54 protein-coding genes and 1 pseudogene (1 of these 55 only partly in view) are annotated in these 56,502 nt (G+C 74.6%); 26 read left to right on the top strand and 29 right to left on the bottom strand.

Annotated features, from left to right (window positions below; all coding sequences use genetic code 11):
* The 3 genes from LFA75_RS12720 to LFA75_RS12710 all read left to right on the top strand — a co-directional run.
* On the top strand, positions 1 to 1,381 hold the 3' portion of the coding sequence (locus LFA75_RS12720) for a long-chain fatty acid--CoA ligase (protein WP_225234001.1). It extends 221 nt beyond the left edge of the window; only the last 1,381 of its 1,602 coding nucleotides appear in the window; its start codon lies beyond the left edge, outside the window; its stop codon occupies positions 1,379 to 1,381.
* 110 nt (positions 1,382 to 1,491) lie between these two features.
* Positions 1,492 to 2,655, top strand: coding sequence for an EAL domain-containing protein (locus tag LFA75_RS12715; RefSeq protein ID WP_225234000.1), 1,164 nt, complete (start codon positions 1,492 to 1,494; stop codon positions 2,653 to 2,655).
* A 63-nt stretch (positions 2,656 to 2,718) separates the two neighbouring features.
* Positions 2,719 to 2,895 carry a DUF1059 domain-containing protein gene (locus LFA75_RS12710; RefSeq protein WP_225233999.1) on the top strand — a complete coding sequence of 59 codons (177 nt, stop codon included), beginning with the start codon at positions 2,719 to 2,721 and terminating at the stop codon, positions 2,893 to 2,895.
* Positions 2,896 to 2,955: 60 nt separating this feature from the next.
* On the opposite strand, the gene LFA75_RS12705 is transcribed toward LFA75_RS12710, so the two are convergent.
* A complete protein-coding gene (locus LFA75_RS12705; protein WP_225236054.1) occupies positions 2,956 to 3,285 on the bottom strand; it encodes a rhodanese-like domain-containing protein in 330 nt (109 codons plus the stop codon).
* A gap of 42 nt (positions 3,286 to 3,327) precedes the next feature.
* On the opposite strand from LFA75_RS12705, the gene LFA75_RS12700 reads away from it, so the two are divergent.
* Both LFA75_RS12700 and LFA75_RS12695 read left to right on the top strand, forming a co-directional pair.
* Positions 3,328 to 3,819, top strand: a complete 492-nt coding sequence (locus tag LFA75_RS12700; RefSeq protein WP_225233998.1) for a PH domain-containing protein — start codon at positions 3,328 to 3,330, stop codon at positions 3,817 to 3,819.
* Positions 3,816 to 5,291, top strand: a complete 1,476-nt coding sequence (locus LFA75_RS12695) for a PH domain-containing protein (protein ID WP_225233997.1) — start codon at positions 3,816 to 3,818, stop codon at positions 5,289 to 5,291. The genes LFA75_RS12700 and LFA75_RS12695 overlap by 4 nt, the downstream gene beginning before the upstream one ends.
* Here LFA75_RS12695 and LFA75_RS12690 read toward each other — a convergent pair.
* Complete coding sequence (locus LFA75_RS12690; protein ID WP_225233996.1) at positions 5,275 to 5,463, bottom strand: hypothetical protein; 189 nt, start codon at positions 5,461 to 5,463, stop codon at positions 5,275 to 5,277. The genes LFA75_RS12695 and LFA75_RS12690 overlap by 17 nt on opposite strands.
* Positions 5,464 to 5,511: 48 nt before the next feature.
* Positions 5,512 to 6,084, bottom strand: a complete 573-nt coding sequence (locus LFA75_RS12685) for a TetR family transcriptional regulator (protein ID WP_225233995.1) — start codon at positions 6,082 to 6,084, stop codon at positions 5,512 to 5,514.
* A gap of 118 nt (positions 6,085 to 6,202) precedes the next feature.
* On the opposite strand from LFA75_RS12685, the gene LFA75_RS12680 reads away from it, so the two are divergent.
* Positions 6,203 to 7,657 (top strand): MFS transporter, encoded by a 1,455-nt coding sequence (locus tag LFA75_RS12680; RefSeq protein WP_225233994.1) that lies wholly within the window; start codon positions 6,203 to 6,205, stop codon positions 7,655 to 7,657.
* A gap of 22 nt (positions 7,658 to 7,679) precedes the next feature.
* The gene (locus LFA75_RS12675) at positions 7,680 to 8,315 is read left to right on the top strand and encodes a pentapeptide repeat-containing protein (RefSeq protein ID WP_225233993.1); all 636 of its coding nucleotides are present in this window, start codon (positions 7,680 to 7,682) and stop codon (positions 8,313 to 8,315) included.
* Between the two features lie 125 nt (positions 8,316 to 8,440).
* Here the strand turns inward: LFA75_RS12675 and LFA75_RS12670 are convergent, their stop codons facing one another.
* From LFA75_RS12670 to LFA75_RS12630, 9 genes are read right to left on the bottom strand one after another with little or no spacing between them, the layout of a single operon-like run.
* Positions 8,441 to 9,685 (bottom strand): glutamate mutase L, encoded by a 1,245-nt coding sequence (locus LFA75_RS12670; protein ID WP_225233992.1) that lies wholly within the window; start codon positions 9,683 to 9,685, stop codon positions 8,441 to 8,443.
* Positions 9,682 to 10,269: a TetR/AcrR family transcriptional regulator gene (locus tag LFA75_RS12665; protein WP_225233991.1), complete on the bottom strand. Its 588-nt coding sequence runs from the start codon at positions 10,267 to 10,269 to the stop codon at positions 9,682 to 9,684. The genes LFA75_RS12670 and LFA75_RS12665 overlap by 4 nt, the downstream gene beginning before the upstream one ends.
* Before the next feature lie 13 nt (positions 10,270 to 10,282).
* On the bottom strand, positions 10,283 to 12,046 hold the full coding sequence (locus tag LFA75_RS12660) for an acyclic terpene utilization AtuA family protein (protein ID WP_225233990.1): 1,764 nt from the start codon (positions 12,044 to 12,046) through the stop codon (positions 10,283 to 10,285).
* Positions 12,043 to 12,828: a TIGR03084 family metal-binding protein gene (locus tag LFA75_RS12655; protein WP_225233989.1), complete on the bottom strand. Its 786-nt coding sequence runs from the start codon at positions 12,826 to 12,828 to the stop codon at positions 12,043 to 12,045. Before LFA75_RS12655 ends, LFA75_RS12660 begins: the two co-directional genes overlap by 4 nt.
* A complete protein-coding gene (locus tag LFA75_RS12650; RefSeq protein ID WP_225233988.1) occupies positions 12,828 to 13,592 on the bottom strand; it encodes an enoyl-CoA hydratase/isomerase family protein in 765 nt (254 codons plus the stop codon). The genes LFA75_RS12655 and LFA75_RS12650 overlap by 1 nt, the downstream gene beginning before the upstream one ends.
* Complete coding sequence (locus LFA75_RS12645) at positions 13,589 to 15,571, bottom strand: ATP-binding protein (RefSeq protein WP_225233987.1); 1,983 nt, start codon at positions 15,569 to 15,571, stop codon at positions 13,589 to 13,591. Before LFA75_RS12645 ends, LFA75_RS12650 begins: the two co-directional genes overlap by 4 nt.
* Positions 15,572 to 15,576: 5 nt before the next feature.
* The gene (locus tag LFA75_RS12640) at positions 15,577 to 17,208 is read right to left on the bottom strand and encodes an acyl-CoA carboxylase subunit beta (protein WP_225233986.1); all 1,632 of its coding nucleotides are present in this window, start codon (positions 17,206 to 17,208) and stop codon (positions 15,577 to 15,579) included.
* The gene (locus LFA75_RS12635) at positions 17,205 to 18,800 is read right to left on the bottom strand and encodes an AMP-binding protein (RefSeq protein WP_225233985.1); all 1,596 of its coding nucleotides are present in this window, start codon (positions 18,798 to 18,800) and stop codon (positions 17,205 to 17,207) included. Before LFA75_RS12635 ends, LFA75_RS12640 begins: the two co-directional genes overlap by 4 nt.
* A 10-nt stretch (positions 18,801 to 18,810) precedes the next feature.
* Positions 18,811 to 19,965, bottom strand: coding sequence for an acyl-CoA dehydrogenase family protein (locus tag LFA75_RS12630; protein WP_225233984.1), 1,155 nt, complete (start codon positions 19,963 to 19,965; stop codon positions 18,811 to 18,813).
* Between the two features lie 182 nt (positions 19,966 to 20,147).
* On the opposite strand from LFA75_RS12630, the gene LFA75_RS12625 reads away from it, so the two are divergent.
* On the top strand, positions 20,148 to 21,842 hold the full coding sequence (locus LFA75_RS12625) for an AMP-binding protein (protein ID WP_225233983.1): 1,695 nt from the start codon (positions 20,148 to 20,150) through the stop codon (positions 21,840 to 21,842).
* Positions 21,843 to 21,945: 103 nt separating this feature from the next.
* Here the strand turns inward: LFA75_RS12625 and LFA75_RS12620 are convergent, their stop codons facing one another.
* Together LFA75_RS12620 and LFA75_RS12615 are read right to left on the bottom strand one after the other, a co-directional pair.
* Entirely contained in the window at positions 21,946 to 23,571 is a 1,626-nt protein-coding gene (locus LFA75_RS12620; protein ID WP_225233982.1) for a solute symporter family protein, read from the bottom strand.
* On the bottom strand, positions 23,568 to 23,924 hold the full coding sequence (locus LFA75_RS12615) for a DUF485 domain-containing protein (RefSeq protein ID WP_225233981.1): 357 nt from the start codon (positions 23,922 to 23,924) through the stop codon (positions 23,568 to 23,570). The genes LFA75_RS12620 and LFA75_RS12615 overlap by 4 nt, the downstream gene beginning before the upstream one ends.
* 144 nt (positions 23,925 to 24,068) lie before the next feature.
* Here LFA75_RS12615 and LFA75_RS12610 point away from each other — a divergent pair, with 144 nt between their 5' ends.
* The 8 genes from LFA75_RS12610 to LFA75_RS12575 all read left to right on the top strand — a co-directional run bounded on the left by LFA75_RS12610 (position 24,069) and on the right by LFA75_RS12575 (position 29,465).
* Positions 24,069 to 25,349, top strand: a complete 1,281-nt coding sequence (locus tag LFA75_RS12610) for a Rieske 2Fe-2S domain-containing protein (protein WP_225233980.1) — start codon at positions 24,069 to 24,071, stop codon at positions 25,347 to 25,349.
* Positions 25,333 to 25,527, top strand: a complete 195-nt coding sequence (locus LFA75_RS12605; RefSeq protein ID WP_225233979.1) for a hypothetical protein — start codon at positions 25,333 to 25,335, stop codon at positions 25,525 to 25,527. Before LFA75_RS12610 ends, LFA75_RS12605 begins: the two co-directional genes overlap by 17 nt.
* Positions 25,528 to 25,551: 24 nt before the next feature.
* Positions 25,552 to 26,010, top strand: a complete 459-nt coding sequence (locus LFA75_RS12600; RefSeq protein ID WP_225233978.1) for a universal stress protein — start codon at positions 25,552 to 25,554, stop codon at positions 26,008 to 26,010.
* A 106-nt stretch (positions 26,011 to 26,116) separates the two neighbouring features.
* On the top strand, positions 26,117 to 26,809 hold the full coding sequence (locus tag LFA75_RS12595; RefSeq protein ID WP_225233977.1) for an HAD-IA family hydrolase: 693 nt from the start codon (positions 26,117 to 26,119) through the stop codon (positions 26,807 to 26,809).
* Between the two features lie 65 nt (positions 26,810 to 26,874).
* On the top strand, positions 26,875 to 27,213 hold the full coding sequence (locus LFA75_RS12590) for a winged helix-turn-helix transcriptional regulator (protein ID WP_225233976.1): 339 nt from the start codon (positions 26,875 to 26,877) through the stop codon (positions 27,211 to 27,213).
* A 58-nt stretch (positions 27,214 to 27,271) separates the two neighbouring features.
* A complete protein-coding gene (locus LFA75_RS12585) occupies positions 27,272 to 28,492 on the top strand; it encodes a sensor histidine kinase (RefSeq protein ID WP_225233975.1) in 1,221 nt (406 codons plus the stop codon).
* Positions 28,489 to 29,202 carry a response regulator gene (locus tag LFA75_RS12580; RefSeq protein WP_225233974.1) on the top strand — a complete coding sequence of 238 codons (714 nt, stop codon included), beginning with the start codon at positions 28,489 to 28,491 and terminating at the stop codon, positions 29,200 to 29,202. The genes LFA75_RS12585 and LFA75_RS12580 overlap by 4 nt, the downstream gene beginning before the upstream one ends.
* Before the next feature lie 89 nt (positions 29,203 to 29,291).
* Entirely contained in the window at positions 29,292 to 29,465 is a 174-nt protein-coding gene (locus tag LFA75_RS12575; RefSeq protein WP_225233973.1) for a hypothetical protein, read from the top strand.
* 139 nt (positions 29,466 to 29,604) lie between these two features.
* Here LFA75_RS12575 and LFA75_RS12570 read toward each other — a convergent pair whose 3' ends face one another.
* From LFA75_RS12570 to LFA75_RS12540, 7 genes are all read right to left on the bottom strand, one after another.
* Positions 29,605 to 29,922, bottom strand: a complete 318-nt coding sequence (locus tag LFA75_RS12570; protein ID WP_225233972.1) for a hypothetical protein — start codon at positions 29,920 to 29,922, stop codon at positions 29,605 to 29,607.
* A gap of 35 nt (positions 29,923 to 29,957) precedes the next feature.
* Positions 29,958 to 30,986: a D-alanine--D-alanine ligase family protein gene (locus LFA75_RS12565; protein ID WP_225233971.1), complete on the bottom strand. Its 1,029-nt coding sequence runs from the start codon at positions 30,984 to 30,986 to the stop codon at positions 29,958 to 29,960.
* Complete coding sequence (locus LFA75_RS12560; RefSeq protein ID WP_225233970.1) at positions 30,986 to 32,236, bottom strand: ATP-grasp domain-containing protein; 1,251 nt, start codon at positions 32,234 to 32,236, stop codon at positions 30,986 to 30,988. The genes LFA75_RS12565 and LFA75_RS12560 overlap by 1 nt, the downstream gene beginning before the upstream one ends.
* 110 nt (positions 32,237 to 32,346) lie before the next feature.
* Positions 32,347 to 33,159 (bottom strand): TauD/TfdA dioxygenase family protein, encoded by an 813-nt coding sequence (locus tag LFA75_RS12555; RefSeq protein ID WP_225233969.1) that lies wholly within the window; start codon positions 33,157 to 33,159, stop codon positions 32,347 to 32,349.
* 8 nt (positions 33,160 to 33,167) lie between these two features.
* Positions 33,168 to 33,962, bottom strand: a complete 795-nt coding sequence (locus LFA75_RS12550; RefSeq protein WP_225233968.1) for an O-methyltransferase — start codon at positions 33,960 to 33,962, stop codon at positions 33,168 to 33,170.
* Positions 33,959 to 35,191 carry a sedoheptulose 7-phosphate cyclase gene (locus LFA75_RS12545; protein WP_225233967.1) on the bottom strand — a complete coding sequence of 411 codons (1,233 nt, stop codon included), beginning with the start codon at positions 35,189 to 35,191 and terminating at the stop codon, positions 33,959 to 33,961. Before LFA75_RS12545 ends, LFA75_RS12550 begins: the two co-directional genes overlap by 4 nt.
* 10 nt (positions 35,192 to 35,201) lie before the next feature.
* A complete protein-coding gene (locus LFA75_RS12540) occupies positions 35,202 to 35,861 on the bottom strand; it encodes an HAD family hydrolase (protein WP_225233966.1) in 660 nt (219 codons plus the stop codon).
* Positions 35,862 to 36,056: 195 nt separating this feature from the next.
* On the opposite strand from LFA75_RS12540, the gene LFA75_RS12535 reads away from it, so the two are divergent.
* The 4 genes from LFA75_RS12535 (at position 36,057) to LFA75_RS12520 (ending at position 41,748) form a co-directional block, all read left to right on the top strand.
* Positions 36,057 to 37,664 (top strand): hypothetical protein, encoded by a 1,608-nt coding sequence (locus tag LFA75_RS12535; RefSeq protein WP_225233965.1) that lies wholly within the window; start codon positions 36,057 to 36,059, stop codon positions 37,662 to 37,664.
* A 114-nt stretch (positions 37,665 to 37,778) separates the two neighbouring features.
* The gene (locus tag LFA75_RS12530) at positions 37,779 to 38,375 is read left to right on the top strand and encodes a TetR-like C-terminal domain-containing protein (RefSeq protein ID WP_225233964.1); all 597 of its coding nucleotides are present in this window, start codon (positions 37,779 to 37,781) and stop codon (positions 38,373 to 38,375) included.
* 149 nt (positions 38,376 to 38,524) lie between these two features.
* Positions 38,525 to 39,292 (top strand): ABC transporter ATP-binding protein, encoded by a 768-nt coding sequence (locus tag LFA75_RS12525; protein ID WP_225233963.1) that lies wholly within the window; start codon positions 38,525 to 38,527, stop codon positions 39,290 to 39,292.
* Between the two features lie 2 nt (positions 39,293 to 39,294).
* Positions 39,295 to 41,748: an ABC transporter permease gene (locus tag LFA75_RS12520; protein WP_225233962.1), complete on the top strand. Its 2,454-nt coding sequence runs from the start codon at positions 39,295 to 39,297 to the stop codon at positions 41,746 to 41,748.
* A 70-nt stretch (positions 41,749 to 41,818) separates the two neighbouring features.
* Here LFA75_RS12520 and LFA75_RS12515 read toward each other — a convergent pair whose 3' ends face one another.
* Complete coding sequence (locus tag LFA75_RS12515; protein ID WP_225233961.1) at positions 41,819 to 43,399, bottom strand: cation:proton antiporter family protein; 1,581 nt, start codon at positions 43,397 to 43,399, stop codon at positions 41,819 to 41,821.
* Positions 43,400 to 44,006: 607 nt separating this feature from the next.
* Positions 44,007 to 44,183, bottom strand: a complete 177-nt coding sequence (locus LFA75_RS12505) for a hypothetical protein (RefSeq protein WP_225233959.1) — start codon at positions 44,181 to 44,183, stop codon at positions 44,007 to 44,009.
* Positions 44,184 to 44,246: 63 nt separating this feature from the next.
* Here LFA75_RS12505 and LFA75_RS12500 point away from each other — a divergent pair, with 63 nt between their 5' ends.
* Positions 44,247 to 45,356, top strand: a complete 1,110-nt coding sequence (locus tag LFA75_RS12500) for an MBL fold metallo-hydrolase (RefSeq protein ID WP_225233958.1) — start codon at positions 44,247 to 44,249, stop codon at positions 45,354 to 45,356.
* 109 nt (positions 45,357 to 45,465) lie between these two features.
* The gene (locus tag LFA75_RS12495) at positions 45,466 to 46,521 is read left to right on the top strand and encodes a YrzE family protein (RefSeq protein ID WP_225233957.1); all 1,056 of its coding nucleotides are present in this window, start codon (positions 45,466 to 45,468) and stop codon (positions 46,519 to 46,521) included.
* An 87-nt stretch (positions 46,522 to 46,608) separates the two neighbouring features.
* Here LFA75_RS12495 and LFA75_RS12490 read toward each other — a convergent pair whose 3' ends face one another.
* Entirely contained in the window at positions 46,609 to 47,466 is an 858-nt protein-coding gene (locus tag LFA75_RS12490) for an Fpg/Nei family DNA glycosylase (RefSeq protein WP_225233956.1), read from the bottom strand.
* A gap of 72 nt (positions 47,467 to 47,538) precedes the next feature.
* On the opposite strand from LFA75_RS12490, the gene LFA75_RS12485 reads away from it, so the two are divergent.
* Positions 47,539 to 49,341, top strand: coding sequence for an RNA-binding domain-containing protein (locus LFA75_RS12485; protein ID WP_225233955.1), 1,803 nt, complete (start codon positions 47,539 to 47,541; stop codon positions 49,339 to 49,341).
* 8 nt (positions 49,342 to 49,349) lie between these two features.
* Here the strand turns inward: LFA75_RS12485 and LFA75_RS12480 are convergent, their stop codons facing one another.
* Both LFA75_RS12480 and LFA75_RS12475 read right to left on the bottom strand, forming a co-directional pair.
* Positions 49,350 to 50,300, bottom strand: coding sequence for an ABC transporter substrate-binding protein (locus LFA75_RS12480; RefSeq protein ID WP_225233954.1), 951 nt, complete (start codon positions 50,298 to 50,300; stop codon positions 49,350 to 49,352).
* 48 nt (positions 50,301 to 50,348) lie between these two features.
* On the bottom strand, positions 50,349 to 51,842 hold the full coding sequence (locus LFA75_RS12475; RefSeq protein ID WP_225233953.1) for an NAD-dependent malic enzyme: 1,494 nt from the start codon (positions 51,840 to 51,842) through the stop codon (positions 50,349 to 50,351).
* A gap of 124 nt (positions 51,843 to 51,966) precedes the next feature.
* On the opposite strand from LFA75_RS12475, the gene LFA75_RS12470 reads away from it, so the two are divergent.
* Both LFA75_RS12470 and LFA75_RS12465 read left to right on the top strand, forming a co-directional pair.
* Positions 51,967 to 52,311 carry a PadR family transcriptional regulator gene (locus LFA75_RS12470; RefSeq protein WP_225233952.1) on the top strand — a complete coding sequence of 115 codons (345 nt, stop codon included), beginning with the start codon at positions 51,967 to 51,969 and terminating at the stop codon, positions 52,309 to 52,311.
* Positions 52,308 to 52,817, top strand: a complete 510-nt coding sequence (locus LFA75_RS12465) for an HAAS signaling domain-containing protein (protein WP_225233951.1) — start codon at positions 52,308 to 52,310, stop codon at positions 52,815 to 52,817. Before LFA75_RS12470 ends, LFA75_RS12465 begins: the two co-directional genes overlap by 4 nt.
* A 114-nt stretch (positions 52,818 to 52,931) precedes the next feature.
* On the opposite strand, the gene LFA75_RS12460 is transcribed toward LFA75_RS12465, so the two are convergent.
* Positions 52,932 to 53,774, bottom strand: a complete 843-nt coding sequence (locus LFA75_RS12460) for a hypothetical protein (protein WP_225233950.1) — start codon at positions 53,772 to 53,774, stop codon at positions 52,932 to 52,934.
* Between the two features lie 96 nt (positions 53,775 to 53,870).
* Here LFA75_RS12460 and LFA75_RS12455 point away from each other — a divergent pair, with 96 nt between their 5' ends.
* A complete protein-coding gene (locus tag LFA75_RS12455; RefSeq protein WP_225233949.1) occupies positions 53,871 to 54,320 on the top strand; it encodes a MarR family winged helix-turn-helix transcriptional regulator in 450 nt (149 codons plus the stop codon).
* Here LFA75_RS12455 and LFA75_RS24110 read toward each other — a convergent pair.
* Both LFA75_RS24110 and LFA75_RS12440 read right to left on the bottom strand, forming a co-directional pair.
* Positions 54,317 to 55,340 (bottom strand): annotated as a pseudogene (locus LFA75_RS24110) (IS5 family transposase). The gene LFA75_RS12455 and the pseudogene LFA75_RS24110 sit on opposite strands and share 4 nt — an antisense overlap.
* A gap of 28 nt (positions 55,341 to 55,368) precedes the next feature.
* The gene (locus tag LFA75_RS12440; protein ID WP_225233946.1) at positions 55,369 to 56,385 is read right to left on the bottom strand and encodes an IS481 family transposase; all 1,017 of its coding nucleotides are present in this window, start codon (positions 56,383 to 56,385) and stop codon (positions 55,369 to 55,371) included.
* Positions 56,386 to 56,502 lie beyond the last annotated feature (117 nt).

The following is a 56,502-nucleotide window of genomic DNA, read 5'->3' as shown; positions in this document are numbered from 1 at the left end:
GCTCTACTTCGCCGTCCCCAGCACCGGACGGGTGCTGCACACGCTGAACATCCGGCTGTTCCCCGAGCAGCTGACCTACATCGCCAACCACGCCGAGGACGAGGCGGTCTTCGTCGACCGCACGGTCCTGCCGCTGCTGTGGCCGCTGATCGACACGATGACCACCGTGCGGCACGTCGTGGTGATGGACGACGGCGGCGACAACGAGATCCCCGACGACGAGCGCGTCTCCCTCTACGAGGACCTGATCGCCGCCGCGGAGCCGATCGACTTCCGGGTCGAGGACGAGAACACCGCGGCCAGCATGTGCTACACCTCGGGCACCACCGGCAACCCCAAGGGCGTGCTCTACAGCCACCGCTCGACGGTGCTGCACACCATGGCCGTGGTGCAGCCCAACGTGTTCGGGATGGCCGAGACCGACGTCGTCATGCCGGTCGTTCCGATGTTCCACGCCAACGCGTGGGGCCTGGCCCAGGCCGGCCCCGCCGTCGGTGCGGCCATGGTCTTCCCCGGCCCGATGATGCAGCCCAAGGCGCTGGCCGACCTGATCGTCGACGAGGGCGTCACCTTCACCGCCGGGGTGCCCACCATCTGGCAGGGCGTGCTCCCCGAGCTGGCCGGCCGCGACCACAAGCTGCGCGACATCGGCTGCGGTGGCTCCGCGGTCCCCAAGGCGCTGTCGGAGGCCTACCGGGAGCGGGTCGGCCTGCCGATCCTGCAGGCCTGGGGCATGACCGAGACCCACCCGGTGGCCACCTCGGCCCGGCTGCCCCGCCGCCTGTTCGACGGCTCCGACGAGGACAAGGCGACCTACCGCGCCCGCGCCGGCGTCCCGTTCATGGGCGTCGAGGTGCGGATCGTCGAGGCCGGCACCACCGACGAGCTGCCCTGGGACGACGTCGCCACCGGCGAGCTGCAGGTGCGTGGCTCGACCACCGCGCTGGACTACTACAAGCCCGACGCGGGCGTGGAGCTGGCGACGCCGGACGGCTGGATGAAGACCGGCGACGTCGCCGCGATCGACGCCACCGGCTCGGTGCGCATCGCCGACCGGACCAAGGACCTGATCAAGTCCGGCGGCGAGTGGATCAGCTCGGTGGACCTGGAGAACGCGATCATGAGCCACCCGAAGGTCAAGGAGGCCGCCGTCATCGGCATCCCCGACCCGAAGTGGGACGAGCGGCCGCTGGCCTGCGTCGTGGTCGTCGAGGGCGAGGAGCTCAGCGCCGACGAGGTGATCGCGCACATCACCCCGATGGTGGCCAAGTGGTGGCTGCCCTCGGCCGTGGAGTTCATCGACGAGGTGCCCAAGACCAGCGTCGGCAAGTTCTCCAAGAAGGACCTGCGCACCCGGTTCGCGGACTACCAGCCCAGCTAGACCGGGACGGGGTCGCGGCGCCGCCCGTCGGCGCCGCGACCCCCACCCCTTCCGGGCGATCTCGTCCCGCCCGGCTCCAGCCCCGGTGCCGGGCGGCCGACGTCCGGGGGGTGACATCGCTCGCCCCGCTGCCGCCCCCCGCGCCCGCGATCGACTGGGCCGCCGAGCTCGACCGGCTGGCCACCGACCCGGACACCCTGCGGCTGGTCTTCCAGCCGATCGTCGACGTCGCCCGCGGCGTCGTCGCCGGCTACGAGACGCTGGCCCGCTTCCGGTCCGCTGACGGCTCGCCCAGCCCGGCCACCCCGGACCGCTGGTTCGCCGCGGCCGACGCCGCCGGCATCGGGGCCCGGGTCGAGGCGCTGGTCGTGGCCCGCTGCCTGCAGCTGCGCGCCGACCTGCCCCCGAACTGCTTCCTGACGGTGAACGTCAGCCCGCACCTGCTGACCGATCCCGAGCTCGCCGACCTGCTGCTGGGCGCCGGCGACCTGTCCCCGCTGGTCCTGGAGCTGACCGAGCACCAGGCGGTGGCCGACGTCCGGCCGCTGCTGGCCGTGCAGGACGCCCTGCGCGACCGCGGCGCGCTGGTGGCGCTGGACGACGCCGGGTCGGGGTACTCCGGGCTGCAGCAGCTGACCGCCTTCCGCCCCCAGCTGATCAAGCTCGACCGGGCCCTGGTGGACGGCGCCGACGCCGACCCGGTGAAGCTCGCCCTGGCCACCCTGCTCGGTGAGTTCGGTGCCCGCATCGACGCCTGGCTGCTCGCCGAGGGCGTGGAGACCTGGGGCGAGATGGAGGCGTTCTCGCGGCTGGGCGTCCCGCTGGCCCAGGGCTTCCTGCTGGGCCGACCGGCGCCGCCGTGGTCGTCGCTGGACCCCGCGGTGGCCGACCGGCTGCGCCGGTCGCACGCCCAGGGCCTGCTGCGGGAGAACATCGCGAGCCTGGTCGAGCGGGTGGAGCTGGTGGCCGGCGACGCCGAGCCGTCCGGACCCGGTCCGGCCGTCCGGGTCGACGGGCTCGGCCGCCCGGTCGCCGTCCTGCTGCCGCTGCGGCGCGGGGACGACCGACCGGGGCACCGCGCCGCGCCGGTCTCGCTGCGGGCGGCGGCCTCCACCGGGGTGGCCGAGCTCGCCCGCCGGGTGGTCACCCGGCCCGAGGACACCCGCTTCGACCCCGTCGTGTGCGTCGACGACGTCGGCGCCGTGCTGGGCGTCGTCCTCGTCGAGCACCTGCTGACCCGGCTGGCCGAGCAGGACGACCGCCGGACCGGCTGACCCCCCAGACCCCCTCGTGCAGAGACTCGCGAGGTCGAGCACCACAGAACGAGGAGAGACCTGATGAAGAGCTTCGCCTGCGGGGACGTCGTCCCCGGTTGCGGTCGTGCGTTCACCGCCGACGACGAGGACGGCATCCTGGCCCAGGTGGCCGCGCACGCCGCCGCCGACCACGGGCTCGTCGACGTGCCCCCGGCCCTGGTCGCCCAGGTCCGGGCCCGCATCACCGCGGCCGCCTGACGCGCCCGACGGGGGCGCCGGATCCCCGGCGCCCCCGTCGCCGGCTCAGGCCGGGCCGGCTCAGGCCACCGTCGGCGCGGACCCGGTCTCGCTGACCATGGGCCGACCGGCGTCCTGCCACTCGCCCATGCCGCCGCCGACGTTGACCGCGTCGTAGCCGTTCTGGTTCAGCCACGCGGCCACCCGGGCCGACCGGCCGCCGCCGCGGCAGGTCACGTACAGCGGGTCGCCCTCGGGGAGGTCGTCCAGGCGCGCCGGGACCTGGCCCATCGGGATGTGCGTCGCGCCCTCGATGTGGCCGGCCACCCACTCGTCGTCCTCCCGGACGTCGAGCACGACGGCGTCCTCGGGGACCTCGCGGGCGGGCACGGTCGGGACCTGCTGCGGCATCGTCACGCCGCCCATGGTGTCCCACCCGGGAGGATGGGGTCCATGCACCCCGACCCCGCCCGGACGCCGGCCTGGTCACCGGCCCGCAACGCGATCGGCCTGTGGGCCGTCGAGGGGGTCCTCGGCGCCCTGGTGCTGGCCGCCGTCGTCGTCGGCCTGGAGGTCATGCTGCCCTTGCCGACCTGGCTGGCGGTGCTGCTGCCGGTGCTCGTGCTGGTCGAGGCCGTGGTGACCATCGGGTTCCGGCCCCGGCTGCGGTACCGGGTGCACCGGTGGGAGGTCACCGCCGAGGCGGTGTTCACCCGCACCGGCTGGCTGTCCCGCACCTGGACGCTGGTGCCGATCTCCCGGATCCAGACCGTCGACGTCACCCGCGGGGTGGTGCAGCAGCTGTTCGGGCTGGCCAGCGTGGCGGTGCTGACGGCGTCCTCGCAGGGCACCGTCCGGATCCCGCACCTGGACGCCGACATCGCCGCCCGGGTGGCCGACGACCTGGCCCGCCGCGCCGAGCTCGTCCGCGACGAGGCCACGTGACCCCCGAGTGGCACCTGCCCCCCGAGGTGGTGGCGCGGCGGACGTCGTGGCGGATCGTGCTGGCGCACACGATCACCTTCCGGCAGGCCCGGCAGTGGGTGCCGGCCCTGCTGGCGTTCGGCGCCTTCCGCGGCTTCACCGACGGGCCGTGGGCGGTGGTGGTGATCGTCGCGGTGGTCACCGCGGTCTCGCTGGGCTCGGCGGTCCTGGCGTGGTCGCGGTTCCGGTACGCACCCGGGCCGACGGCGGTCGTGGTGACCCGCGGCCTGCTGTCCCGCTCGGTGCGCACCGTGCCGCTGGACCGGGTCCGCGGGGTGGAGGTCGAGGCGCCGCCGCTGCACCGCCTGCTCGGCCTGGTCCGGGTGCGGATCGACGCCGCGGCCGGCGCCGTGCAGTCCGACGAGGAGGAGCTCGTCGTCGACGGGCTGCCCCGGGCCGAGGCCGACCGGCTGCGCACCCACCTGCTCGCCCGCCGGGGCGCCGAGGTCCCGGCGCCGGACTCCGCCGGCGACCCGGCCGAGGAGGAGTTCGCCCGCTTCGACGACCGCTGGTTGCTGTACGCGCCGCTGGTCGGCAGCTACCTGGCCGTCCCGCTGGCCGCGGTGGGGGCGCTGTTCCGGCTGGCCGACGAGCTGCCTCGGCGCTGGCGCCCGGACCTCGGCCGACCGGACCTGACGGACACCGCCGTGCTGGCCGGGGCGCTCGGGGCCATGGCGGTGCTGCTGGTCGTGGGGTCGATCGTCGGCAGCGCCCTGGTCAACTGGCGGTTCCGGCTGGTCCGGCGCGGTGGCTCCCTCATCGCCGTCCGGGGGCTGCTCAACCGGCGGCACACCGAGCTGGAGATCGACCGCATCCGCGGCGGCACGGTCACCGAGGGCCTCGGCATGCGGTGGGTGCGCGCGGCGCGGGCCACCGCGCTGGTCACCGGGCTGGGCGACGCCGCCCGGCGCGGCCAGCTGCTGCCGCTGGGCCCGCGCACCGAGGCCTGGGCGGTGACCGGCCGGCTGGTCGAGGACCCCGGTCCGCTGCGCCCGCACCCGCCGGCCGCCCGCCGGCGACGCCTGGTGCGCGCGATCCTGCCCGGGGCCGTGGTCGCCGTCGCCGGGGTGGTGCTCACCGCGACGCTGGGGCTCTGGTGGGTGCTGCTGGTCGGCCTCGTGCTGGCCGCGCTCGGCGTGCCGGTCGGCCTGGGCCGGTACGCATCGCTGGGGCACGCGACCGGGCCGCGGACCTTCTCGGTGCGCTCGGGCTGGCTGGTCCGCGAGCAGGCGGTCCTGCAGCGCCGGGCGGTGGTCGGCTGGCAGGTGCAGCAGTCGTTCTCCCAGCGCCGGCAGGGTGTGGCCACGGTGGTGGCGGCCGTGGGCGCCGGTGCCGGCGGCTACCAGGCGCTGGACATCGCGGCCGGGGACGCCGTCCCGTTCGCGGTGGCGGCGTCGGGCCGGTGGGCCGAGGCCCTCAGCGGTCCCGGCTGACCGCTTCCCGCATCGGCATCGCGACCGCGGCCACGAGGATGCCGCCGGAGACGCACCAGAACGGGTTGTCCACCACGTCGAGGCCGAGCAGGACCAGCCCGACGAGCAGCCCCACCGCCGCCCCCGCGAACGCCCAGAGGGTCAGCCGGCTCAGGAACGTCGTCCACTCCATGCCCTCACCGTCTCGGAACCCGGGGCCGGGCGCCACCGGAGGAGACGGTCAGGGCGCGTCGAGCACCTCGGCCAGGTGCTGCAGCGGGTCGTCCACGGCCCCGTCGACCAGGTCGTCCAGCCAGACCCGGAACGCCGCCGTCGCCCGGGCGACGAGCAGGCGAGTGCGCCAGTCGGCCGGGGTGCGGCCGGAGCGGGTGGCCAGCAGCTCGGCCAGCTCGCGCTCGCGGTCGGCCAGGCGCAGGAAGGGGTGCGGCCGGGCGGCGTCGCTGGACCGGACCACCCGCAGCAGCCGGGCGGTGCGGTCGGCGTCGGCCACGACCGCCTCGCCCAGGGCCAGCACCGCCGTGCGCAGCGCGGCAGCGTCGGGCTGGTCGACGGGCACGTCCTGCAGCGCCGCCCGCATCCGCGCCGACATCACCCGGGCGGGCTCGGCCAGCAGGTCGTCCTTGGTCGGGAAGTAGCGGAAGAACGTGCGCGGGGCGATGTCGGCCGCCGCGCAGACCTCGGCCACGGTGACGGCGTCGAAGCCGCGCTCGGCGAAGAGCCCGAACGCGGCGTCCACCACCCGGGCCCGGCTCTCGGCCAGCTTGCGCTCCCGCAGGCCCTCGACCGCCCTCACCCCTCCGGTTGTGGTCCACGTCATGCGGCGGACCGGTGCATCGGGCAACCATCTGGCATACGGTGCCATCTGGCAGTTTGTGCCACTTTATCCGTCCGCATCCCCGTGGAGCATGCCCGTGTCCGCACCCACCGTCCCCGGCGCCACCGAGTCGACCCCGGACACCACCGACGAGGGCTGGACCGCGGCCCAGGTCACCGCGCTCACCGTCGTCGCCGTCCTCGGGGTGATCGTCGCCCTGACCACCTCGCTGCTGGTGCCGATCCTGCCCGAGCTGGCCGCGCAGCTCGGGCAGAGCACGCAGTGGCTGCTGACCTCGACCCTGCTGGTCGGCGCGGTCGCCGTCCCGGTCGTGGGCCGGCTCGCCGACCTGTACGGCAAGCGCCGCATGCTGGTGCTGGCCGCCGCCGCGCTCACCGTCGGCTCGCTGATCTGCGCGCTGTCGGACACGTTGCCGTGGCTCATCGTCGGGCGGGCGGTCACCGGGTTGTCCACGGCGGCGATCCCGCTGGGCATCAGCCTGATCGGCACCGTGCTCCCCGCGAAGCGGGCGGGCACCGGCATCGCGCTGGTCAGCGCCACCCTGGGCATCGGCGGGGCGCTCGGGCTGCCGCTGGCCGCCTTCGTCGCCCAGCACACCGACTACCACGTGCTGTTCTGGATCTGCGTCGCCGGCGGGGCGGTCGCGGTGGCCGGGATCCTGGCCGTGCTCCGCGAGGTGCCCACGGTGGCGAGCGGCCGGATGGACCTGCCCGGCGCGGTCCTGCTGGCCGCCGCGCTGGTCTCGCTGCTGCTGCCCCTGGCCCAGGCCTCCCGCTGGGGCTGGGCGGACCCGTGGACGATCGGGCTGCTGGTGCTCGCCGCCGTCCTGCTGGTCACCTTCGTGCTGGTCGAGCGCCGGACGGCGTCCCCGCTGGTGGACATGGTCACCAACGCCCGGCCGGCGCTGCTGCTCACCAACGTGGCCTCGGTGTGCGTCGGCTTCGCCCTGTTCGCCAGCCTGATCGGGACGGCGTCCTACGTCCAGGCGCCGGCCGCCTCCGGCTACGGCTTCGGCTCGTCGGTGCTGGCCAGCGGGCTGTGCCTGCTGCCCTCGGGCGTGGCCATGATCCTGCTGTCGCCGGTCTCGGCGAAGCTCTCGGCCCGCTTCGGCCCCAAGGTCACCCTCGCCCTGGGGGCAGCGGTCATCGCCGTTGGCTTCCTCGGCCGGATCCTGTTCACCGGGTCGTTCACCGAGGTGGTCGTGTTCACCACCGTCGCCGGGGCCGGCACCGGCATCGCCTACGCCGCGATGCCCAGCCTGGTGCTGCGGGCCGCGCCGGCGTCCGAGCTGGCCGCGGCCAACGGCCTCAACACGCTGGCCCGCTCGGTCGGCAGCTCGCTGGCCAGCGCGGTCGGCGGCACGCTGCTGGCCGCCTCGACGATCACGCTGGGGACGGCGGTGCTGCCGTCGCTGACCGCCTACCGGGTGCTGTTCGCCGTCTGCGCCGGGGCCGCCCTGCTCGGTGCGGTGATCGCGCTGCTCATCCCCGGGGTGCGCGCCACCGCCGAACCCGCGCCGTCCGCCGCCTGACCCCGGCTGGGAGGCTGACCCGGTGGACGTCGCCGCACTGCTCGCACCCCTGCCCGACCTCACCGACGCCGGCCCGCACGAGCTGGCCGGCGGGACGGCGGACGGACTGCGGTTCGCCGAGCTGGAGCTGACCGGCGACGCCACCGGGGCGGCGCTGCTGGAGTGCCTGCTGGAGGACTGCGCGCTCGACGGGCTGGCGCTCACCCGCGCCCGGCTGGCCACGGTCGGCCTGCTGCGCTGCCGGTCCACCGAGCTGCTCGCCGGGGACGGCACCTGGCTGGACACCGTGGTCGAGGGCGGCCGGTTCGGCGCCTTCACCGCGCACGGGGCGCACTGGACCCGGGTCACGCTGACCGGCGTCCGGGCCGACTACGTCAACCTGCGCGGCGCCACCCTGGTCGAGGTCGAGCTGGTCGACTGCGTGCTCGGCGAGCTCGACCTGGGCGGGGCGGACCTGCGGCGGGTGACCGTCCGCGGCGGCGAGCTGGGCACGCTGCACACGTCGGGCACGCGCTGCCGCGACGTCGACCTCACCGACGCCGGCCTGCCCGACCTGGACGGCGTCACCGGCCTGCAGGGCGCCACGATCAGCGCCGCCCAGCTGGCCGGCTGGTCCCCGGGGATGGCCGCCCACCTGGGCATCCGCGTCGCCCGCTGACGCCCGGCTCTCTCGCGGCGTGGATCAGCTGGGTTCACCGGCGTGCGTCCTGGCTCACCGACGCCGGTGAGCCAGGACGGCCTCCGATCAGCTGAGCTGATCCACGCCGGTCAGGGCGCGGCCGGTCAGGGCAGAAGGGTGGCGGCGAGGGCGCGGGCGGCGTCGGGGTGGTCGCGGGCCAGCAGGCCGACGGCGGCCAGCACGTAGGCGCTGTCGACGGCGACCTCGGTGCCGCCCAGCACGCCGCCGGCCCCGCCGCGGTCGGCAGCCAGGCGGGCGACGACGGCGTCCCGGTCGGCGGGCGCGGCGTGCCGGAAGACCCCGCCGGACAGCACGACCAGGCCCACCCCCTGGGCCGAGGACCCGCCCGGGCCGTAGGCCGCCTCGGCGCGCAGGTGCCGGCGCAGCGCGACGGTGGCCGCCGCCTCGCCGAGGGCCAGCGCGTCGTCGGCCAGCGGGGGCAGCCCTTCGGCGTGCGCCGCGGCGCGCAGGTCGGCGACGGCGTGGTGCACGCCGAGGTCGCCCTCGACGGTGCGCCGGTGCGCGGGCACGCCGACGGCCTCCCGGCGCAGCGCGGCCTGCTCGGCGTCCAGGTCGGGCACGCAGTAGACGTCGGTGGTCGCCCCGCCGACGTCCAGCACCACCACGCCGGGCACCTCCGCGGCGGCCCGCAGACCGGCCAGCACCACGACGCCGTCCAGCACGGCGTCCGGGGTGACCGCGCGGACCCATTGCCGCAGCCGGGGGTCGGTGGAGAGCTTGTCCCCGCCGATGACGTGCTCGAGGAAGACCGCCCGGATGCCGGCGCGCGCGGACTCCGGGGCCAGCTCGCCGATGTCGGGCAGCACGTTGGCGCAGACGGTGACCGGCAGGCCGCCGTCCCGCAGCAGCACGGCCACCTCGTCCTGGACCTGCACGTTGCCGGCCAGCACGACGGGGACGGACCGGTCCCACCCGGCCAGCGCGCGGGCGTTGTGCCGCAGGACGGCGGTGCCCCCGCCGTCGGTGCCGCCGACCAGCAACAGGACGTCGGGCCGGGCGTCGGCGAGGGCGGCGAGCCCGGTCGCGTCGAGCCGGCCGGCCGCGATGTGCACGACCCGGGCGCCGGCGGACAGCGCGGCCCGGTGGCCGGCCTCGGCGCTGATCAGCTCCTCGTAGCCGACCACGGCCAACCGCAGCCCGCCGCCGGCCGAGGAGCAGGCGAGCACCGGGACGTCGGGGAAGCCGGCGGTCGCGTTCAGCACCCCGCGGACGACGTCGTCCAGCGTGGTCGGCGCCTGCGCGGTACCCAGCAGCTCGCCGGTGCCGACGCCGACCAGCGCCGCCTTGGTGAAGGTGGACCCGATGTCGACGCAGACGACGGTGCTCACGGCGCGACGCCGAGGCAGGCGTAGGCCGCCCGGGTGAGCAGGTCGACCACGTCGTCCCGGGGCAGGCCGCCGTCGTACGTGGCGACCGACTGGACGGCGCCGATGGCGGCGTGCACGCAGGCGCGGGCGACGCCGTCGGTCAGCTCTGGGCGCAGCTCGAGCAGCACGTGCACCCACTCCTCGACGTAGTGCCGCTGCGAACGGCGCAGCCGACGCCGGTCGGTGTCGGGCAGGCTGTGCACCTCGCGCTGGTAGAGCTGCAGCAGCGCCCGGTCGTCGACGGCGAAGAGCACCTGGCCGCGGACCAGGTCGGCCAGCACCTCGCGCTCGTCCCGGCCCGAGCCGGCGGCGTCCGACGCGGTCCGCAGCAGCCGGTCCATGACCTCGTCCAGCAGCGCGACGAGCACGGCGGACTTGCTGTCGAAGTGCCGGTAGACCCCGGACCCCACGATGCCCGCGGCGCCGCCGATGTCGGCCATCGAGACGCCGTGGAAGCCGCGCTCGGCCAGCAGCGAGGTGGCCGCCCGCAGGATCCGCACCCGCCGGTCCGGGTCGCGGGTGCGCACCCCCTCGCTGCTGCTCATCGCGGGCCCCCGGTCACCGCAGCAGTCTGACCGGCACCTCGAGCGTCCGGGACCGCAGGTACTCCCCCAGGCCCTTGGCCTGCGGGTCCGGTCGGGTCGCCGAGGCCACGCCCTCGCCGAGCAGCCCGACGACGACCAGGTTGAGCGCGCGCAGGTGCGGCAGCTCGAACCGGCGGACGGCGAGCCCCTCGGCCTCGGGCAGCAGCTCCCGGAACCGCTCGACGGTCATCGTCGCGGCCAGCCAGGCCCAGGTCTCGTCGTCGCGGGCCCAGAGGCCGACGTTGGCGTTGCCGCCCTTGTCCCCGGACCGCGCCCCGACCAGCCGGCCCAGCGGCACCCGCTCGGTGGGGCCGTCGGCGGACCAGCCGGGCACGGGGACCTCCGCCGGCGCCGACGGCGGCCCCGCGGGCGGGTGCTCGACGACGCGGGACCCGCCGTCGGGGAGCACGACGACGTGCTCGACGAGGTCACGGGGCACCAGCGCCGGCCAGTAGACGCCGTAGGCGCTCTCCGAGGTCGGCGGCGTGGTGGTGTGGAAGCCGGCGTAGCCGCCCAGGGCCAGTTGCATGGTGGCGTCGGAGAACCGCCGGCCGACCTTCTGCCGGTCGCCGTCCTTGACCGTGATCCGCAGGTGGGCGGTGGCCTGCACGTTGGTCGGCGCATCGGGGGTGTCGAAGCGGAGCAGGGAGACGTCGGTGTCGGCGAAGGAGTCCCGGCCGCCGAGGATGCCGAACAGCTCGGCCTCGGCCCAGGCCGCCTTCTCCGCCAGGTCCAGACCGGTCAGCACCAGGGTCATGGTGTTGCGGTAGCCCCCCAGGTGGTTCAGCGCGACCTTCAGCTGGTCCGAGGGCGCCGACCCGCGGGTGCCCGAGATCAGCACCCGGTCCGGCCCCTGCTGGGTCAGCTCGCAGGTGCCGAAGTCGGCGACGACGTCGGGGTTGGCGTAGACCGGGGAGTCGATCTCGTAGAGCAGCTGGGCGGTGACCGTGCCGACCGAGACCAGCCCACCGGTGTCGGCGTGCTTGGTGATCACGCTGGACCCGTCGGCGGCGACCTCGGCGATCGGGAACCCCGGGTACCGGCGGTCCACGACCTCCTCGAGGAATGCGTAGTTGCCCCCGCACGCCTGCGGACCGCACTCGACGACGTGGCCTGCGGCCACCGCACCCGCCAGGGCGTCCCAGTCGGTGCGCGACCAGCCGTGCCACCACGCCGCCGGCCCGACGACGACCGATGCGTCGGTCACCCGGCCGGTGACCACGACGTCCGCCCCGGCGGTGAGCGCCTCGGCGATGCCCCAGCCGCCGAGGTAGGCGTTCGCCGAGACCGGGTCGACCCCGGCCTCGGCCAGCCGCTGCCCGGTGTCCAGGTGCGCCAGGTCCACGCCGTCGGCCAGCAGTTGCGGCAGCCGCGGCAGCAGGTCGTCGCCGTGCACGTACGCGACCCTCGGGTGCAGCCCGAGCCGCTCGGCGAGCGCGCCGATCTGGGTGGTCAGGCCGGCCGGGTTCAGCCCGCCGGCGTTGCTGACCACCTTGATGCCGCGGTCCAGGCAGGTGCCCAGCACCTCCTCGAGCTGGCCGAGGAAGGTACGGGCGAAGCCGGCGTCGGGGTCCTTCTGCCGGGCCTTGTAGAGGATGAGCATGGTCAGCTCGGCCAGGTAGTCCCCGGTGAGGACGTCGATCGGCCCGCCCTCGACCATCTCCCGGGCGGCGGCGAGCCGGTCGCCGTAGAAGCCGGAGCAGTTGGCGATCCGGACGGGTCGGCGGGGCGCGGTCATGCGGGTGCCCTCCCGGGGCCGGGCGGGCCGGCGAAGGCCTGCGCGAGGTCCAGCCAGTGGTCGGCGACCGGGCCGGTGGCGGTCAGGTCGAGGTCGGCGCGGTGCCGGCGCTGGGTGACGAGGAGGCAGAAGTCCAGCGCCGGTCCGGTGACCCGGTCGGCGGCGTCGTCCGGGCCCCAGGTCCAGACGGTGCCGTCGGGGGCGGTGAGCTCGACCCGGACCGGTACGGACGACGGCTCCTCGCCGTGCACCCGGGAGCTCCAGCCGCGGGTGGCGACGCCGAGGTGCGCGACGTTCCGCAGCCGTGACGTGGGCTCGCGGCGGGCACCGACGGCGTCGACGACGTCCTGGCCGTGCGCCCAGGTCTCCATCAGCCGGGCGGTCACCGAGGAGGCCGCGCTCATCGGCGGGCCGTACCAGGGCAGCGTCGTCCCGGGCTCCAGGGCGGCGAAGACCCGCAGGTACTCCGCCCGCGCCGAGCGCAGCCAGCCCAGCAGGTCCGCGGGCGACCGGCCGCGGTTGGCCCGGGCCACCACCTCGGTGAAGTCGTCGCCGTGCGCCATCAGCGCCGCGGCCTCGGCGCGGAACCGGTCGGGGTCGACGGCGGCCGCGGTGGCGGTCTCGTCGAAGTGGGCCAGGTGCACCACCTGGTCGGCGACCGACCAGCCGGCGGCCGGGGTGGCGGTGGACCAGGCGTCGTCCGGCAGGGCGGCCAGCACCCGGTCCAGGTCGGCGGACTCGGCGGCCAGGTCCGCGGTCAACGCGGCCATGTCGGCGGCCATCAGCGGCCGGTCCAGACCGGGGTGCGCTTGTCCCGGAACGCGGCCGGGCCCTCCTGGGCGTCCGCGGAGAGGTAGACCGGGCCCCACAGGGCCTCCGCCGCGGCGTAGGCCTCGGCGAACCGGTCGGCCGCCATCAGCCGCACGGTCTGCTTGGCCGCGGCGACCGACAGCGGCGCGTTGGCCGCGATCCGCTCCCCCAGCGCCTGTGCGGCGTCGTGCAGCTCCGCGGCGGGGTGGACCTCGTTGACCAGGCCGACCTCCCTGGCCCGCTGGGCGGAGATCGGGTCACCGGTGACCAGCAGCTGCATGGCGACCCGCGGCGGCACCAGCCAGGACAGCGGCGCGGCCCACGGCGCCCCACGGCCGACCTTGGCCTCGCTGACGGCGAACCGGGCGTGCTCGGCGGCCAGCACCAGGTCGCACTGCTGGGCCAGCAGGAACCCCCCGCCGTAGGCGATCCCGTTCACCGCGGCGACCACCGGCTTGGTGAGCTCGATGGTCCGGCCGGGCTGGGGCACGAAGTCCGGCGGCGGCACGGTCAGCGCCGTGTCGGCCATCTCCCGCAGGTCGCCGCCGGCGCAGAACGCCTTGTCCCCGGTGCCGGTGAGCACCAGGACCGCGGCGTCCTCGTCGGCGGCGAACCGCTCGAAGCCCTCGGTCAGCAGGCGGCGGACCTCGGCGGACAGCGCGTTGCGGGCCTCGGGCCGGTCGATGGTCAGCCAGGCGACCCGGCGCACCACCTCGTAGGTGACCACCCCGCTCATGCCTCCACCGCCGTCACGACGGCCAGCACGGCTCCGGTGTCCACGGTGTCGCCGACGACGGCCTGCAGCTCGCCGACCACGCCGTCGGTGGGTGCGGCCACCACGTGCTCCATCTTCATCGCCTCCAGCACCAGCACGGTCTGCCCCGCGGTCACGGACTCGCCCTCGGCCACCGCGACCCGGACGACGGTGCCGGGCATGGGTGCCAGCAGCGACCCCTCCCCGGCCTGGCTGCCCGGCTCAGGGAAGCGCGGCCGCTCGGTGAACGACGTCGAGCCGCCCGGCCCGTCCACGAAGACGTCGTCCCCGACCCGGTGCACGGCCAGCGACCGGCGGACCCCGTCCACGGTGAGCACGACCCGCTCCGGTGTCGCGTCCACCGCCTCGACGGCGAGCCGGGTGTCCCCGACCGCCACCCGCCAGCCGTCCCGGGTGCGCCGGTAGCGGACCTCCAGCTCGTCGTCCCCGTGCGCGAGGACCGCGACCTGGTCGCCGCTGGGCACGTTCCGCCAGCCGGTGGGCACCGGGCGCTGCACCCGGGCGGCGTCCCGGCGGGCCGCCTGGTCGGCCAGCACCGCGGCCGCGGCGTGCCGGGCGAGGACGTCGGCGTCCACGGCAGGGGACGTCAGCTCGGGGTGCCGGCCCAGGTAGCCGGTGTCGATCTCGCCGGCCCGGAACTCGGGCTCGCGCAGCACGGCGACCAGCAGGTCCCGGTTGGTGGTGAGGCCGTGCACCCGGGTCTCGGCCAGCGCGCGGGCCAGCCGGCGGCAGGCCTCGTCCCGGGTGGCGCCGTGCGCGATCACCTTGGCCAGCATCGAGTCGTAGTGCACGCCGACCACCGAGCCGTCGGCAACGCCGCTGTCGACCCGGACCCCGGGCAGGGCGGGGACGGCGAACCGGTGCACGGTGCCGGTGACCGGCAGGTACCCGGCCGGGACGTCCTCGGCGTTGAGCCGGGCCTCGATCGCGTGCCCGGTGACCCGGGCGTCGAGCACCTCCGGGGGCAGCGGTAGCCCCTCGGCGACCTGCAGCTGGACCCGGACCAGGTCCAGGCCGGTCACCAGCTCCGTCACCGGGTGCTCGACCTGCAGCCGGGTGTTGACCTCGAGGAAGAAGAAGTCGCCGTCGGGGGCGAGCACGAACTCGACCGTGCCCGCGCCGACGTACCCGATGGCCTGGGCGGCGGCGATCGCGGCCGCGCCCAGCTGGGCGCGCAGCGCGTCGTCCACCGCCGGGGACGGCGCCTCCTCCAGCACCTTCTGGTAGCGGCGCTGGATCGAGCACTCGCGCTCGAACAGGTGCACCACCGTGCCGTGGGTGTCCCCGACGACCTGGACCTCGACGTGCCGGGGCCGCTCGACGTAGCGCTCCAGGAACACCGTCCCGTCGCCGAACGCCGAGACCGCCTCCCGGCGGGCGCTGTCGACGGCGTCCAGGAGCTCGTCCGGGCCGGCGACGATCCGCATGCCCCGGCCACCCCCGCCGAACGCGGCCTTGACCAGCACCGGGTAGCCGATGCCGGCGGCCTGCGCGGGCAGGTCGGTGACGTCCTCGCCCACGACGACGCCGGGCAGCACCGGCACCCCCGCGGCGGCCATCAGCTCCTTGGCCGCGGTCTTGGAGCCCATCGCGTCGATCGCCTCGGGGGTCGGGCCGACGAAGACCAGACCGGCGGCCGCGCAGTCCCGGGCGAACCCGGCGTTCTCGGACAGGAACCCGTAGCCGGGGTGCACCGCCTGGGCGCCGGTGGCCAGCGCCGCGGCGATGACCAGGTCCCCGCGCAGGTAGGTGTCGGCCGGGCTCGCCCCCGGCAGCCGGACGGCCTCGTCGGCGGCGTGCACGAACGGGGCGTCGGCGTCGGGGTCGGAGAAGACCGCGACGGTGGCGACGTCCATCTCGCGGGCGGTGCGCATGACCCGCAGCGCGATCTCCCCGCGGTTGGCCACGAGCAGCTTGGTGATCGGCGGACGGTTCGGCATCGCGCTCACATCCGGAAGACGCCGTAGCCGTGGCGTCCCTCGATCGGGCCCGAGTGGGCGGCGGACAGGGCGATGCCCAGGACGGTGCGGGTGTCCCGCGGGTCGAGCAGGCCGTCGTCGTAGATCCGGGAGGTGACGAAGAAGGAGTGCGACTCGGCCTCGATCTGGGCCTCGATCCCCCGTCGTCGCTCGTCGTCGGCGGCCTGGTCGAAGGGCCGCCCGGACGCCGCGGCCGACGCCTTGCCGACGATGGACATGACCCCGGCCAGCTGGGCGGCGCCCATCACGGCCAGCTTGGCGCCGGCCCAGGCGAACATCAGCCGGGGGTCGTAGGCCCGTCCGCTCATCCCGTAGTTGCCGGCACCGAAGGACGCGGCCGTGTTGATCGTGATGTGCGGGACCGTCGAGTTGGTGACGGCGTTGATCATCTTCGCGCCGTCCTTGATGATCCCGCCCTGCTCGTAGGACTTCCCGACCATGAAGCCGGTGGTGTTCTGCAGGAAGACCAGCGGGGTGTCGACCTGGTTGGCCAGCTGGATGAACTCCGCGGCCTTCTTGGCCTCCTCGCTGAACAGCACGCCGCGGGCGTTGGCGAGCACGCCGACCGGGAAGCCGTGCACCGAGGCGAACCCGGTGACCAGGCTGGTCCCGTACTCCGGCTTGTACTCACCGAACCGGCTGCCGTCGACGACCCGGGCGAGCACCTCGCGGGGGTCGAAGGGCACCCGGATGTCGGCCGGGGCGATGCCCAGCAGCTCGTCGGGGTCGTACCGCGGCTCGTCGGCCGGCAGCGAGGCGCCGGGACCCTGCTTGCGCCAGTTCAGCTCGGACAGGATGCGACGGCCCAGCCGGATCGCGTCCCGCTCGTCCACGGCGAAGTGGTCGGCCACGCCGGAGACCCGGGCGTGCATCGCGGCGCCGCCGAGCTCCTCGTCGTCGGCGTCCTCGCCGGTGGCCATCTTGACCAGCGGCGGGCCACCGAGGAAGACCTTGGCCTGCCGGTCGACCAGCACCGAGTAGTCGCACATGCCGGGCACGTAGGCGCCGCCGGCGGTGGAGTTGCCGAAGACCAGCGCGATGGTCGGCACGCCCATCGCGGACAGCTCGGTGAGGTCGTGGAAGATCTGCCCGGCGTTGACGAACAGGTCGGCCTGGCTGGGCAGGTCGGCCCCGCCGGACTCGACCAGGTTGACCACCGGCAGCCGGTTGCGCCGGGCGATCTCCAGCGCGCGCAGCGTCTTCTTCAGCGAGACCGGGTTCATCGCCCCGCCGCGGACCGTGGGGTCGTGCGCGATGAGCACGCACTCCACGCCGGAGACGACGCCGATGCCGGTGACGATGCTGGCCCCGACGGTGAACGCGGTGCCCCAGGCCGCCAGCGCGGACAGCTCCAGGAAGGCCGCGTCCCGGTCCAGCAGCAGCTCGATCCGCTCCCGGGCCAGCAGCCGGCCGCGGTCGCGGTGCCGGGCTGCGTACCGCTCGCCACCCCCGGCGCGGGCCAGGTCCAGCTGCTCCTCCAGCTGGTCCAGCACGGCGAGGGAGGCGGTCCGGTTGGTCCGGTACTGCTCGCCCCGGGTGTCCAGCCGGGAGGACAGGACCGTGCCCTCGGTGACCCGCGGGTCGGTGACGGCGGTCATCGGGTCCCCTCGGCGTAGTGGTCGGCCAGCCGCTGGCGGAGCACGTTCTTCTGCACCTTCCCGGTGGAGGTCCGGGGCAGGTCGGGCAGCACGACGACGGCCTTGGGCACCTTGTAGCCGTCCAGCCGGGTGCGGACGGCGGCGAGCAGCTCGGCCTCGTCGATGACCGCCCCGGGCTGGGCGACGACCACGGCGGTGATCGCCTCGGTCCAGCGCTCGTGCGGCAGGCCGACGGCGACGACCTCGGCGATCCGGGGGTCCGCGGCGTACAGCGCCCTCTCCACCTCGATCGAGGCGACGTTCTCCCCGCCGGTCTTGATCACGTCCTTGGAGCGGTCGGCGAACCAGAGCACACCGTCGTCGTCGAAGCGGCCGATGTCCCCGGAGTGGAACCAGCCCCCGGCGAACGCGGCCTCGGTGGCGGCCTCGTCGTGCAGGTAGCCGGTGAGCGCCTGCGGGCTGCGGTAGACGATCTCGCCCTCCTCGCCGGGGGCCACCCGCTCGCCGTCCGGGCCCATCAGCGCCACCCGGACGCTGACGGTGGGGGTGCCGACCGCGCCGGCGTGGGTGAGCTGGTGCTCGGGCCGGAAGAGGGTGGTGGTGGGGCTCATCTCGGTCTGCCCGAAGAGCAGGAAGAGCTCGCAGCCGAGGACCTCGATCGCCCGGCGCAGCTGCGACTCGGGCATCGGCGCCATCGCGTAGCAGGCCCGGCGCAGCGTGGACAGGTCGCGGTCGGCGATGTCGGGGCGCTCGGTGAGGGCCCGGAGCATCATCGGCAGCCCGAACACCTGGGTGATCCGCTCGGACTCGATGGTGTCCAGCAGCCGGTCGGCGTCGAAGCCGCGGTGCACGACCAGCGTCGCGCCCAGGATCACCGCGGGGGTGCAGAAGCAGTTGAGCTGGGCGGTGTGGAACATCGGCATCATCGCGACGAACCGGTCGTCGTCGGTCCAGCGCGCCTCCAGCGCCATGGTCAGCGACTCCACGACGACGGCCACGTGGTTGCCCACCACGCCCTTGGGCGCCGACGTCGTGCCCGACGTGTAGAGGTAGGTGACCGGCGCCCGGTCCTCGACCAGCTCCTCGACCGGACCGGCGGCGCCCTCGAACGCGGCCGTCGTCACGGTGGTCCGCCCGGCGAGGGTCTCCGGCACCGGTCCTCCCGTGCCGGGGGCGACGACGACGTCGGTGACGCCGTCCAGACCGTCGAGGGCCTGACCCACCCAGTCGGCGAGCTGGGTCTCGACCACGACCCCGCGGACGCCGGCGTGCCCGAGGACGTAGCCCGCCTCGTCGGGGCGCCAGCCCAGGTTGAGCGGCACGCAGACGACGCCGGCCTTGGCGCAGGCGTAGTAGACGGCGAGGAACTCGGCGCTGTTGCCCGAGGCCAGGGCCAGCGAGTCGCCGGGGGCGTAGCCGCGGTCGACCAGCCCGCGGGCCAGCCGGTCGGTCCAGTCGTCCAGCTCGCGGTAGGTGATCCGCCGGTCCCCGTCGACGACCGCGACCTTGTCCGGCAGCCGGTCGGCGGTGCGGGTGAGGGTGTCGCCGACGTTGACCCGGTGCACCAGGTTGTCCTGCAGGGGGGTGGGCATCGCGGGCTCCTCAGTACGAGCGGGGCAGGCCGAGGGTGTGCTGGGCGACGAAGTTGAGGACCATCTCCCGGTTCACCGGGGCGATCCGCAGCAACCGGGCCAGCCCCCAGTAGGGCACCAGGCCGTACTCGGTGGACAGACCGTTGCCGCCGTGGGTCTGGATCGCGGCGTCCACGGCCCCGAGCGCGGCCTCGGCGGCGGCGTACTTGGCCATGTTCGAGGCCTCCCCCGCCGGGACGCCGGAGTCGTGCGCCCAGGCGGCCTTGCGGGTCATCAGCGCGGCCAGCTCGGTCTCGATGGCGGCCTTGGCGAGGGGGTGGGACACGCCCTGGTGGCTGCCGATCGGGGCCTTCCAGACGGTGCGCTGGTTGGCGTAGTCCGCAGCCTTGGCCAGCGCGAACCGCGCGATGCCCACGCAGAGGGCCGCACCGGTGATCCGCTCGGGGTTGAGCCCGTGGAACACCTGCGCGAACCCGGCCCCCACCTCGCCGACCACCATCTCCGGGCCGACCCGGACGTCGTCGAAGAACAGGGTGAACTGCCGCTCGGGCAGCATCGCGTCCACCGGCAACGGCTGGGCCACCAGCCCCGGGGCGTCGGTGGGCACCAGGAACAGCGACATCTGCGCCTTGCCGGTCACCTCGTCGGTGCCGGTGCGGGCCACCACCATGAGCGCCTGCGCCTCGTCGACGCCGGAGATGTAGTACTTCGTGCCCGAGATCAGCCAGTCGTCGCCGTCGCGGCGGGCGCTGGTGGCGAGCTGGTGGCTGTTGGATCCGGCGCCGGGCTCGGTGATCGCGAAGACCACCTTGGACGTGCCGTCGGCCAGGCCGGGCAGCCAGCGCTGCTTCTGCTCGTCGTCGCCGAACCGGGTGATGACCTCGGCCGAGATGGCCGCGGACACCAGGAGCAGCAGCATCGGGCAGCCCTGGGCGGCGATCTCCTCGCAGACGATCGCCAGCTCGACCAGGCCGCCGCCCCCGCCGCCGTACTCCTCGGGCACGTTGATCCCGATGAAGCCGGCCTTGGCCAGGTCCGCCCAGAGCTCGGTGAGCGGCTCGTGCTTCGCAGCGCGCTCCACGTAGTAGGTGCTGCCGTAGCGGGCGGCGATCTGCCCCACGGTCTCGCGCAGGGCCTGCAGCTCCGGCTTCTCGGCGAACTCCACGTGGCCACTCCGATGTGATCGACGGTTCACTAACACCGCCACCGTAGCGCGGTGTGGTCGCCTGCACCACCGCCTGCGGCGACCCAGCTCACATCCGGGGCTTGACGGCAGCCCCTCCAGTGGTCGACGGTTCACTCCCAACGACGCCGCGCGACGACGCCGGCGCGGGACGAGGAGCGCGCGTGGTCATCGACGTGGACAGCCTGTACGACCGCCGGGCCGACGACCGGTGGAACCGGACCAGCGTGGGCGACGTGCTCGAGCGGCTGCCCCACAGCCGGCCCGACCGGGTGGCGATCACCGGCTGGGCGGGCGCGTTCGGCGACCCGGGGTACGAGCGGCTGACCTACCGGCAGGCGGCGACGGTCGTGGAGCAGGTGGCCAACGGCCTGCTGGCGGCGGGCCTGCAGCGCGGCGACCGGGTGCTGCTGGTCTGCGAGAACTCCGTCGAGGCCTACCTGACCAAGCTCGGCGCGGCCCGGGCCGGGCTGGTGTCGGTGCCGCTGAACCCGTCCCTGGCCCCCGACGTCGTCAGCCGGTTGGTCGAGCTGGCCCAGCCGCGCTTCGCCGTCGTCGACGCCGAGCTCTGGGCGCACGTGCAGCCGGCGTTCGCCGAGCAGGGGCTGGCGGTCGACGTGACGATCACCATCGGCGGCGGTCCGGCCGCCGGCAGCGTCTCCTTCGCCGACTTCGTCGCCGGTCAGCCGACCACCGACGCCGGTGCCACCGTCCACGGCGACGACATCTGGGAGATCCTCTTCACCTCGGGGACCACGGCCCTGCCCAAGGGCGTGATGCTGTCGCACCACTACGCGTACTTCGGTGCCTACTCCTTCGCCGTGTCCCTGACCCGCGGTCTCGCCCTGGAGGCCGACCTGGTGCAGGTCGCCTTCCTGCCGATCGTCTACCACGTGGCCGACCAGTGCCTGTCCCTGTCGGTGTTCCTGGCCGGGGGCCGCCTGGTCATCGGCCGGCGGCCCGTCCCGGCCGAGATGGCGGCCGCCGTGCAGCGCGAGCGGGCGACCTCGATCTGGGGTGGCTCACCCCAGCTGGTCAAGGCGTTCGCGGCCGAGCTCGCGGCCGCGGTGGGCTCCGGCCCACCCAGCTCGCTGCGCGTCCTGGTCTACGGCTGGGGGGCGGTCGAGGCCGGCGTGACGGCGTCCCTGCGGTCCAGCTGCGGGGGCGACCTGTCGCTGATGGGCATCTTCGGCCAGACGGAGGCGATCAGCTGCCACCGGTTCTGGCCGGCCACCGAGGAGGCGAAGGTCGCCGCGGCCGGGACATCGCTCAACTACGTCGGGATCCCCAACCCGCTGCTGGCCTCGATCGTGATGGACGTCGACGGCAGCTCGTTGATGGACGCCCCCGGCGTCCCCGGCGAGGCGGTCTACCGATCGCCGGCCGTCACGGCGGGCTACTACCGGGACCGGGCCGCCACCGAGGAGGCCTTCCGGTACGGCTGGTTCCACTCCGGCGACAGCTGCGTGGTGGACGAGGACGGCCTGCGGATCATGGTCGACCGCTACAAGGACATCATCAAGAGCGGCGGGGAGAACGTGTCCAGCATCCGGGTCGAGGCCCTGCTGCACGAGCACCCGCAGGTCACCAAGGCCGCCGTCGTCGGGCTGCGGCACGACCGGTGGGGCGAGGCGGTGACCGCGGTCGTCGTCCGCGCGCCCGGGGCGACGATCACCGAGACCGAGCTGGTCGACTGGTGCCGCACCCGGCTGGCGGGCTTCGAGACGCCCAAGGCGGTGCTCTTCAGCGAGGCGCTGCCGGAGACCGTCGGCGGCAAGGTGCTCAAGTACAAGCTCCGCCAGGCGATGTCCGACCTCTACGACGACGCCGCGGCCGACCTGTCCGCAGCCCCCCGCTGACGCAGCAGGGCCCGGCGTCCGAGGACGTCGGGCCCTGCTGTACCGGCCCTCTCGCAGGGTCCCGGGCCGGGCGGAGCGTGGGTCGGGGGGCGAGAGGGTCCTTCTAGTGCGGGGTGGCCTTCTCGGCGCCGATGCCGGTCAGGCTGCGCACCTCGAGCTCGGCGTACTTGTCGACGTCCGGCTTCTCCTTGCTCAGCATGGTGCCGAGCCAGCCGAGGAAGAACGCCAGCGGGATCGACACCAGGCCCGGGTTGTTCAGCGGGAACCAGGAGAAGTCGACGTCCTGGATGAGCGACGTGGACTTGCCGGTCAACGGGTTGACCGGCGCGCCCGAGACCACCGGGGAGAACAGGATCAGCACCAGGCAGGAGATCAGCCCGCCGTAGATCGACCACAGCGCGCCCTGGGTGGTGAACCGCTTCCAGAACAGCGTGTAGAGGATCGTCGGCAGGTTCGCCGAGGCCGCGACGGCGAAGGCCAGCGCCACCAGGAAGGCGATGTTCAGCCCGGCCTGCAGCGCCAGGATGCCCAGCCCGATGGCGACGGCACCGATGACGCAGGAGGTGATCCGGGCGACCCGGACCTCCTGGGTGCCGCTCGCGGTCCCCTTCTTGATCACCGAGTTGTAGATGTCGTGCGCGAAGGACGCCGACGCGGTGATCGTCAGCCCGGCCACGACGGCCAGGATGGTGGCGAACGCGACGCCGGCGATGATGCCCAGCAGCACGGTGCCGCCCAGCTCGAAGGCCAGCAGCGGGGCCGCGGAGTTGACCGCACCGGGGGCGGCGAGGATCTCGTCGGCCCCGACCAGGGCACCGGCGCCGTAGCCGATGACCAGGCTGAACAGGTAGAAGAACCCGATCAGCCAGATCGCCCAGACCACGGACTTCCGGGCGTCCTTGGCCGTCGGCACCGTGTAGAAGCGCATGAGCACGTGCGGCAGGCCTGCCGTCCCCAGCACGAGCGCGAGCCCGAGGGAGACGAAGTCGAGCTTGGAGGTCCCGGTGGCGCCGTACTGGCCCATCGGGGAGAGCACGTCGCGCGGGGTGGCCTGCTGGGCCGCGGTGTCGGCGGCCCCGCCGAGCAGCGAGGACAGGTTGAACCCGTACTTGCCCAGCACCCAGATCGTCATGACGAACGCGCCGATGATCAGCAGCGTGGCCTTGATCAGCTGCACGTAGGTGGTGCCGCGCATGCCGCCGACCAGCACGTAGAAGATCATCAGCGCGCCGACCACGACCACCGTGGCGGCCTGCGCCCCGGCACCGCTGATCCCCAGCAGCAGGGTGACCAGACCACCGGCGCCGGCCATCTGGGCCAGCAGGTAGAACAACGAGACGGCCAGCGTCGACAGCGCCGCCGCCGTCCGGACCGGGCCCTGCCGCATCCGGAAGGCCAGGACGTCGGCCATGGTGAACCGGGCGGTGTTGCGCAGCAGCTCGGCGACCAGCAGCAGCGCCACCAGCCAGGCGACCAGGAAGCCGATCGAGTACAGGAAGCCGTCGTAGCCGTAGACCGCGATGGCGCCGGCGATGCCCAGGAACGAGGCGGCCGACAGGTAGTCCCCGGCGATGGCCAGGCCGTTCTGGGTGCCGGAGATGTTGCGGCCGGCCGCGTAGTAGTCCGCCGCGCTGGCGTTGCTGCGGCTGGCCCGGAAGGTGATGACCAGCGTGATGAGGACGAAGACGCCGAAGATCGAGATGTTGACGGCGGGGTTCCCGATGGTCACTGCTGGCCCTCCGCGCGGTACTCGTGGGCCTCGAGCCGGCCGCGCATCTCGTCGGCGATCGGGTCGGTGTTCTTCGCGGAGTACGCGACGTAGAGCTGGGTGATGAGGAACGTCGTCACGAACTGGCCCAGGCCGAGCAGGACGCCGAGGTTGACGTTGCCGAACACGTGGGTGTTCATCAGGTCCACCGCGTAGGTGGAGAGCAGGACGAAGAGCAGGTACCAGGCCAGGAAGGCCACGGTCATCGGGACGGCGAAGCGCCGGAAGCGGCGCTTGAGCTCGGTGAACTCCGGGGAGTCCTGGGCCTGCCGGTACTCCTCGGGGGTCAGCAGGCGGCGTTCGGGTTCGGTCACGGGGGTGGCACCTCACTGTGGATCCGCTGTGTGATCGCCGACACTAGCGATCGGGCACCGGCGTAGGACCGGTCCTGCCCGGATCGACCCGAACTCGTGATGTGCGGGCAACGCGACGGGAACGCGGAGGCGGTCCACTGGGTCATGGCCCTCTCGAGGACTCCCCCCTCCCCCGGCGGCACCGGCTGGTTCCCGGTCGCCCGGTCCGCCGACGTCGGCACCGCCCCGGTCGCGGTGGGCGCCGGGGACCGGCCGTGGGTCGTCGTCCGGCTGCGGCCCGGCGGGGAGGTCACCGCGCTGTCCCCGCGCTGCCCGCACCGGCTGGCCCCGCTGACGGACGGGACCGTCGTCGATGGCCTGCTGCAGTGCTCGCGGCACGGCTGGCGGTTCACCGCCGACGGCCGCTGCCGGGACATCCCCGCCCTCGGCCCCGACGCCGCACCGCCACCGCGGGCCGACCTGTCGGCGCCGTGGGCGGTCGAGGAGCGCGACGGCTGGGTCTGGATCGCCCCCGACCGCACCCTGCACCACCGCCCGCCGCGGGCGGCGGCCGCGACCACCGCCGAACCGGTGCCCGAGCTGCCCGCCCCGGCCGGTCCGGTGGTGGGCAACCTGGAGCCGGCGCTCGCCCACGCCTGGCACCCCGTAGCCCTGGCGGACCAGCTGGACGACGGCGGCTGGCTCGCCGTCCGCCTGCTCGGCCGCACCTGGACCGTCGAGCGCCGGGAGGGCCGGCTGGACGCCGGGCCCGCCGCCTGGGGGGTGCGCGAGCACCTCGGGGTGGTCTGGCTGGCACCGGACCGGCCGGTCGGCGAGGAGGTGGAGGTCCCCTCCGCCCCGGGCATCCGCTCCCGCTGGCTGTCCCCGGTGCGCACCAGCGCCCCGGCCGCGGTGGTCGTCGACGCCTTCCTCGACCCCGCCCGCGGTGGACGGGTGCCCTCCGTGCCGGCTGTCACCACCGGCCGGGGCGGGTTCACCGCCCGCTGGACGGACGCCGACGCCGCGGTGTCCGTGCAGCTGGGCGCCCCGTTGCAGCTGGTCCGGCGGGAGGACCTCCCGGACGGGTCGGTCCGCTGGGCGGTGCTGCTGGTCCAGCCCGAGGACGCCGACGCCACCCGGATCCACCTCGGCGCCTTCGTCCAGGGCGCCGCCGCACCGGCGTCGCGGGCGGCGCTGGCCGCCGAGGTCGACCGGCTGGGCGCCGAGCTGGCCGACGTCGTCACCGACCGGCGCTGGACGGGCACCGCCGGGTTGCCGCTGACCCTCCGCGAGGAGGTGCACGTCGCGACCGACGCCCCCGGGGTCGCGCTGCGCCGGGTGCTGGCCGACTTCCTGGTCGCCGCCCGACGGGCCGAGGGATCCACCACCGTCCAGGACACCACCGTGCGCACGACCGAGGAGGACACCGATGTGGCCGCTGCCTGAACCCACCCGACCCGAGGCACTGCCCGACGGCGAGGCGCGCTGGGACCCGCCGGTGCTGGTCCGCCTCTCGCTGGACCACGGGCTGGACGCCGGACCCGCGTCCCGCACGACGTCGGCCGGCCGGCGGTCGGCGGACCCGGGCAGCCGCCGACCCGGCGGGGGCACCCGCACCCGGTAGCGGTCCTGGGGGCAGGATCGGGGCGTGGCAGGCGTCGAGGGGGTCTTCGAGCGCGGCACCGACGGACCGAAGGTCGTGCTGGTCGGCGTCGACGGCTCCGACCCGTCCCTGCGGGCCGCCGCGTACGCCGCCGGTCTCGCCCGCCGGCAGCACTCCCGCCTGGTGGTCGTGCACGTGCGCTCGCCGTTCACCCCGCTGGCCGGACTGGTGCCCGGGTCGGCGGCGGTCGCGTCGGGCACGGCCGGCGAGATCGCCGACGAGGTGAGGGCGCTGGTGGACCGCGGTGCCGCGCACGTGGGCATCCCGGTGGAGTACGTGGTGGCCGCCGGGGACCCGGCGGTGGAGATCACCCGGGTCGCCGACGAGCTCCTGGCCGACGCCGTGGTGGTCGGCACCTCCGAGCAGGCCGGTCACCGGTGGGTCGGCTCGATCGCCGTCCGGCTGGTGCGGGCCGGGCGCTGGCCGGTCACCGTCGTCCCCTGACCGGTCAACGGTACGAATCGGTCCGGTACATCCTGTCAACCCTTGGTCATCCCCACGCCCCCGCTCGGACACCGACGCACAGGTCGGTGGTGCGACCATTGATCCCGTGCAACACATCTCCGCGCCCCCCGGCGCCTTCCTCGACATCGACGCGCTGACCGGTCGCACCTTCGACGGCGTCCTGTTCGACATGGACGGCACGCTCATCGACTCGATGGGCAGCTCGCTGGCGGCCTGGCGCACCTGGGCCGACGAGCTGGGCGTCGACCCCGCCGCGCTCGGCGCGCTCGGCGGCCTGCCGGCGTCCCGGATCGTGGCCGAGCTGGTCGCCGAGGACCGACAGGTCTCCGCGCTGGCCCGCATCCACGAGCTCGAGGTCGCCGCGGCCGGCGAGGGCATCGAGGTGCTCCCCGGCGTGGTCGAGGCCTTCGGCGCGCTGCCGGCCAACCGGGTCGCCGTCGTAACCTCCTGCACCGGCCCGCTGCTCGCCGCCCGGCTGGCCGCCTCCGGCATGCGCCCGCCGCGCGAGGTGGTCTGCGTCGACGACATCGCCAACGGCAAGCCCTCCCCGGACCCGTTCCTGCTGGCCGCGCACCGGATCGGCGTCGACCCGCACCGCTGCCTGGTCGTCGAGGACGCCCCGGCCGGGCTGGCCGCCGGGCGGGCCGCCGGCTGCGCGACCCTCGCCGTGGGCGCAACCCACCACCACAGCGAGCTGGAGGCCGACGCCTACGCGCCCGACCTCGGGCACGTCCGGTTCAGCAGCACCCCGGCCGGGATCACCGTCACCCTCGCCTGACCGGCCGGCCGGCCCACCGCGGTGGCGGTGGGTCGGTTGGACGTGCAAACCTTGTCGGTGTGGTCGTGCTGTCGCAGCTCCCCGGGCGTCCCTGCCCCGCCGCCGCTGCCCTCGAGGTGGTCGGCGACCGGTGGGCGCTGCTCGCCGTCCGCGAGATCCACCTGGGCGCGCACCGGTTCTCCGACATCCTCGCCGGCACCGGTGCCCCCCGGGACCGGCTGGCCGCCCGACTCAAGGACCTGGTCGCCGCCGGCGTCCTGGAGCGGCGGCCGTACTCCGACAGCCCGCCCCGGTCGGACTACCACCTGACCGAGGCCGGCCAGGAGCTGGTGCCGGTGATCGGGGCGCTGAAGCAGTGGGGCCGGAAGTGGGCCGTCGAGGCCGAGCCTGCCCCTGCGGGCTGACCCCGGCTCATCCCCCAGGGCGACGACGGCGCCCCGCGCACTCCCTACCGTCGGACCCGTGGAGCCCGCCCCGCCGCTGAGCCGGTTCGCCGACCGGCTGCGCGCGCGGCCGTTCGAGGTCGACATCGCCCTGGCGGCACTGCTCGGGCTGGCCCTCCTCGTGCTGTTCGGCTCCACCGCGAGCTACGGACCCGCGGACTGGCTGCTGACCGCGGGCCTGCTGGGTCCGCTGGCCTGGCGGCGGCGGGCCCCGGTCCCGGCCGCCGCCGTCGTGGTGGTCACCGGGCTGGCCGAGCTCCTGCTCACCGACCAGTTCCTCGCCGCGAACGTGGCTGCCCCGGCGATGGTCTACGCGTTGGCCGCCTACGCACCGCGCTGGGCCGAGCGGGCCGGGCTGGCCACCGGCCTGCTCGGGGCCGTGCTGGCCACGGTGCGCTACTACGGCCCGTACTACCGCGACGACTCGGGCGTCTGGATCTCGACCGGGATCGACCCGTTCCAGCTCGCCTTCGTGGCCGGCGCGATCGGTGTGCTGGTCGTCGCCAGCTGGGCGATGGGCCTGGTCAAGCGCGGTCGCCTGCAGCGGGAGGCGGCGATGCGCGAGCGCGCGGTGCTCCTGGAGCTCGAGCGCGACCAGGAGCTGCGGCTGGCCGCCTCCACCGAGCGGGCGCGGATCGCCCGCGAGATGCACGACGTCGTGGCCCACTCCCTGTCGGTGGTCATCGCCCAGGCCGACGGCGGCCGGTACGCCGGCCGCGCCGACCCCGAGGCCGCCGTGGGCGCGCTGGAGCAGATCTCGGCCACCGGCCGGCAGGCGCTGGCCGACATGCGCTCGCTGCTGGGCGTGCTGCGCGAGGGGGACGCCCAGGAGTTCGCCCCGCAGCCCGACGTCGCCGCCATCGGTGCGCTGGTCGAGGACGTGCGGCGCAGCGGGCTGGACGTCGACCTGGTCCAGGACGGCGAGCCCGTCGACCTGCCCTCGGGCCCGCAGCTGGCCGCCTACCGGATCGTGCAGGAGTCGCTGACCAACGTGCTCAAGCACGCCGGCCCGGCCAGCCGGGCGTGGGTCCGGCTGCAGTGGCGGCCCGAGGCGCTGGAGGTCTCCGTGCTGGACGACGGCCGGGGTGCGGCCGCGATGCTGGCCCCCGACGGCGACGGGCAGGGGGTGCTCGGCATGCGGGAGCGGGCCCAGCTGCACGGCGGACGGCTGGCGGTCGGGCCGCGGCACGGCGGCGGGTTCGGCGTGCACGCGGTCCTGCCCTACGGTCGACGGCGATGACCACCCCGCCGTCGAGCCCGGTCCGCGTCGTGCTCGTGGACGACCAGCAGATGGTCCGCGCCGGCTTCCGCATGGTCATCGACTCCCAGCCCGACCTGACCGTCGTCGGGGAGGCCGGGGACGGCGCCGCGGCGGTCGAGCTGCTCCGGCGCACGGCCGCCGACGTCGTCCTGATGGACATCCGCATGCCCGGGACCGACGGGATCGAGGCCACCCGGCAGGTCACCGCGCTGCCCGCCCCGCCCCGGGTCGTCGTCCTCACGACGTTCGACCTCGACGAGTACGTGGTGGCCGCCATCGGGGCCGGGGCCAGCGGATTCCTGCTCAAGGACGCCGCCCCGGAGGAGATGCTGGCCGCGCTGCGCACGGTGCACGCCGGCGACTCGGTGATCGCGGCCAGCTCCACCCGCCGGCTGCTGCAGCACGTCGCCCCGATGCTGCGCGGCGGTGCGTCGACCGCACCCGGCCAGCCCGACCCGGCCCTGGCCGAGCTCACCCCGCGCGAGACCGAGGTGCTGGTGCAGATGGCCTACGGCGCCTCCAACACCGAGATCGCCCGCGGCCTGTTCGTCAGCGAGGCGACGGTGAAGACCCACGTCGGCCGGGTGCTGGCCAAGACCGGCAGCCGGGACCGGGTGCAGGCCGTCGTGCTGGCCTTCCGCTCGGGTCTCGTGCACCCCGGCGACCTGCTCCGCGACGCCGCGGGCTGACCGTCCTGCGGGTCCGCCCGCCGGGGGATCCGAGAACGCACGAATCCGACATCGGCCTGCTCGGCGGGCTGATCGGCGCCGCGGTGGGCGTGTTCGCCGTCCTGGGCATCTCGGTGGTGCGCGGCTGGACGCCGGTGGTGGACCCGTGGATCGCACTGGGCGGCACCTTGCTGGGCGTGGTGCTCGGCCTGCTCGCCGGGGGCATCCCGGCCCGCCGCGCGGCCCGGATCGAGCCGGTCGACGCCCTCCGCGGCGGCACCTGACCGCACCGCCGCCCGCCCCGCCCGGCGTGGATCAGGTGGGACGACGACTGTGCGTCCTCCCTACCCGACGTCGGTGGCGGGGGACGCACACTGCTCGTCCCACCTGATCCACGCCGGGCCCGTGCCGGGGACCCGCCGGTCAGGTGCCGGGGAGCATCCCGCTGGTGCGGGCGGCCCGGCGAAGGGCGCCCAGCTGCTCACCGGTCACCCGCAGCCGGCCGGTGATGACGGCGTCCTCGACGTCGGCCCACTCGACCTCGGCCCACAGCCCGCCGCCGAGCTCGTCGACGTCGGGCTGGACCCGCAGCAGCCCGGCCGACAGCAGCGCGAAGACCCCGGGGCCGTCGTGGACGGCCATGTCCAGGGCGGTCTCCAGCTGCGGGTCGCCGCAGGCGGTCCGGACCAGCGCGACCTCCAGCTCGTCGGCCGTCCAGATCCCGAGGAGCGAGGGCCTCACCGGCGTCGCGGGGTGTGGAGGTGCACCCCGACACCCTACGAGCGGCCCGGCCCGCCCGGACGACGGGCCAGTGCGGCGGCGACCCCGGCGGCGAACAGCTCGGGCAGCTCGACCCCGGCCGCGCGGGCCATCGTCGGGACCACGCTCTGCCGGGCGAAGGAGTTGTAGAGCCCGGCCTCGAGGAACCAGGGGACGCCGTCGGGGTCGACCCGGAAGTCGAACAGCGAGTAGTCCCGGCAGCCCAGGGCGGTGTGGCAGGCCAGCGCCGCCTCCTGCACCACGGCGGTGACCGGGTCGGCGGGGTCGACGATCCACACGGTCGGCGTGTCCTTGGCCATGAGCCCCAGCCGGCCGTCGTCCGCCCGCTGGATCTTGTCCGCGGCCGTGCGGACGGCGGCGCCCTCGGCGAAGCCGTACTCCTCCAGCGGCAGCGCCACGAGCTCCCCGTCCCGGACGACGACGCCGCAGCGCACCTCCCGGCCCAGCGGCACGAACGCCTCCACCAGCACGTCGGTGGACTCCGCGCGGGCGGTGGCCAGCGCGGCGGCGAACTCCCCGGCCGACCGGACGAGGGAGACCCCGGCGGAGTTGTCGGCGTCCACCGGCTTGACCACCACCGGCGGGGCGAGCGTCGGCTGCGCACCCGGGGTCAGCACCTCGCCGGCCGGGACGCGGACGCCGGCCGCGGCGACCACCGCGCGGGCGCGGGCCTTGTGCGCGCCCAGCGCCATGACGTCGGCCGGGTTGCCGACGAAGGGGATGCCGAGCACGTCGAGCAGGGCCCGGTAGGAGGTCATGCCGGGGATGCAGAACATCTGCGGGAGCGCCACGTCGACGTCCAGCGCGGTGAGCCGGGCCAGCGCCGGGCCCAGGGCCAGCGGCTCCGCGTCGGCCAGCGCGTCCAGCGACGCCGGGAACCGCCACGAGCCGTCGGGCGACACGTGCGCCACGACGTGCTCGTGCTCCCCGCCCACGTTGGCCAGGCAGTCCGCGGCGTACAGCCGGGACAGGTCGTCCATGAACGTCGTGGTGGGCGAGCCGACCAGGTGCAGCACCCGGGCCATCAGTCGCCCGCCGGCTGCACGAGCTTGCCGATGTTGAAGTCGATCTTGCGCCAGGCGCCCCCCGCGAGCAGGTTCCCCCACAGCAGCAGCGGGATCTGCACGTGGTGCAGCACGAGGTAGGGCAGCGGGTCGGCCCGGTCGAAGACGGCTTCCTTGCCCGCCCGGACCACCCGCCAGCGGTCCGCCGCGGTCCGCGGTGCGCTCAGCGCCCGCCACAGCTCGTGGTAGAGCCAGTAGGTGGGCCGGCTGCCCGGCAGCGGCTCGAGCGGGGTGTCCCGCGCGGCCAGGTAGGCGTCGGCCAGCCCCGGGCGGGCGGGGTGGTCGTGGAACATCGTGATCGCCGAGTGGGTGCGCGGGTTGCACTCGATGGCGTAGGGCCGGCCGTCGTCGTCGACCAGGAAGTCGAAGGAGACCTGGCCGGTGAGCCCGAGCTCCCGGACGAACGTGGTCACCCACTCCCGGACCCGCGGCCGGTCGACCTGCGCGTAGTTGACCTGGAAGGCCGAGGACGGGCAGCAGCACCAGACGGTGACCACGCCGTCCCGGGCGGTGGAGTGCGTGCAGATCTCCTCGCCGGTGACGAACTCCTGCAGGATCCAGGGGTTCTCCGGGCTGATCGGCTTGCCGGCCAGGAAGCGCTCGGTGGCCGCGTGGGTGGGCAGCGGCAGGTGGGTGAGGTCCAGGCGGTGCACCGGGTCGTAGGCGATCGACTTGAGCACGTAGGGCTTCGTCGCCCCGGTGAAGTCGTGGTCGAGCACCTGCTGCGGGTCGGTGACCAGGTGGGTGTCGGGGACCGAGAGGCCCAGCGAGGCGGCGAGCTCGGTGAACCGGTGCTTGTCGTCCAGCGTGCGGACCATCTCGGCGTCCAGGCTGAGCACCTCGCAGTGCCCGGCCAGCAGGTCGGCGGCCGCGGCGTCGAACTCCGACGCCACCGGGGAGCAGACCGGCACGTACAGGTCCACGCCCTCGGTCCGGACGACGTCCAGCAGGGCCTGGGCGTACCCGGGGTCGCGCGGGTCGGGGACGACGTGGAAGGCGTCCACCGCCCGGGAGAACCGGTGCCCGGTGAACCGGTAGGTGTCCTTCTCCACCAGCACGACCCGGTGCCCCGCGGCGGCGAAGGACCGGGCCAGCTGGAGGGCCTTGGTCATCTTGCCGCCGCTGATCAGCACCGTGCGCGGCTGCGCCGCCGGGGCCGGCCGCGGTGCCCGGGTGGTGGCCAGCGCCACCGCGGTGACCGCGAGGTCCACCGGCAGGGTCAGCGCGAGCCCGGCCAGCGCGGCGACCGACCGCCACGGCGTGGGCCGCGGCCGGGCGGGCGCGCCGCCCGCGGTCCGCGGGGGCGCCGCGGCCGGGGCGGTCAGTGCCCGCTCCCCGCGGCGTCGGCGGCGGCCGGGCCGTGGTCGCGGACCATGCCGCGGTGCATCACCCGGTCGCCGACGACGACGGAGTGGTCGCCGCGGTGCAGCACGCAGGCGTTGTCCCACACCACGACGTCGCCCGGGGACCACGCGTGGGCCAGGCTGTTCTCCGCGGTGGTGGAGTGCGCGTAGAGCTCGGCGACCAGCCCGGCGGAGGTGTCGTCGTCCAGCCCGCTGATGCCGGCGCACCGCTTGGGCGTGGTCAGGTACAGCGCCGGGCGGCCGGTGAGCGGGTGCGGCCGGGCGATCGGGTGCTCGGCCTCCGTCTCGTCGTCCTCGGTCAGCAGCCCGGGGTCGATGCCGGTGACGACGTGCCGGATGCTGCGGCCCTCGACCTGCGCCCGGAGGTCCAGCGGCAGCGTCTCCAGCGCGCGGTACTGGTCGGTGAAGACCGTCTCCCCGCCCTGCGAGGGGATCTGCACCGCCCGCAGCGCGGTGTAGGCCGGCGGCGTCGACAGGTAGGAGCTGTCGACGTGGAAGGTGCTGCGGGGCGGCTCGGCCCGGCCGACGTTGCTGATCACGTTGAGGTCGGGGAACCCGTCGACCGGGGTCTCGCCGGCGGTGAACGTGAGCTCGCCGAAGCTGCGCAGGAAGCCCAGGAAGACGGTGTCGTCGACGTGCTGGTCGCGCAGCACGACGACGCCCCGGTCGGCCAGCAGGCGGCGCAGGGCCACGACGTCCTCGTCGGTGGCCGCGGCGATGTCCAGGCCGGTGACCTCGGCGCCCAGCGGCTGCAGGGTGGTGGTGTGCACGGATCTCCTCAGGTGGTCGCGCGGCGGACCAGCGTGATGCCGTCGCGGAGGGGCACCAGCACCTGCTCGACCCGGGGGTCGGCGGTGACCTGGCGGTTGAACGCGGCGATGGCCTCGCCGTTCGCGGTGCGCTCGCCGGCCCAGGGCTGGCCCTGCATGAGCGTGTTGTCCACCGCGACCAGCCCGCCCGGGGCGAGCAGACCGGTCTCCAGCAGCGCGTCGAGGTAGCCGGCGTACCCGGCCTTGTCGGCGTCGACGAAGACGACGTCGAACTGCTGACCTTCGACGGCCAGCGCGGCCAGGGTGTCCCCGGCCGGCCCGACCCGGACGTCGATCCGCGCCCCGGCGGGGGACTCGGCGAAGCACTCCCGGGCGAAGGCGGCGACCTCGGGGTCCAGCTCGCACGCCACCACCTGCCCGTCCTCGGGCAGCGCCTCGGCCATCGCCAGGGCGCCGTAGCCGGTGAACATGCCGATCTCCAGCACCCGCCGGGCGCGGGTCATCGACAGCAGGAAGGACAGGAACACGCCCTCGACGTGCCCGGAGAGCATCTCGGCCTCCAGGGTGCCGGCCCAGGCCGCCGACCGGGTGCGGTCCGCGAGCCGGGCCAGCCCCGGGGACTCCGGCGAAGAGTGCTCCTCCAGGTAGGGCTCGAAGCCGACCGCGAGGTCGCGGACGGCCTCCAGCTCGGCCCGTAGGTCCGCCGGGAGGCCGTCCGGCCGGGCGCAGAGCGCGTCCAGCCGCGCCGCCAGGATCCCCAGCGGCGTGACCGGACGCAGCCCGTGCGCGGTGGACGACGTCACGGCGCGGCGACGACCGGGCTCGTGCGCGGCACCATGAACGCGTCGACCCCGGCGCCCCCGCGCGGCAGCGCGGCGGCCACCTCGCGGTGCAGCTCCAGGGTCTGCACGAGCTCGTCGTCCCCGACGTCGTTCATGAACGTGCACTCCCCGATCGGCTTGGGCGCCGCCGCGCGGAGCAGCCCGTCCCGGGTCTGCAGGATCGACTTGGTGGAGTCGCGCAGCAGGTCCGCGGTCAGGTAGGGGCTGTCCACGGTGAGGCCCAGCCGGCTCATCAGGGCGTGGATCCGGTCCCGGTCGGCGACGGAGATGTAGCCCCGCTCGGCGGCCAGGGTGGCCGAGTACGCCATGTCGACGGAGATGGCGTGCCCGTGGAAGTACGGGATGTCCGGCGTCAGCTCGAGCGTCGGGCTCCAGGTGTGGCCGTAGGCGATCACCCGGTCCAGGTCCAGCTCGGCGAGGTTGGGCACCTCGAGCTGGAGCATGGTGTCGATCGCCTCGTCGGTCACCTGGTCGGCGACCTTGCGGATCTCGGGGTTCCCGTCGAGGTGGCCGAAGCGGGTGCGCAGCAGCTCCTCGCCGTGCTCGTCGAGCAGGTCGAACACCGTCCGGTTGGCGACCACCGCGATCTTGATCAGCTCGGCCATGCCGTTGCGGACCTGGTCCTCGGCGAGGCTGGCCAGGAACGAGAAGTCCAGGAACACCGTGGACGACGCGTGGTAGGCGCCGAGCCGGTTCTTGGCCTTGCCGTGGTTGACCGCGACCTTGATCGAGACGCTGGCGTCGATCAGCCCGATGAGCGTGGTGGGGATCCGGATGTAGGGCGTGGACCGCTTGTAGGACGCGCAGGCGAACCCGGCCACGTCGGTGACCAGCCCGCCGCCGACGACCAACGGGGCCTCGGTGCGCAGCAGGCCGTAGGCGCCGAACGCGTCGACCAGCCGCTCCAGGGTGCTCATCGTCTTGTCGGTCTCGGCGATGGCCACCGGGATGATCGTGAGCTCGACCCCGGCGGCGTCGAAGTAGGCCTGCATCGCGTCGCGGTGGCGGGCCAGCACGTTCTCGTCGACGACGGCCAGGCAGCGGCCGGCGGCGCGGTAGCAGTCGGCCAGCTGCGGGTTGTGCAGGGCGAAGACGCCGTCCACCGGCACCAGGCGGTACTCGGTGCGGTGCACGGCCTCGACGGAGAACCCGCCGTCGGTGCGGGTGACGGACGAGCTGACGGTGGTCATCCCCGGTCCCTCAGGCCTGCAGCCCGGCGGGCAGGTCGGCCGGGTCCAGCCGGTCGACCACCCGGGCGTCGCCGAAGTCGTGCCCGGCGGTGTTGGTGTTCGGGAAGGCCAGGCAGGTGACGCCGGCGGCGGTGGCCGACTCGACACCGCCCACGTTGTCCTCGACGGCCACGGCGTCCGCGGCGTCCTCGCCGAGGGTCTGCAGCGCGTAGGCGTAGGCGGCCGGGTCCGGCTTGGACTGCTGCACCACCGAGTTGTCGACCACCAGGTCGAAGTCCGACAGCTGCAGGTCGTCGACGCCCTGCACCAGCGCGACGACGTTCTCCGGCGAGGTGGTGGTCACCAGGGCGACCTTGCCGCCGGCCTGCTTGGCGCTGCGGAGGGCCTCGAGCACGCCCGGGCGGGCGGTCAGCCCGCCGCGGCCGAGCTTCTGCTGGAACAGCTCGGACTTGGTGGCGTGCACGGCGGCGGCGTCGACGTCCTGGCCGCGCTGCGCGGCGTAGCCGGCGACCCGGTCGGCCCCGCCGTTGCCGCGGAGCATCTCGCGGTAGTCGTCGGTCTCCCAGCGCCAGTCGAGGTCGTGGGCGGCGAACGCCTCGTTGAACGACTCCCGCTGGAGCTCGGAGGTGTCGGCGATGGTGCTGATGGAACCGAACAGGAGAGCGGACACGCAGGACCTCGCTTGTCTGTGGCCGGGCACGCTCGATCGGCCGCGGCGGTGCGAGGACTGTAGCCAGGTAAGGCCTGTTTAAGCAGGCTGAGCGGGAAATGTTCAGCTGGTTGCCAGACGGGCGACGGGCGGTCCGACCTCAGTGGACCACCGGAGGGCCCCCTCCGCCCGCCGGAGCGGTGCACCATCGCGGGTGTGGACGTCCCCGCGGTCGTGCGCCGGCACCGCACCGCGCTGCTCGGGACGGCGTTCCTGCTGACCGGCGACGAGCGGTCCGCCGAGGAGCGGGTGGACCGCGCGCTGGCCCGCCTGTCCCCCGCCGACGACCACGCCGCGGCGGTCCGCGCCCTGCTGCGGACCCGGCCGGGACGGGGCCGGATCACCGAGGCCGGCCCGGATCCCTGGTGGGTCTCCCCCGCCGAGCTGACCGCCGCCCGGCGCACCGCCGCCGTCCTCGCCGGGCTGGCACCCGCCGACCGGACCGCGCTGGTCCGCGCGCACGAGGACCTGCCGGCCGACCCCGACCGGCTGGCCCGGGCCCGGGCGGCGCTGCCCGACCCGTCGGCGGCGCTGGCCGGCCTGCTGGCCGTCCGCCGCCCCCCGGTCCGGGACGACGCCGCCGCGGTCCCCGTCGTCGCCGCCCACCGGCGGGCGCGGTGGGCACGCCCGGCGCTCGCGGTCGCCGTCCTGGCGGTGGTCGCGGTGCTGGCCACCCAGCTCCCGCGTACGGCCCCGACCCCCGCGGCCGCCGCGGCCGCCGGCCGGTTCGACGGACCGGCCCGGGGCTCGCTGGCCGACGACACCGCCTTCCTCGCCGCCGCCCGGGACGCGCCGTGGGCCGGGCGGGCGGCGCCGGCGGACCGGCGCGTCGTCCTCGCCGGCGACCTGCTCGACCGCCGCGTCGTGCTGGTGGTCGGCGACACCGCCGACGGCCTGGTCGGCCAGTGGTCCACCGCGGCGACCGGCGCCCCCGCCGCCGACCTCGAGCCGGCCAACCAGCCGGTTGCCCTGCGCGCCGACCGCCCGGCAGCCCTGCTGCTGGACACCGCGCTGGTCGTGGTCGCCGACCCCGACGAGGGCGTCCGGGTCTCGGCCGGCCAGGTCGTGGGCCCCTCCGGTGCGGTGCAGCGGGTCTACCGCGCCCAGCCGGTGGACGACGGCGTGGCGGCGCTGCAGCTGGCCGCACCCGACCCCGGCGGCCTCGCCGTCCGGGTGCAGGTGGCCCGGACCGGGGAGGTCTCCCCGGTCGCCCTGGCCGACGTGCCGGTGACCCGGGCCGGGTCCGCGGGCGCGACGGCGCCGGCCGCGGTGGGTCCGCCGCTGCGCGGGTCGCCCGCCGACGGGGGCGCCCGGCAGGCGGCCGCGGACGCCGCGCTGGGCGCCGTCACCGCGCCCACCGGGCTCGACCCCGCGGCGCTGGCACCGGTGCTGGTCTGGGCCGGCCCGCTGCCGCGCCCGGTGGGCGGCGAGGTGGACGCGGTGGTGCTCGCCGTCCCGCTGCCCGGCGGAGCCCTGGTGGTGAGCACGGCCTGGGCCGACCGGCTGGCCGACGGCACCCTGCAGCAGGTCGGCTGCGGCTCCCGGGCGTTCCCGGCCGGCACCGACCCGGCCGCCGTCGTGCTGGCCGCCCGCTGCGTCGTCGCCGACCGTGAGTCCGGGACCTCCCAGGTCACCGTCCTGCTCACCGGCCCGGGCGGCACGACCACGACCCCCGACGACGGACGCCGGCTCGACGTGCTGCCCGTCGACGGCGCCCCGGTGCCGGTGACGCGCACCGGCCCGGGGGACCTCTTCGACGAATGACCCCGGTCGTCGTATCGTCGCCCCACCGGCGTGGCCGGGGCGTCAAGAGCCTGGCGTCGGCGAGGTGGTGCACCCACCTCTGACGAGGCGCGCGGCGCCTGGGAACGAGTCTCCGTGACGCAGGAGCTGGGCCGGCCGGGCGCGCGCCTGGGCCGCCCCCGGGACGCCGGCCTGACCGACCGGTTGCTGACCGGCGCCCTCGACCTGGTGGCCGAGGTGGGCCTGGACCGGTTCAACGCCGACGCCCTGGTGACCGCCACCGGCGCCGGCAAGGCCGCGGTCTACCGACGCTGGCCCAACACCGAGGTGCTGCTCGCCGAGGCACTGCGCCGCTGCCACCCGGTGCCCGCCGTCCCCGACACCGGGTCCCTGCGCGGTGACCTGGTCGCGCTGCTCGCCCCCTGGACCCGGGCGATGGACCGGGACGAGCGGGCCCTGGCCGCCGTCGTCGGCCAGGCCCGGCACAGCGAGGAGCTGCGCGTGGGCCTGCAGGTCGCGGTGGTCGAACCGCTGGACGCCGCGGTCACCGCCGTGGTCGACCGGCACGCCGCCCGGGGGCACCGGGTCTCGGACCGGCAGGGGGCGCTGCTGCGCCGGCTGGTGCTGGCGCTGTGGTGGGACCGCTCGGCGGCCGACCCCGCGCCGCGCACCGCGGCCGAGGTCGGCGAGCTGGTGGACCGGGTGCTGCTGCCGGTCGTGCCCGTCGGCTGAGCTCCGGGGCGTCCCCCTGCGGGATGACCCGGGTCCGCCCACGGGGGCAGCACAGAGTCCCGACGGTGAGGACCCAGCTCCGACGCGGGTGGAGGGTGTCCACGGCCACGCTGGACGGCGACCGAGATCCCCGTCCGAGGAGAGCCCCGATGTCCGTGCCCGTGATGACCGTCCCCGGCGAGGCGCCGCCCACCACGGCCGCCGTCCGCGCCGTCGACCTGCGCAAGACCTACGGCAAGGGCGAGACCGCCGTGCACGCCCTCGGCGGGGTGGACGTCGGGTTCGAGCGCGGCCGGTTCACCGCGATCATGGGCCCGTCCGGCTCCGGCAAGTCCACCCTCATGCACTGCCTCGCCGGGCTGGACACCGCCACCGCCGGCCAGGTCTGGCTGGGCGACACCGAGCTGACCAGCCTGCGCGACGACCAGCTCACCAAGCTGCGCCGGGACCGGATCGGCTTCGTCTTCCAGGCCTTCAACCTGCTGCCGGTGCTCACCGCCGCGGAGAACATGACGCTGCCGATGCAGCTGGCCGGCCGGCGCCCCGACCGGGCCTGGATGGACGACGTCGTGGCCCGCCTGGGGCTGCGCGACCGGCTCGGGCACCGCCCCTACGAGCTGTCCGGCGGCCAGCAGCAGCGGGTCGCCGTCGCCCGGGCCCTGCTCCCCCGCCCCGACGTCGTCTTCGCCGACGAGCCGACCGGCAACCTGGACTCCCGCGCCGGCGCCGAGGTGCTGGGCCTGCTGCGCTCCAGCGTCCGGGAGACCGGCCAGACCGTCGTCATGGTCACCCACGACCCGGTCGCCGCCGCCTACGCCGACCGCGTCGTGCTGCTGGCCGACGGGCAGCTGGCCGGCGAGGTCCACCACCCCACCGCCGACGCCGTCATCGACGCGCTCCGCGGGCTGGGTGGCTGACCGTGAACCAGGTCCTCCTCGCCCAGGTCCGGGCCAACGCCGGGCGGCTGATCGCCTCGATGACCGCGATCGTCATCGCGGTCGCGTTCGTCGTCGCCACCCTCGTGCTCAACCAGACCGCGAAGTCCACCGTGCTCGACTCCGTCGGCGCCCAGTACGCGGGCACCGACCTGGTGCTCACCTCCACGGACGGGGAGTCCCTGGCCGACGTCGTCGGGCCGGTGTCCGGCGTGCCCGGGGTCCGGGCCGTCGCCCCGGAGTGGGACACCTCCGTGCAGGCCGTGCTGCCCGACCGGGCCGGTGCGCGCTACGTCGCCGTCACGGCCCTCGCCGACGACCCGCTGCTGCGCTGGCAGCAGCTGTCCGCCGGCGCCTTCCCCACCGGCCCGGGGGAGATCCTGCTCGGCGAGACCGAGGGGGTCTCGGTCGGCGACACCCTCCCGGTGACCACCTACGACGCCGCCGGCGACGAGATCACCGACGAGCTCACCGTCACCGGCCTGGTCGACCTGTCCGGCTCGGTCACCGCAGGCCTGTTCACCCAGGGCTTCGTGACGCCGGAGCAGGCGCAGGCGTGGGACGCCACCGTCACCGAGCTGCGCATCGCCGGCGACCCCGACCGCACCGAGCTCCAGGCGTCCTACGCCACGCGGTACACCCGGCTGACGACCGGCGAGGAGGCCGCCGAGCTGGCTGCCGCCGCCATCACCGGCAGCTCGGACGCCCTCGCCGTCGTCCTGCTGGTCTTCGCCACCGTCGCGGTGCTCGTCGCCGGGCTCGTCATCGCCAACACCTTCGCCGTCCTGCTGGCCCAGCGGACCCGCGAGCTGGCGCTGCTGCGCTGCGTCGGGGCCACCTCGCGGCAGATCCGGCGCAGCGTGCTCGGCGAGGCGGCGATCACCGGGCTCGCCGCCTCCGTGCTCGGCGTGCTGGCCGGCATCGGCCTGGCCGCCGGCGTCTCCGCGCTGGCCGGGGCGCTGGACTCGCCCATCCCCCTGTCCGGGGTGTCCGTGCCGTGGATCGCCGTCGTCGCCGGGCTCGCCGTCGGTCTGCTGACCACCGTCGTCGCCGCGCTGGCCCCGGCCCGGGCCGCCACCCGGGTCGCCCCGCTGGCCGCCCTCCGACCCACCGACGCCGCCCCGCTGCGCTCCCGGAGCGGCGTGCTGCGCCTGGTCGTGGGCCTGCTGATGCTGGTGCCCGGCGTCGCGCTGCTGCTCTACGGCGCGGAGGTCGGCCAGGTGCTGATCGCCCTGCCCGGCGGGGTGCTGAGCTTCCTGGGTGCCCTGCTGCTCGCCCAGCGCGCCGTCCCGCCGGTGGTGGCGCTGGCCGGCCGGCTGCTCGGCCGGTTCGGCGGCGTGCCCGGCCGGCTGGCCGCGGGCAACGCCACCCGCAACCCCCGCCGGACGGCGGCCACCGCGACCGCGCTCGTCATCGGGGTGACCCTGACGACGGCGATGGTGGTCGGGGCCGCCTCCACCCGGGCCACCGCCTCGGCCGGGCTGGACGCCGCCTACCCGACCGACGTCGTCGTCCAGGACTTCGGCGCCGGGCTGCCGGCCCCGCTCCTGGGCCAGCTCGAGGAGGTCACCGGGGTGACCGCCGGCGTCGGGGTCACGACCGCCGAGCTCACCGGACCCGACGGCCAGCCGTGGCAGGCCGACGGGTTCGACACCGCGGCGACCCTGCCGGTGCTGCGTTCGACCACCGACCAGCAGCTCCCCGCCCTCGGCGAGGTCGTGCTGCCGCCGTACCTGGCCGAGCAGTTCGGGGTCTCCGGCGGCGACCCGGTGACGTTCACCGCGGGCGACCGGTCGCTGACCCTGACCACGGTGCTGGGCAGCGACGACGTCTCCTCCCCGCGGCTGACCGGCACCGAGCTCTCCGCCCTGGTGCCTGACGCCGGCATCGGCCAGGTCTGGCTGCGGCTGGCCGACGGAGCCGACACCGCCACCGCGGTCGAGGACGTCACCGAGCTGGCCGGCACCGCCGTCCCCACCGCGTTCGTGACCGGCATCGCCAGCGAGCGCGCCGCGATCGACGACATCCTGGACACCCTGCTGCTGGTGGTCACCGGCCTGCTCGGCGTGGCCGTGCTGATCGCGCTGATCGGGGTGGGCAACACCCTGGCGCTGTCGGTGGTCGAGCGGCGCCAGGAGAGCGGATTGCTGCGGGCGCTGGGGCTCACCCGGGGCCAGCTGCGCGGGCTGCTCGCCTGGGAGGCCGTGCTGGTCGCCGGGGTCGCCGCGGTGCTGGGCGTGCTGCTCGGCGGCGGGTACGGCGTGGTGGGCGCGGCGTCGGTGCTGGGGTCGCTGTCCGCCGACGGCACGGTGATCTCGGTCCCGTGGCTGCAGGTCGGCGCGATCGTCGTGGTCGCGACCCTGGCCGGGCTGCTGGCCAGCGTGCTGCCGGCCCGCCGCGCGGCCCGCACCGCCCCGGTGGCCGCCATCGCCGGCTGACCCCGGCGGCGGCCCGGGGCAGAGGAACCTCTGCACCCCCTGACGGTCCGGTCCGGGGGTGCGGAGGTTTCTATGCCTGCGTGGGGGGCAGGCGTCCGACGGCGCGGTCGGCCAGCTCGGCGCCGGCGCCCTCGTAGAGCTGCAGGCCGATGTCCGCGCCGCCGGTCAGCACCTCGGCCAGGTCGTCGTCGAACTGGGTGACCGCGGCGACCGTGCCCTCGAAGCCGTGCGCCCGCAGCCGGGTGAGCGTGGCCAGGTTGGCGTCGTGCGCGGGCATCGCCAGCAGGACGAGCTCGACGTGGTGCAGCTCCAGCTCCTCCCACAGCCGCGGGTCGGTGGCGTCGCCCTCGATCACGTGCACGCCGTCGGCGGCCAGGTCGGCCACCCGCAGCCCGTCGGCCTCGATGCCGATGGCCCGCAGCCGGTACTCCTCGGTCAGCCGGCGGTGCGCGGCGTACCCGACCCGGCCCATCCCCAGGACGACGGCCTGCGCGTCGCCGAGGTCCAGCGGCCGGTCGTCGGGGTGCAGCCGCTCGTCGGGACGGTCCGGCAGCCACCGCCGGAGCAGGTCCACCAGCCGGTCGGGCCGGTCCCCGATCAGCGAGGGCAGCACGAACGACGCCGCCACGGCCGCGGCCAGCGGCGCGGCCCAGCCGGGGTCGAGCAGGTCGTCGGGCAGCGCCACGGCCACGATCAGCCCGAACTCGGAGAAGTTGGTGAGGACCGTCGAGGTGAACACCGCGGTCCGCCGGCGCAGCCGGGCCAGGTAGAACAGGACGACGAACACCAGGGCCTGCACCGGCAGCACCAGCAGCAGCGCCGCGGCGATGACCAGCTCGCCGCCGGTGGGCAGCCCGGCCAGCCCGATCGAGACGAAGAACCCGACCAGCAGCAGGTCCTTGATGCTGAACAGCGACTTCGCCAGCTCCGCCGAGCGCGGTTGACCGGCCAGCAGCACGCCGAGCAGCAGGGCGCCCAGGTCGCCCTTGACCCCCAGGGCCGAGAACAGCGCGTACCCGGGGACCAGGGCCAGCACGATCCCGTAGAGCGGCAGCATCTCGTCGTGCCCGAGCCGGACGAGCACCCGGCGCAGCAGCGGGGCGGCGGGGATCAGCAGGACCAGCAGCAGGGCCCACGGGCTGGGCACCGTGCCCTCGGCGACGGCCAGGAACACCACGGCGAGCAGGTCCTGGACGACGAGCACGCCGATGGCCAGCCGCCCGGTCAGCGTCTGCGTGGCCCCGCGCTCCTCGAGCACCTTGACCACGAACACCGTGCTGGAGAACGACAGCGCGAACCCGATGAGCAGCCACGAGCGCAGCCCGCCCTCGGCGGCCAGCCCCACCCCGAGGACGGCGAGCAACCCCAGCAGCCCGGCGGTGATCCCGGTGCTGACCAAGGCGTGCACGCTGGAGGTCAGCCACACCTCGCGGCGGACCAGCGCCCGCAGGTCGACCTTGAGCCCGACGCCGAACAGCAGCACGGTGACCCCGAGGTCGGCGATCGTCCCCAGCGCGGGCGGCGCCTGCACCCCGAGCGGGTACAGCACGAAGCCTGCGGCCAGGAAGCCCAGGAGCGGGGGCAGCCGGACCAGGGCGGCCAGCACACCGCCCACCAGGACGGCCAGCAGGATGGCGGAGACGTCGTCCACAGGGCTCCTCTCGCAGTGGTCCCCGGTGATCCTGGCCCACCCGGTGCCGGTCCGGGCGCCCGCCGCGCCCACCGGACGGTGACCGACCGTGGACGCACAGCGACAAATGCGCAGGTCAACGGGCGTATCGGCGCGATCCGTGGTGCCATGGAGAGGTATCCAGGACGGGGGGTAACACCTGATGAGCGCACCGGACGAGGACGACGCACGCCAGCCGTGGCTCGACGAGGACGCCGAGGTCTACGGCAAGCACGCCGACACCGGCCCCCAGCCGGTCATCACCCCCGCGGCCGTGCTGCCGCCCGCGGTCCCGGTCCGGGTCACCCGGCGCCCGAGCGCCCGCCGGCTGCGGCGTCGCGCGGCGGCCCCGGTCGCCGCGATCGGGCTGGGTGCCGTGGCCGTGGGCGGGCTGACCCCTGTTCCTTATACACATCGGACGCTGCCGCCGATACCCCTTGTGTAGATCTCGGTGGTCTCGGATTATGTACAGACAAATAAACACAGGCAGANCGCTTCCAGACCTGGCCGAAGACGGCGCTGGAGACCGCACCGGCCACGAGGCTGCCGACCAGGCCGATCGGCCGGTAGACCGCCTTGGCACCGGCGCTCACCGGCGGGACCGCCAGACGACCAGGGCGACGACGGCGCCGACCACGACCGCACCGACGACGACGCCCCCCACCACGACGGCACCGACCCCCACGCCGTCCACCAGCTCGCCGTCCACCAGCTCGCCGTCCACCAGCTCGGCCCCGACGACCACCTCGACCCCGACGACGGGCACCGGCGGCACCAGCAGCGCGGGCTGACCGCGGCGGCCCGGCGCACGGGTGGGGACACTGGTGGGGTGCCGTCCCTCTCGCGCCTCGTCCGGAGCTACGCGCTCACCGCCGCCCTCGCCGTCCCGGCCGTCGCGATCGCCCGCGCCGCCTGGGGCGTGCCCGTCTCGATGGGCGCCTCGCGCCGCCGGGTGCGCCCCGTGGTCGCCGGCTCGCCGAACTTCTCCGAGGGCAAGTTCCGCAACACCGTGCCCAGCAAGACCATCGAGGGCGACCGGGTCGAGATGTTCCGGGACCTGACGCAGAGCCGGCGCTCCGGGGTGCCCTCCCGCCCGGTGCCGCTGGTCACCCCGCAGGTGCCCGCGCAGGCCACCGAGCTCGCCGTCACCTGGTACGGCCACGCCAGCGCGCTGCTGGAGGTCGACGGCGCCCGGGTGCTGGTCGACCCGGTGTGGGGCGAGCGGGTCTCGCCCTCGACGCTGGTCGGCCCGAAGCGCCTGCACCCGGTGCCCGGTCCGCTGGAGGACATCCCGCCGGTCGACGCCGTCCTGATCAGCCACGACCACTACGACCACCTCGACCTGCCCACGGTCCGCCGGCTGGTGCGCGAGCAGACCGCCCCCTTCGTCGTGCCGCTGGGGATCGGCCAGCACCTGCGCGGCTGGGGCGTGCCCGAGGACCGCATCGTGGAGCTGGACTGGGACGGCTCGCACACCGTCGGCGGGACGACGTTCACCTGCGCCGAGGCACGGCACTTCTCCGGCCGCGGCCTGTCCCGCGACGACACGCTGTGGTCCTCCTGGGTCGTCGCCGGCCCACGGCACCGGGTCTTCTTCGGCGGCGACACCGGCTACCACCCGGCGTTCGCCTCGATCGGCGCCCAGCACGGCCCGTTCGACCTCACCCTGCTGCCGGTGGGCGCCTACGGGAAGCAGTGGCCGGCGATCCACATGGACCCGGAGGAGGCCGTGCGGGCGCACGGCGACCTCGGCGGCCGGGTGTTCCTGCCGATCCACTGGGCGACGTTCAACCTGGCCTTCCACGCCTGGGCGGAGCCGGTGGAGCGCCTGCTGGCCGCGGCCGGCGACGTCCAGGTCGTCGTCCCCCGGCCGGGCGAGCGGCTGGACCTGACCGACGCCACCCCGACGACCCCCGACTGGTGGTCCGCCGTCGTCTGACCCGGTCACGGTCCGGCGTCGACGGGGTTGACCGGTTCCCCCAGCGGGCACCCCTCACCGACGACCGGGGCCGCCATGGCCCCGGTGCCCACCGACTGGAGGTCGCACGATGGCCGACGACACCCGGGGGACCACACCCCCCGCCACCGGCTCGAGCGCTGCTCCGCTGGACCCCACCGGCACCGGCCGGCACGAGGCCGCCGCCCCGCAGGCGCCGGGCAACCAGTCCCCGGCGCCGCAGGGCTACGGCAACGGCGCCGCCACCCCGGCCGGGTACGGCACCCAGGCCCCGATCGAGGGCTACGGCAACCAGGCCCCGGGCAACCAGGCACCGGCGACCGCGGCCTTCGGCAACCAGGCCCCGGGCAACCGCGCCCCTGAGCACGACCAGCTCGCCGACCGGGAGCGGCTCGAGCACGAGCGCCTGGAGCGGGAGCGGCTGGAGCACGACCGCCGGGAGCAGGAGCGCCTGGAGCGGGATCGGCACGACCACGACCACGACCACGACCACGACCGAGCCGACCACGACCGCACCGGTGCGGGTGCCGTCGACCGGGACGGGGACGGCCGCGACGACCGGACCGGCGCCGTCATCCCGACCACGGCCAAGGAGATGGCCGCCGCCCAGCGCGCCCGCTACGGCGGCCTGCACATGGGCTCGGCGTTCTTCGGCTGGATGAGCGCCGTGGGCATCGCGGTGATCCTGCTGGCGGTCCTGTCCGCGGCCGGCCTGGCGTTCGGCCTGTACTCCACGCTGGGCACCGCGCAGGACGCCGCGGACCAGGCCGACAGCGGCATCGGCCTGGGTGCGGCGATCGCGCTGCTGGTCGTGCTGTTCATCGCCTACCTGGCCGGTGGCTACGTGGCCGGCCGGATGGCCCGGTTCAACGGCACCAAGCAGGGCCTGGGCGTCTGGATCTGGGGCGTCATCGTCACCGTGCTCGCCGCGCTGGCCGGCCTGGTGCTGGGCTCGCAGTACAACGTGTTCGACCAGCTCAACCTGCCGGCGCTGCCGGTCGAGTCGGGCACCGCGACCACGGCCGGCCTCATCGCGCTCGGCGCGGTCCTGCTGGTGACGCTGCTGGGCGCGATGCTCGGCGGCAAGCTCGGCTCCCGCTACCACCGCCGGGTCGACCAAGCGGCCTTCGAGCCCGCCGAGGTCTGAGCCCCGCTCCCCTGAGGCAGAGGAACCTCTGCACCTCCTCCTGGTCCCCGGGAGGGGTGCAAAGGTTCCTCCGCCCCGGGGGGGTATCTAGCGCAGGAGCTTGGACATCCGGCGGTCGGCCAGCGGCTTGCCGCCGGTCTGGCAGGTCGGGCAGTACTGCAGCGACGTGTCGGCGAACGAGACCTCGCGGACGGTGTCCCCGCAGACCGGGCAGGGCAGGCCGGTGCGGGCGTGCACGCGCAGGTTGGCCCGCTTCTCGCCCTTGAGCTTGGCCGCCTGCTGGCCGACCTGCCGCTCCAGGGCGTCGGTCAGCGTCGTCCGGGTCGCGTCGTACAGGCGCAGCGACTCCTCGTCGGTGAGCTTGTCCGCGCCCTTGAACGGCGACAGCTTCGCCACGTGCAGGATCTCGTCGGAGTAGGCGTTGCCGATGCCGGACAGCAGCGTCTGGTCGGTCAGCGCGCCCTTGATCTGCCCCTTGCGGCCCTTCATCAGCGCCGCGAACGACTCCGCGTCCAGCGCCAGCGCGTCGGGGCCCAGCCGGGCGATCCCCGGCACCTCCGAGGACGGCGACCGGACGACGTACACCGCCAGGCCCTTGCGGGTGCCCTGCTCGGTGAGGTCGAAGCCGGCGCCGTCGTCCAGGTGCACGCGCAGCGCCAGCGGTCCCTTGCCCGGCTTGGGCGGCGCGGTGGGCAGCTCGGCCCGCCAGTGCAGCCAGCCGGCGCGGGCCAGGTGCACGACCAGGTGAACGCCGGAGACGTCGATGTCCAGGAACTTGCCGGTCCGGGTGGCCCCGGTGACCTCGAGCCCCGCCAGCGCGCTCAGCGGCGGGTCGAAGGTCTTGATCGTCTGGATGCCGGTCAGGTCGACCCGCGTGACGACCTTGCCGACGGCGTTCTCGCGGAGGAACGCGGCCAGCGCCTCCACCTCGGGCAACTCGGGCACCGGCTCCTCCTATGACAACTCATTGATAGCGCGAACCGTTGCTCGCCTTTATCAATGGCATATCATTCCCTCATGCCCGTCCACCTCGCAACGGCTGATGCGGCTCTGCTGTCGATCGCCGACAACTGGTCCGCGGACGAGGTCGAGCAACAGGTGCTGGACTTCAAGGCCTGCCCTGATGTCCAGCAATCGGGCGTCAGCAAGGCGAAGGAGGCGTTCTACAAGCTCCTGGCCGAGACTGCCGTCTGCTTCACCAACGCCGAGGGCGGCGTCATCGTGCTCGGGGTACGCGACAAGGCGCCTACCCGGTCCGAGGCGATCAGCGGCGTGGACGTCCGGCGGTTCCCTCTGGACGAGGTGGTCAAGGCGATCTTCGAGCGCACCTCGCCAGCCGTCACCGTGCGCCCAACGGTCCGCGAGCCGGACGGCAAGACGGTGTACGCACTGGAAGTGCCTCAGGGGTCGAGTGTCTGCGGCACCACTCAGGGGGTCTACAAGACGCGGGTGGGCGACCGGTGCATGCCCCTGCGTGGAGAGCAGCTCCGAGGATTGAGGACGGTCCGCGAGCGCTACGACTGGTCCGCCGGGGACTCCGGCCTGACCGTGGAAGCCCTCTCCCGCGCAGCCATGGAACGCGCCGCCACCCTGCTCAGACTGAATGGGCACGACGAGCTCGCAGCCGCCGCAGAGAACGACGTCTCCGAGTTCTGCAAGAACACGGGCTTGCTGACCGACGGCCGCCTCACCAGAGCTGCCGTTCTGCTCTTCGGAACTGCCAACGCACTTCGCGACGCCATCCCGGAGTGGGGGGTCAACGTCCAGACACGAGAGAGCCCGGGCTCCGAAGCTCGGGTTCTGCTCCGAGGCACTGACCGGGCGCCCTCGCTCGTGGCCCTGCTCGACCAGTTGATCTCCCTGGTCGGCGCCCTCTCGAGGGTGCAGACGATTCGCGTCGGTGCCCAGCAGGTCGACCTCGTCGACTATCCGCCGGATGCGCTGCGGGAGATCTTCGCCAACGCCTTCGCGCACCGCGACTGGGAGCAGCCAGGGCTGGTGGAGATCGTCCACTCACCCGACGAGCTGGTCGTGTCCAGCCCCGGGGGTCTTCTGCCGACGCTCAGGGTTGACCGCCTTCTGCACGACGCGGCCTCGCCCCGGAACGAGCTCCTCACCCTGAACCTCGCCCGCCTCAAGCTGGCCGAGATGTCCGGCCTGGGGTTCGACCGGGCCTTCCGCGAAGTTGCACGCCTGGGCAAAGAACCGCCGACGCTGGAGGACGGTGTTCGGTTCCGCGTCACACTGCCCGGCGGCCGAGGCGACGAGGCGTTCGCCCGGTTCCTGCGGGGCGATCTCATGCCGCCTGAACTGACCGGCGACGTAGATGTCCTCATGATCTTGACTGCCCTCCGCAATGCGAAGTCACTCGATGCCGGAGCTCTTTCAGCCCGCCTCCAGCGTCCGAGCACCGACGTCCAACGCGTTCTGACGCGGATGGAACGGTCGGGTCTTCTACAACCCACACGCGCAACGGCTCGGCGAACTGCACCGAAGTACGAACTCGCCGCCAGCACGATCGCAGGCATGCGCTCCGCCGTCACATACGTGAACAGGTCGATCGACGAGGACGACGACAAGATCTTGCGCCACCTACGCCGTCACGACCGCATCACCAACGAGGACGTGCGCGCCTACCTCGACTGCGACGTGCCTACAGCACGGAACCGACTGACTCGGTTGCGCAAGCGAGGGCTGATCGATTTCGCCCCGAACGGCCCACGGCGCGGTTCGCATGTCGTGTACGTACTCACGGACGATGTCCCGGCCCCTGCCGTTCCAGCTGCTCCCGACACAGCCGATCCAGACCGCCTGTTCTGACGGGCCCATCAGCGGGAGGCGGCGATCTCGGTCAGGTCGTCGAGCACCAGGTCCGCGCCGGACGGGCCCAGGCCCAGGAACCAGCGGCTGTCGTCGACCTCGTGGTCGGCGCCGGCCTGCACCGCGGGCAGCGCCGTCCACAGGCCGCCGGACTGCACCGAGGCCGACTCCGCCTGCCCGGTCTCGCCGAAGCCCGGTGACCAGAAGACGACGTCGGAGGTGACCTGGTCCAGCGACTCCGGGGACAGCTCGACCCGGTTCTCCGTCGTGTCCAGGGCCGCGGGCCAGCTGAAGCCGACGTCGGCCAGCACGCTGCCGACGAAGGACCCGCGGGCGTAGGCCCGGACCTCCCCCGCGCCCATGAACCGCAGGACGGCGACCTCGGTGCCGGCCGGGTCGCCCCAGGCGGCGGCGATCTCCTCGACCCGCGCGTCGTAGTCGGCCAGCTGCTCCTCGGCCTGCTCCGTCATGCCCATCGCCTCCGCCGAGAGCAGGAAGTTCTCCTGCCAGACGGCGCCGAGCTCGGCGGACATGACCGTGGGGGCCAGCGCGGAGAGCTGGTCGTAGAGGTCGGCGTGCCGGATCGCGTTGGTCAGGATCAGGTCCGGCGCCAGCGCGGCGACGGCCTCCAGGTCGGGCTCGGCGATGGTGCCGACCACCTCGACGTCGGCGGCGTCGAAGTCGTGGGTGGCCGCCAGCTCGTCGAGCAGGCCCTCGGTCTCCACCGTGCCGACCGGGACGACGCCCAGCGAGGTCACCGCGTCCAGCTCGCCGCTGTCGAGTACGACGACCCGCTCCGGCGTCCCGGTGACCTCGGTGGTGCCCAGCGCGTGGACGACCGAGCGGGTCTCCTCGCCGGTCGCGGCCGGGGTGGTGTCCTCGGCGGTCGACGACCCGCAGGCGGTGAGCAGCAGGCCGCCCACCGCCGCGATCGCGATCAGTCCGGTCCGTCGTGCCACGGTGCGCTCCTCTTGTTAGGGGAGCCTCACCTTAGCGACGGCTACGGGTCAGACCGGCAGCCGGTCCTCGTCCACCTGCACCGTCGCGCCCGGCTCCTGCCGCGCGGAAGCGGCCACCGCGGCCGCCACGGCCTCCGTCGCCGCCGAGTCGAAGACGCTGGGGATGATGTAGTTGGCGTTGAGCTGGTCGTCCCGGACGACGGCGGCCAGCGCGTCGGCGGCGGCCAGCAGCATCCCGGGTCGGATCTCCTTGGCCTTGGCGTCCAGCAGCCCGCGGAAGACGCCGGGGAACGCCAGCACGTTGTTGATCTGGTTCGGCAGGTCCGACCGGCCCGAGGCGACGACGGCGCAGTGCGGTCGGGCCCGGACCGGGTCCACCTCCGGCGTCGGGTTGGCCATCGGGAACACGATCGCCTTCTCCGCCATCCCGGCCAGCGCCTCGACCGGCAGCACGTTGCCCGCGCTGACCCCGATGAAGACGTCGGCGCCGACGAGGGCGCCGGGCAGCTCACCGCGCCGGCAGTCCGGGTTGGTCCGCTGCGCCAGCTCGTGCTTGGCCGGGGAGAGCCGGTCGTCGTCCGGGGACAGGATGCCCTCGCGGTCCCACACCAGCACGTGCTGCGCGCCGGCCTCCAGCAGCAGCGAGACGATCGCCGTCCCGGCCGCGCCGCCGCCGGCCACCACCACCCGGACGTCGGCCAGCTGCTTGTCCACCACCCGCAGCGCGTTGCGCAGCGCGGCCAGCGCGACGATCGCCGTCCCGTGCTGGTCGTCGTGGAAGACCGGGATGTCCAGCTTGGCGCGCAGCCGGGCCTCGATCTCGAAGCAGCGGGGTGCGGCGATGTCCTCGAGGTTGATGCCGCCGAAGCCGGGGGCGATGAGCTCGACGGTGCGGACGATCTCGTCGACGTCCTGGGTGTCCAGGCAGATCGGCCAGGCGTCGATGTCGGCGAACCGCTTGAACAGCGCGGCCTTGCCCTCCATCACCGGCAGCGAGGCGCCGGGCCCGATGTCGCCCAGGCCCAGCACGGCCGACCCGTCGGTGACCACGGCGACCGTGTTGCCCTTGATGGTCAGCCGGCGGACGTCCTCGGGGTGGTCGGCCAGCGCCAGGCAGACCCGGGCCACGCCGGGGGTGTAGGCCATCGAGAGGTCGTCGCGGGTCTTGAGCGGGACCTTGGAGACGACCTCGATCTTGCCGCCCAGGTGCAGCAGGAAGGTCCGGTCGCTGACCTTGCGCACGTGCACGTCCTCGACGGCGTCCAGCGCGGCGACCACCTCCTCGGAGTGCGCGGCGTCCGCGGCCGAGCAGGTGACGTCCACGGTCAGCCCGTCCGAGCGGGACTCGACGACGTCGATCGCGGTCACCGCCCCGCCGGCGGAGCCGACCGCGGTGGCGATCCGGCCGATGGTCGCCGGGTCGCCGTCGGCGGAGAGCCGGACGGTGATCGAGTAGGACGCCGAGGTGACGGGTCCGCGGGCCGGCGGCGCCGCCGGCGTCTCGGCGGGCGTCTGGGCTGGGGTCTGGGTGTCGGTGCTCATCGCACCGGCGATCCTCCCCAGCCCGACGGCCCCGGTCCACCCCCGGGGCGCCGACCGTTGCGACCGATACCCGACAGGGCCCGACTAGTTTGCGTCGCTGACTAGTGCTAGCTAGCCTCTAGTCATGACCGAGGACGACGTACCCACCGAGTGGCTGCGGGCGGTGCTGCCCCTGGCGGTGCTGGCCGTGGTGGCCGAGGAGGAGACCTACGGCTACGCGGTCGCCCAGCGGCTGCAGGCCGGCGGGCTCGGCGCGGTCAAGGGCGGGACGCTCTACCCGGTGCTCAACCGGCTGGAGGCCGAAGGCCTGCTCACGTCGTCCTGGCGCGAGGGCGTGGGCGGTCCCGGCCGCAAGTTCTTCGCCGTCACCGCCGCCGGCCGCGACTCCCTGGACCGCCGGTCGGCGGCCTGGCACACCTTCACCGAGCGGGCCGGCGGCCTGCTCCCGGACCCGAGGAGCACCCGATGACCACAACCCCCGACACCATCACCGCCTACCGCGAGTCCCTCGTGCTGCACCTGCGGCTGCAGGAGGTCCCGCCGGACCGGATCGGCGAGATCGTCGCCGAGGTCGAGAGCCACGTCGCCGACACCGGCGAGGACCCCACCGAGGCCTTCGGCACCCCGCGCGACTACGCGGCCGGCCTCACCGACGAGCACCGCAAGCCGCCGTGGTGGTGGACGACGACCACCCTGGTGCTCGCCGCGGCCGCTGGCTGGCTGAGCGGCCGGGGCGCGTTCCCCCTCCTGCGGGCCGAGCCGTACCTGGGCCGGTCGGGCTGGCTGTGGCTGGCCACCGGGCTGGTCCTCGGCGTCCCGCCGGCCTGGATGGTCGGCCGCCGGGCCCGCCAGGTGCTCGACCCCCGGACCGGGCAGCCGCTGGTGGCGACCCCCCGGTGGGCGCCGCTGGTCTTCTTCGCCATCCCGTTCGCCATCGTGCTGGTCGGCTGGGTCGCCATCGAGCTGGCCAACTGACCTCCCCCACCCCCGGCGTGGATCAGGTGGGACGACCACTGTGCATCCTCGGCCACCGACGTCGGCGGCCGAGGATGCACAGTGGTCGTCGGAGCTGATCCACGCCGCGGTGGCTCAGCCGAGCAGCAGGGCCCCGGCGTCGACGCGGGGGGACAGGGCGCGGGCCACCAGCGCGACCAGGACGACGACGGCGGCACCGAGCGCCGCGACGGTGACCGGCGTCGGTCCCCCGGCCGCGGCGATGGCCACCAGGCCCCAGACCACGGCGGCGACGAACGGCCCGGCCGCGACCCGGACCCGGAGCACCACGACGGTGCCGACCAGCGCGACGGCGACCATCGCGGCGACCGCCCAGACCTCCGAGGACGTCGTGGCCGGGTCGGCGCCGAGGGCGACACCGGTGTTGCCCACCTGGGCCACCGGGGCGACGGTCACCCAGCCCAGCAGCAGACCGGCGGTGGCGGCGGGCAGCACCCGGGCCCAGCCGCGCAGGTCGGCCCGCACGTCCTCGCGCTGCAGCCGGGCCAGGCCGACCGCGGCCGACGCCGTGATGACGAAGATCAGCACCTGGGTGACGTACTGCCAGACGCCGCCGAAGGGGTAGACGGTCTCCCAGACGGCGTTGCCGGCGAACGCGGCGGCCAGCGGCCATCCGGTCACCCGGTGCACCAGCCGGGTCCGCTGCGAGGGCAGGGCCTGGTAGACCGCCCAGCCCAGCGAGCCCAGGAAGATCAGGCCCCAGATGCTGAACGCGTAGCCGGCCGGGGTGACCAGCGAGCGGGCGCCGTCGCTGACGTCGCCGACGCTGCGGCCCGACAGTGCCGAGCCCAGCGGGCTGCCGACCACCTGGGCCACGGCGGCCAGCACCACGACGACCACCCGGGTGGTGTCCCGGCCGCCCGCGGTGGGGTCGGCCGCGTGCCGGCTGGACGCGTCCTGCAGGCGTGTGCTGGTCATGATCTGCTCCTCCTGCACCTCGACGGTGCGGCCTCTCGACGACGAGGTCTCTCTACCGTGGAAACATCTGGTGCACACCCGCAGGCGGAGGTGATCGTGGACGCGACCCAGCGCGAGGTGGTGCTGCTGCTGCGCGAGGTCTCGGTCGCCAGCAACCGGACGGCGGCGGTGTTCGGGGAGACCCACGACCTGCACCGCACCGACCTGGACGCGCTCGCGGTGGTGGTCGGCGCCTCGATGGGCGGGGTGCAGATGACCCCCGGCCGGCTTGCCACCGAGCTGCGGCTGTCCTCGGCGGCCACCACCGCCCTGGTCGACCGGCTCGAGCGGGCCGGGCACCTGGTGCGCGAGCGCAGCACGACCGACCGCCGGCAGGTCGTGCTCCGGGTGCAGGACCGCGCCCGCGAGCTGGCCCGCGAGTTCTTCACCCCGATGGCCGACGACGTCGGCGCGGTGCTGGCCGACATGAGCGAGGACGACGTCGCGGTCGTCGCCCGCTTCCTCCGCCGGGCCGTGGCCGCACTGGGCCCGGGGGAGCCGGACTAGGGCATGTCTCCAAAGACTCTGGTCCAGATGGTCATGGCTCGTAAGACGGCGCCGCCGCGGTAGACGATGGCGAGCTTGTCGTAGCGGGTGGCCAGTCCGCGCCACTGCTTGACGGTGTTGAAGTTGCGCTCGACGACGTTGCGGTCGCGGTAGAGCACCGGGTCGAAGGCCGGTGGCCGCCCACCGGCTGAGCCTCGGCGTTTGCGGTTGCGGATCTGGTCGCTGGGCTCGGGGATGACGGTCTGGATGCCGCGGGCGCGCAGCGCATGGCGGTGCGCCCGGGCGGAGTAGGCCTTGTCGGCCAGCACCGCCGTCGGGCGGGTGCGGGGTCGCCCGCGTCCGGGGCGGGCCACCTTCAGCCGGGCCATCAGCTGGGGGAAGACCGGGGAGTCGTTGGCCTGCCCGGGGCCGACGAGGACGACCAGCGGGCGGCCGTCATGGTCGACCAGCGCGTGGATCTTGGAGGACAACCCGCCGCGGGAGCGCCCGATCGCGTGATCAGCCGGCTCGTCGTACAAGCCCTGGAACTGGGCGTCTACCGCGCGCAGTCCGCCGGCGAGCAGCTGATTCTTGTCATTCGGCTGAGCCCCCCGCGCTCCCAATGGACTCCGCGGTGACCTCCGCAGCAGTCCCAGCAGCGGGATCGGGGCGCTCCCCGCGGGGCAAGTTGGTGGCGTGCTGATGGGCCCGGTTGATCGTGGAATCCACGCTGACCACCCAGTCGACCGCACCGACGGCATCGGCCTTCGCTACCAGTGCCTGGTGCACCAGATCCCAGGTGCCATCACCGGAGAACCGGCGGTGCCGCTTCCACACCGTCTGCCACGGACCGAACTCCTCGGGCAGATCACGCCAGGCGATCCCGCACCGGTAGCGGTAGATCACGCCCTCCACGACCTGCCGATGATCCCGCATCGGCCGACCCCGACCCGACCGCTGCGGCGGTAACAGCGGCTCCACCAACGCCCACTGCTCATCGCTCAGCAGCTGCTTCCTTGACACCCCGCCAGCCTCGCCCATCCCCGATCAAGACCTTTGGAGACACGCCCTAGCTGTTGCTCGTCATGACGTTGGTGACGCCGGCGTGGAGGCGTGAGGCGGGTGGTCGGTTCCCGGCGGCGGTGTGTGGTCGGTGGTAGTTGTAGTGCACGGTCCAGACCGCGATCGCCTGGGCTCGTTGGGCTTCGGATGTCCAGGTGCGGGCGTAGAGCAGCTCCTCGGCCAGGATCCGCTGGTAGCGCTCGACCTTGCCGTTGTGCTTGGGCGTGAACGGCCGGGTCCGCTGGTGGCGGCTGGCGTCGAACAGTGACCTGGTGAACGCCCCGGCGCGGTAGCAGGACCCGTTGTCGGTGATGACCCGGGTGATGCGGCCGATGCCGTGGGCGCGGAAGAACGCGCGGGCGCGGGCGAAGAACGCGATGGCGGTCTTGGCGGTCTCGCTGGCCAGGGGTTCGGTGTAGGCCAGTCGGGAGAACCCGTCGATGGCCGAGTGCAGGTAGACGTAGCCGGCCTTCTGGCCGGTCTTGGCCGCGGCGGTCTTGGCGCGTGCGGCGGCGCGGTCGCCGTCGCTGCCGCGGCCGTGGGCGCGCCATCCGCCGCCGTCGGGGATGCGGCCGACCTTCTTCACATCGACGTGGATCATGTGCCCGGGGTAGCGGGCGGTGATCTTGCCTGGGGCGCGGTTGTTGTCCCCGTCGGGGTCCAGGAAGCGGCGGCGGTTGATGCCCAGTCGGGCCAGCCACCGTCCGACGGTGGCGGCGCTGATGTCCACACCGTCGCCGTGGAGCTGGGCGGTGATCACCGGCGCGGCCCCCTTCTGCGCCCGCCGCAGCGCCTCGATGCGGGCTACCGCCTCGCCTTCGGTCTGGGTGGGGCTGGCGTGCGGGGCGCTGGAGCGGTCCAGCAGCCCGACCTCGCCAAGGGCGTCGTAGCGGTTCTTCCACTTGGACAGGCACTGCCGGGACACACCGGCCTCAGCAGCGATGTGCGCGATCGGACGGGTAGCGCACCGGTCGATCAACCGCAGCCGGCCAGCAGGGGTCAAGGGCGCGTTAGCGTGGGACAAGACGGGTCTCCGGGTCGGTCAGGACGTGTGGTCAGCGCTTCACATCCTGCCGCCGGGGACCCGTCCTACGTCCCGGCCCCTACCGCCCCGCTGTCAACAACCTCATGCACCGCAACA

The sequence above is a fragment of the Klenkia terrae genome, assembly GCF_900491935.1.
GTDB lineage: Bacteria > Actinomycetota > Actinomycetes > Mycobacteriales > Geodermatophilaceae > Klenkia > Klenkia terrae.
The sequence above is the reverse complement of the archived record's forward strand: the minus strand, read 5'-3'. Positions and strand labels throughout refer to the sequence as shown.

Bases quoted from the DNA above. Each gene is read 5' to 3' on its own strand.
- LFA75_RS12710 (WP_225233999.1), top strand. From the start codon at position 2,719: ATGAAGAGCTTCGCCTGCGGGGACGTCGTCCCCGGTTGCGGTCGTGCG.
- LFA75_RS12705 (WP_225236054.1), bottom strand. From the start codon at position 3,285: ATGCCGCAGCAGGTCCCGACCGTGCCCGCCCGCGAGGTCCCCGAGGAC.
- LFA75_RS12700 (WP_225233998.1), top strand. From the start codon at position 3,328: ATGCACCCCGACCCCGCCCGGACGCCGGCCTGGTCACCGGCCCGCAAC.
- LFA75_RS12690 (WP_225233996.1), bottom strand. From the start codon at position 5,463: ATGGAGTGGACGACGTTCCTGAGCCGGCTGACCCTCTGGGCGTTCGCG.
- LFA75_RS12665 (WP_225233991.1), bottom strand. From the start codon at position 10,269: ATGAGCAGCAGCGAGGGGGTGCGCACCCGCGACCCGGACCGGCGGGTG.
- LFA75_RS12660 (WP_225233990.1), bottom strand. From the start codon at position 12,046: ATGACCGCGCCCCGCCGACCCGTCCGGATCGCCAACTGCTCCGGCTTC.
- LFA75_RS12655 (WP_225233989.1), bottom strand. From the start codon at position 12,828: ATGGCCGCCGACATGGCCGCGTTGACCGCGGACCTGGCCGCCGAGTCC.
- LFA75_RS12650 (WP_225233988.1), bottom strand. From the start codon at position 13,592: ATGAGCGGGGTGGTCACCTACGAGGTGGTGCGCCGGGTCGCCTGGCTG.
- LFA75_RS12645 (WP_225233987.1), bottom strand. From the start codon at position 15,571: ATGCCGAACCGTCCGCCGATCACCAAGCTGCTCGTGGCCAACCGCGGG.
- LFA75_RS12640 (WP_225233986.1), bottom strand. From the start codon at position 17,208: ATGACCGCCGTCACCGACCCGCGGGTCACCGAGGGCACGGTCCTGTCC.
- LFA75_RS12635 (WP_225233985.1), bottom strand. From the start codon at position 18,800: ATGCCCACCCCCCTGCAGGACAACCTGGTGCACCGGGTCAACGTCGGC.
- LFA75_RS12610 (WP_225233980.1), top strand. From the start codon at position 24,069: ATGGCCCTCTCGAGGACTCCCCCCTCCCCCGGCGGCACCGGCTGGTTC.
- LFA75_RS12605 (WP_225233979.1), top strand. From the start codon at position 25,333: ATGTGGCCGCTGCCTGAACCCACCCGACCCGAGGCACTGCCCGACGGC.
- LFA75_RS12580 (WP_225233974.1), top strand. From the start codon at position 28,489: ATGACCACCCCGCCGTCGAGCCCGGTCCGCGTCGTGCTCGTGGACGAC.
- LFA75_RS12565 (WP_225233971.1), bottom strand. From the start codon at position 30,986: ATGGCCCGGGTGCTGCACCTGGTCGGCTCGCCCACCACGACGTTCATG.
- LFA75_RS12545 (WP_225233967.1), bottom strand. From the start codon at position 35,191: ATGACCACCGTCAGCTCGTCCGTCACCCGCACCGACGGCGGGTTCTCC.
- LFA75_RS12525 (WP_225233963.1), top strand. From the start codon at position 38,525: ATGTCCGTGCCCGTGATGACCGTCCCCGGCGAGGCGCCGCCCACCACG.
- LFA75_RS12495 (WP_225233957.1), top strand. From the start codon at position 45,466: ATGGCCGACGACACCCGGGGGACCACACCCCCCGCCACCGGCTCGAGC.
- LFA75_RS12485 (WP_225233955.1), top strand. From the start codon at position 47,539: ATGCCCGTCCACCTCGCAACGGCTGATGCGGCTCTGCTGTCGATCGCC.
- LFA75_RS12475 (WP_225233953.1), bottom strand. From the start codon at position 51,842: ATGAGCACCGACACCCAGACCCCAGCCCAGACGCCCGCCGAGACGCCG.
- LFA75_RS12470 (WP_225233952.1), top strand. From the start codon at position 51,967: ATGACCGAGGACGACGTACCCACCGAGTGGCTGCGGGCGGTGCTGCCC.
- LFA75_RS12465 (WP_225233951.1), top strand. From the start codon at position 52,308: ATGACCACAACCCCCGACACCATCACCGCCTACCGCGAGTCCCTCGTG.
- LFA75_RS12460 (WP_225233950.1), bottom strand. From the start codon at position 53,774: ATGACCAGCACACGCCTGCAGGACGCGTCCAGCCGGCACGCGGCCGAC.